This is a genomic window from Collinsella sp. CLA-ER-H10, from assembly GCF_040092475.1.
Lineage (GTDB): Bacteria > Actinomycetota > Coriobacteriia > Coriobacteriales > Coriobacteriaceae > Collinsella.
The window spans coordinates 1-57,671 of sequence record NZ_JBBNLM010000005.1 but is presented as its reverse complement, the minus strand read 5'-3'; the positions used below and the strand labels follow the sequence as shown (position 1 = coordinate 57,671).

Below are 57,671 nucleotides of genomic sequence, written 5' to 3'. Positions count from 1 at the left end.
ACGGCGTGCGCAACACCTTCGAGCTCGTCCGCGCCTACGTACAGCGCTAGCGATGCAGCGGCCTCGGCTGATACGGCAGTACCGACCGAGGCCGTCCTCTCTAAGTTGCGGTGAAATAGGGACTGTTTGGCGGTTTTAAACGCTTAAACAGTCCCTATTTCACCGCAATTTATGAAGGGGATGGGGCTACTTAAGTGCGCCGGTCACCGTGCCGCCGCCGAGGACGATGTCGCCGTGGTAGACTACAACGGCCTGGCCGGGGGCGATGGCTCGCTGCGGCTCGTCAAAAGTCAGCAGCATTTGCCCGTCTTCGCCGCGCGTAAGGGTCGCTGCTTGGTCTTTCTGACGGTAACGGTACTTGGCGCCCACGCGAATGCCGCCGGCATCGAGTTCTGCCTCCATGCGGTCGGCAGGGGCGCTCCAGATCCAGTCGTCGGCCGTGAGTGCTGTGGCCATTAGGTCCTCGGCCTCGCCCAGATGCACGGTGTTGTTGGCGGCATCGACGCCCGTCACATACACGGGATGCGCCATCGCGACGCCCAAGCCCTTGCGCTGGCCGATGGTATAGCGCAACGCGCCGTTATGGCGTCCGACCACGCTGCCGTCGCGCCACACAATGTCGCCCGGTGCAGCGGGATGTCCGCAGCGGCGCTCGATATAGCCCGCGTAGTCACCGTCTGGAATAAAGCAGATGTCCTCGCTTTCGGCCTTCTGGGCGTTGGTAAAGCCTTGCTCGGCGGCTATGCGGCGCACGTCGCGCTCTTTGTCTAGGCCTGCCAGCGGAAAGATCGTGTGCGCCAGGCGCTCCTGCGTAAGCGAATATAAAAAGTAGCTCTGGTCCTTTTTGGGATCTTCGCCGCGATGCAGCTGCCAGGTGCCGTCTACTGTCTGGCTTGTTTTGGCGTAATGACCCGTTGCGATGTAGTCGCAGCCCATGTCCAGCGCCGCACCGAGCAACGCGCCAAACTTTATGTGGCGGTTGCAGATGATGCACGGGTTGGGCGTCAGCCCCTCCTGGTAGGCGTTCACAAAGCGCTCGATAACGCTGTGGTCGAAGGTCTGCTGCAAGTCGAGCACATGGTGGGGTATCCCCAGACGCTCGGCGACGGCCTTCGCATCGGCGATGTCGCGGTCGACCTTACTCATGCCCGTGGCGGGATCGGGCGCGGGGCAGGTGAGGCGCATGGTGGCGCCGACGCATTCGTAGCCCTGGCTTTTGAGCAGGTACGCGGTCACGCTGGAATCGACGCCGCCGCTCATGGCGACGAGCACGCGCTTGTTGTGCATGGGGAGGTTCTCCTTGGTGGCATGTGGCCAAAAAAGAAAAGCGGCGCGGGAGGCTGGTTCCGCGCCGCAGTCATTGTAGCAAGTTCGGACGTCTCGTGGGACACCCTAACGAGATGGGCTCAGGCAGCCAGAAGAGAGGATAGGCCGGCATGCCATGGGCCTATCGACAAGTGACGGGCCCTTAGTCCTGGAACAGTGCCGTGGACAGGTAGCGCTCGCCGGTGTCGGCAAGCAGGGCCACGATGGTCTTGCCCTCGTTTTCGGGGCGCTTGGCCAGCTGCAGCGCGGCCCACACGGCGGCACCGGACGAAATGCCCACGAGCACACCCTCCTTGTGGCCCACGGCGCGGCCGGTGGCAAAGGCGTCGTCGTTCTCGACGGGGATGATCTCGTCGTAGACCCGGGTGTCGAGGACGTCGGGCACAAAGCCGGCGCCGATGCCCTGGATCTTGTGCGGGCCGGCCTGGCCCTTGGAGAGCACCGGGGAGGTGGCGGGCTCGACGGCGACGACCTGAATCTCGGGGTTCTGCTCCTTGAGGAACTCGCCCACGCCGGTCACGGTACCACCGGTGCCGACGCCGGCGACGAAGATGTCGACCTTGCCGTCGGTGTCGTCCCAGATCTCGGGGCCGGTCGTGGCCTTGTGGATGGCGGGGTTGGCGGGGTTCACAAACTGGCCGGCGATGATGCTGTTGGGAGTCTCCTTCTGCAGTTCCTCTGCCTTGGCGATAGCGCCCTTCATGCCCTTGGAGCCGTCGGTGAGCACGAGCTGCGCACCGTATGCCTGCATCAGCTTGCGGCGCTCGACGGACATGGTCTCGGGCATGGTGATGATCACCTTGTAGCCGCGGGCGGCCGCCACCGAGGCGATGCCGACGCCGGTGTTGCCGCTCGTGGGCTCGATGATGGTGTAGTCGCCGCCGCGCACGAGCTTGCCTGCCTTCTCGGCCTCGTCAATCATGTTCTTGGCGACGCGGTCTTTAACTGACCCGGCGGGGTTGAAGTATTCGAGTTTGACGAGCACACGAGCCTTGAGGTCCTCGTCGGCCTCAAAGTGAGTGAGCTCCAGGAGCGGGGTGTGGCCGATAAGCTGATCGATGGACGTGTAAACCTTGCTCATGGTGAACCTCCAAAGTGTTCAAGTTGCTGGTTGCCGTGTGGTTTCACGGTGCGTGTAGCAGCTAAACCCATAAACCTTATAGGTTGTTCGTTTAGCTGTTGGGAAGCATACTAGACACTAAAGCCTAGTAATGCAATAGGAAATAGAAGATTATTACGAGCTGATTAACCATCTTGACCGGAACGGGTATTTTCAAAACCAATTTTTCGGCTAGAATTTCTACGGACTAAATGACCGAAAGGCAGCACTATACATGTTGGTTTCTACAAAGGGCAGATATGCCCTGCGCGTTATGGTCGATCTGGCCGAGCACCAGGCGGCCGGTCGCATCCCGCTCAAAGAGATCGCGGCGCGACAGGGGATTTCCGAGAAATATCTCGAGAACATCTTGGCTACGCTCGTGCGCGCCAACATGCTTTCGGGCATGCGCGGCAAGGGCGGCGGCTACGTGCTCACGCGCCCGCCCGAGCAGTACACGGTGGGCGAGATCCTGCGCCTGACCGAGGGCAGTCTGGCACCGGTTGCATGCCTGGATGGCGACTGCAAGGGCTGCTCACGCTCGGATGAGTGCCCCACGCTCGACGTGTGGAAGAACCTGGACAAGCTCATCAACGACTACCTCGACGGTGTGACACTCGATCAACTTGTCGCTCCCAACCATGGCTACGACTACGTCATCTAACCCACACCTGCCATTTGGGGACGGGGTAGAAATGGTAGATTCTCTCGCCCTTTGAGACTTGACAAATAAGAAGGCCGCCCATTTTTGCGATGGGCGGCCTTCGTTTTGGGCTGTTGAGACGGGCACGGCCGGAATGGCCGTTTTAGTCCTCGGCGATGCTGTCGAGGATGCTGCGCGTGATGGATACCAGGATACTGCCCATAAAGGCCGATCCAAAGCTGGCGATGGAGATGCCCGCGCCCAGCAGATTGACCGACAGGTAGCTGGCCAGCTCGAGCATAAAGCTGTTGACTACGAGCTGAAAAACACCAAGCGTAATAATAGTGAGCGGCAGTGAGATGACGGTCAGGAACGGTTTGACGAACGAATCGACAATGTTCAGGAACAGTCCCACAAAGGCAAAGCAGACCCAGGTCTCGGCAAAGCCGAAGGGTTGGATACCGGGGACGAGGAACGTGGCGATCGCGATGGCGATCGAGGTGAAGAGCCAGTTAAGCATAAAGCGCATGGCGTGAATCCTTTCTTGCGCCGGGATTGCTGGCGTCGCGTGAAGCGGCTTACGGCGGCGACCTGGATGGTTGCGCGGGCGCGCCGCGGTGTTTGGGCGCCCATTGTCTCAAATATTCGTGGAGCTTACGTGCGCATATGGTTTCTAAACGGCGTTCGTCCTGAAAAACGCGCCGCTGGCAGAGAGTCTTGTCGCTTTAGTTTGGTGGTGTGCTACACTGCTACGGGCAAAAGCCACAGGCGTTGCCCTATTGCATAGAACGGGTGAACGATGCCCGATGTCAGTATCAACTTCGATGCCTTTTGGCGGGTTTGGCGGTGATCGATGAATATCGAGAACATGTTTGACAAGCCTGATGTCAAGCAGCTGGTCCACGCATTTAGCCTTTTGGACGACGAGAAGGATATCCAAGCGTTTTTGACCGATATCTGCACGCCGCGCGAGATTTGCGACCTTTCTCAGCGTTTGCAGGTTGCGCGCTATTTGGACGAGGGCGAGCCTTATGTTGAGGTTCAGGCCCGTACCGGCGCTTCGTCCACCACGGTGAGCCGCGTTTCAAAGGCGCTGAACGGCGAGTACGGTGGCTACCGCAAGATCCTCATTAAGTTGGAGGATGGCGAGTAGGCCAGCGACAACATTGAATTACGAAGAACCGTCCCTCCGGGGGCGGTTTTTATATGCCTGCAATCGGCTGGTGCGTTGGGTTCAGGTTGCTTTGTACCAAAAGATGGAACTGCGGTGGCAATGTGTCCGCTTGGGCGGGTAGGATGGATGCATTGATTATTGCGAACGGTTTGAGCGGAGGACCATGCCTGTTCGAATCTATACCACCAATGCCGGCACGGATTTGAGCGATGCCGAGTCGGCGCTGCTTGCCGACCTTATTGCCCGTCACGGGCGTGCCGTGTTGCTGGCACCAACGTTTGCCGAGCTCGATCTGTGCCGTCATGATGCGGCGGAAGCCGGCATTTCGCTGGGTATCGACTACAAGACACCCGCATCGTGGCTTCGCTCGCTTTGGGAGCTTTTGGGCGACGGGCGCGGTTTCGTCGACAACCTGCAACGTCAGATGCTGTTTTCGGATATGATTGCCCGCCGCGACGATGCCGACCTGCAGCCGCTTTCGCGTAGCCAGGGCACGGTGCGCATGCTCGCGCGCATGGCCCGCGATGTGCTGCCGGGTGTGGCGGGGACGACGGCCGAGCGATGCGGTGGCAACAATTGCCGGCCTGAGCCAAAAAGCGATGCCGAGGCTCGTGTGTTTGAGCTTTTGCGTGCCTACGCGGGCGGTTTGGACCGTCGAGATATGGTCGAGCCCTGCGAGGCAGCCGACATTATGGCCGGTGCCCTGGCCGATAGCCTGCCGGCGTGCGCCCGCGCCGTATGCGTGCGCGGTACCACGTCGTTTACGCACGGTCTACTCGAGCTGCTGTCTGCCGTGGCGAACAATGGGGGAGAGGTCGTCGTGCTGCTTGCCCGCGAGCAGGCGGCGATGCGCGAGGAGCTTGCCACGGCATTTGATGCCCGCGGTGTGCTGTTTGAGATCGCGCCGCTGGGGGAGGACGCCGTCGCGTCTGATGTCGCTTGCGGGGCCGCCGCTCAGCCTGCCTTTATTGAGGTCGCCGGCCCACATGCCCGTGCTCATGTCTATGCGGACGCCATCGATAAGTTGGTGAAAGCGCACAAGGAGTCCAAGGCCGATAAAGCTACTGCAACGCCCGCCGACCCCGTGCGCGTGCTCGTCGTTTCTGCCCGGGCACCCCAGCTGTTCGGCGAGCTCGCCGCCCGTTTGGCGGCGCGTCACATTGCGGCCGAGACGACTGAGTTCACGGCGTTTTCCCAGTCCATCGCGGGTAGGCAGTTTACGGCGCTCGCCAACCTGATCGAGCGTATGAAAGCCGCCGACGAGGGCACCGCTTCCAAGACTGAGTGGTGGCCCGCGCCGGAGCTTACCGACTGGATCTACAGTCCGCTTTCGGGCGCTGATGCCGTCAATGCCCGTACCTTCGATAAGAATATGCGTCTCTCGCGCAGCAAGACTACCGCGGGCGTCAAGAGCCTGCTGCAGAGCGTTCAGGGCCAGGTGAGGGGCGCGCGCAAGGCGACGAGCGACGATAACTGGTTTAAGAACGTACCGTGTGTGGTCTCGGACGTGTTCCAGGCGCTGTGGCGTGACAAGCCCGTGACGGCGCTTAAGGCCATGCTTGCCGTTGCCGAGGCGTTGCCCGATCGCGCTCTAGGCGGCCTTGACGGCCAGGCCCGTCGCCAGGCAGAGACGGCTTTGCTGCGCCATGCCATCGACATCCTTATGAACGATGCTCGCGCGCTCGACGTGTCGCAGGCCGCGACCGTGCCGGTTCTCGACGGCGTTCGAACCAAGGTGGACAAGCGCAGTACCGCCTACGATTACGAGACCTATGAGGTCGATCGCACACCACGAGCACAAGTGCGCTTCGCGTCGCTTGCCGATGCGTCGGTTCTTCGCCCTGGCAGCTACGATGCCGTGCTGTTTGCCGATGTCGACCTGGACAGCTATCCGCTTTCGCACGAAGAGGGCCCGCTTGCCACGTTGACAGCCGAGCTGCGCCGCGACGACGTGTCTTTGGAGCCCGCTGCCCTGCTGCGCGTGCGCTTTGGCCGTGCGATGCAGGCGGCGAGCGGTCCGGTCGCGCTCGCCCGTGTGACGCACGATCGCCAGGCACGCGAGTGCTACCCGGCAGCCGTATGGACCGAGCTGTGGGCACATGCCGAGGCCGCTGGCGCTGCCAAGCCCATGCGCGTGGGCGAGGGCGATATCATCGCCGACTTTGATCCCGCGGCAGGTGAAGGCCTCAAGCGCGAGCGCGTGACCTGTGAAGCCCCTCAGCATCTGAGTGCCGAGGCCGTGCCGTATTTGGTCCTGCGCCGTCGCGATGGCGAGGGTGAGGACGCGCCGCTCGTGCCGCGTCTGACGTCCGCCTCGCAGATCGAGGCCTATTCGACCTGCCCGCTATGCTGGTTCGTCTCGTACCGCGTGAAGCCCCAGTCGATCGACGCGGGCTTTGGCAACATGGAAAAGGGCAACTTTGTCCACGACGTGCTGGAGCATCTGCATGCCCGTCTGCCCCAAGAGGGCATGGAGCGCGTGACGCCCGAGAATCTGCCGCGCGCACAGGAGCTGCTGCACGAGGTCTTTGACGAGACGTTGGCCGAGCACGCCGGCAAGCGCGGCACGGAGGGCCCGCTGGTGCCGCTCTCTGCGGTGGAGGAACGCCAGGTGGCCGAGATCTTGCCGCAGCTGGAGGGTGTGCTTGCCTACGAGTCCGAGGCACTTGCCCCCTTTGCCCCGCGCTACCTGGAGTTCGCCTTCAACGAGCTCAAGGTCGAGTATGCCGGTTGGCCGCTTGGCGGGCGCATCGACCGCGTGGACGTGGACGCCGAGAATCGTGCCGTGGTGATCGACTACAAGCATCGCACGGGCGTTGAGGAGTTTAAGCTCGCCGACCCCACGGTGCGCGACGAGGAATCGGGCACGGCGCCCATCGACGATCCGCGCTGGTTGCCACCACATACCCAAACGCTCATCTACGCCCAGGCCATGCGTCGGGCGCTGGGCCTAGATACCCGTGCTGCGCTCTATTTCTCGACCAAGGGCGGCAAGCCCGCGCTGCGCGGCGCGGCGAGTGCCGAGTTGCTCGAGGAAGAGCGTGGTGACGGTCGCATCCCGGGCCTCAAGAAGGGTTTCCCGGGCGAGGGCGGCAGCATGGACTTCGATGCCCTGCTCGACCGCGTGGAGACCGGCATTGCCGAGCGCCTGCGCGAGCTCGAGGCAGGTGACGTCGCCGCTGTCGACCCGACATCGGCGCAAGCCGCGCATGCGCGCTGTTCGTATAACCACCAAGGAACGTTTGTAAGGAGGGGCGTGTAGACCATGGATCTTTCGACTTTGATGCCGCAACAGCTGCAGATCGTCAAGACGCTCGACCGTCCGCTGTTTGTCTCGGCGGGCGCCGGTTCGGGCAAGACCTTTACCCTCACGCGCCGCATCGTCTACGCGCTCTCGCCCGAATCCGGTCCGTTCGTCGAGCATCTGGACCAGGTGCTCGCCATTACCTTTACCAAAGATGCCGCGGCCGAGATTCGCGACCGCGTGCGCCGTGCGCTTATCGACGAGGGCATGGACGAGGAAGCACTGACCGTCGACGACGCGTGGATCTCGACCATTCACGGCATGTGCTCGCGTATCCTGCGCGCGCACGCGCTGGAGCTGGGCATCGACCCCGAGTTCACGGTGCTCACCGATACCGACGAGCTCATGGACCAGGCTGTTGAGCATGTGCTGGGTCGCGCGACGGCACCCGATGCCGCCCCCGAGCTCGCGGCATCGCTCAAGGCCCTCTATGCCTGGTATCCCATGGCGGGCGAGGGCGGTTCCTTTGGCGGCGGTACGACCATCAAGGGTCTGGTGCGCGACCTGCTGGAGCTGTCGAGCCAGTTGCCGGGCGGTATGGACGACGCGCGCGTGGCGCGCGGCCAGGCCGATACCTCGGCACTCGCCGATGCCTATCGCGCGGCGCTAGGCGCAAGCAAGGCCGCGACCGAGAAGGCGCAGACGGCGCTCGATGCCATCGACGCGTTTGAGGCGAGTGGCAAAACCATGGAGGATGCGGCGCGACTCATGATGTCGTGCACCATGCCGCGCGCGAGCAAGGCATTCCCCAAGGAGCAGGTCGAGCTGCTCAAGGCCGAGGCCGCCGATGCGTTTATCAATATCGTGCTTGCCTGCGGTGGCCCGGCGCTCGATGCGCTGGTGGGCCTGGCCCGTTCCGTCGAGGCCGAGTATCGCGCATTGAAGGCTGCCCAGTCCGCCCTCGATAATAACGACCTGCTGCGTATGGCCTACGAGGCCCTGCGCGATTACCCAGCCATCCGTGCTGCGTACGAGGGCCGCTTTAAGATGGTCATGATCGATGAGTTCCAGGATACCGATCAGATGCAGGTCGATTTGATTCGCTATCTGACGGGCGCGGGGGAGCGCGCGCTGTGCACCGTGGGCGATGCGCAGCAGTCGATCTACCGCTTCCGTGGCGCCGAGGTCGAGGTGTTTCGCCGCCAGGAGCGCAAGGTGGGCTCGTCTGCCGCGTCCGAGGCGACTGCCGTGGCCGATGCCCCTGCCGGCGAACTCGTTAAACTCGTGCGCAACTTCCGCAGCCATGACGAGGTGCTGCGTTACGTGGCGCGCGTCTTCGACGGCGATGACGGCGGCCTGATGCAGGGCTTTTTGGATCTTGAGGCGAGCGACGGCCGCAAGGACACGCTGGTGGCGGACGCCTCGCGCCGCCAGGCCCTCTTTGTTGCCGGCGGTAGTATGCAGGAGCGCACACAGGCCAAGGCCCGTGCGATCGCCGAGCGCTTTCGCGCGCTTGCCGATGCCGGCCAGCCCCAGGGCGGCATGGTACTGCTGCTGGGCCGCATGACCAACGCCGACGTCTACGCCCAGGCCTTCCGCGATCAGGGGCTCGACTGCGTCATCGCGGGCGGCTCGGTCTTTGCCCAAGCAGCCGAGGTGCAGACGGTGCGCGCCCTGGTTTGTGCGCTCGCCAATCCGGCCGATACGGCGCGGGGCCTTATGCCGCTGCTCGCCTCGCCGATGTTTGCGCTCGGCGCTCAGGAGTTCCTGGCGCTGGCGACCAAGCTCGATAGCGAGACAGGGGAGACCTCGCGCCGGAATATCGACATGGGCATCATGAGCGATTCCGACGTGCCGGGTTTGCAAGACTTGCCGCTTGTGAAGCGCGCCCGCGAGGTGCTGCGGTATGCGCTTCGTCGCGCGGGCCGCGATTCGTTCGCCGCCATCGCGCGCGACGTGGTCAACGCCTCCGGCTGGTTTGTGCGTCTGGCGCAGCGCGGCCCCGAGGGCAAGGCCATTGCCGCCAACGTGCTCAAGGCGCTCGACGCCGTGACTGAGGCTGAGGCCGAGTTCGGCAACTCGCCGCGTTCCATCGCGCTGGCCTTCGACCGCTTCTTGGCGGGCAAGGAGGCCCCGGGCGCGCTCAACGAGGAGGGTGACGGCGCGGTACGCATCATGACGGTGCATGCCTCCAAGGGTCTGGAATATCCGGTCGTGGCGGTCGCCGAGTGCTTTGGCGTGCGTAAGTCCTCGGGTGCGGCACAGATGGGTCGCGTCGATGGCGGAGCGCAGGTCGTGGCACTGCCGGCACGCTTCGACGGCGTTAAGCTCGCCGACGGAACCTTTGTGAAGGGCGACGACGTCAAAAAGCAGTTTGAGCATGCGTTTAAGGGCAAGGGCACGTCGCTGTGGCTGCCGCCGGAGCTCATGGAGGACGTTTGTGCGACGGGTTCTCCCGCCGAGGCATTTGCTCGCCTGCGCAACGACGACCTGCAGCTCTCGCTCGAGGAGCGGGCCCGCCTGCTCTATGTCGCCATGACGCGAGCACGCGAGCTGGTCATTCTGGCGATGGATGCCGGTGTGAGCCGTGGCAAGGTGACGGCGCCGACCTTCGATGTCGAGACGGATCTGACCTACGACGTGCTGCGCCGTATTTTGCCGACCGACGCTCTGGACACGCCGCAGCTCGATAGCGACCGCCTGGTGTTCGACAACTCCCAGCCGGGCGACTACGAGCTCATTTCGCTCACGGACTTTACCTTTGGCGAGCAGGCGTTTGAGGCAAACGCTTCGCTGGATGCCGAGGGCAGGCTTGTCCGCGGCGATGCGGAGCCGGAGGGTGCCGGTGCAGATGCCCGCGCCGCCGTTCCCGGTCCTGCCGACCCCGAGCCCGATGCGTTTGAGCTCGTGTATCCCCAGGCGGTGGGCGTGCGCATGGGCACCTGCCCGTATCCGGAGCGCGATTCGTACAGCTACTCGTCAATTGCCGCGGCGCTGCATGCCGAGTCCGAGGACCGTGCCGCCGAGGCGCACGTGCCCATGGACGAGGCTGGCGATGATGCAGAGTCGGATGGCTCGGAGATGGCCGATGCGGACGTGGCCGTCGTTGAGCCCGCCGGCAACCCCATGGCGCTGGGCTCGGCGTTCCACGCCGCCTGCCAGTGGCTCATCGAGATGGGTGCCGACGCGTTGCCCGCTGCGCGCGCCGATGCACTGGCGCGTCTGTGGCGCCTGACGCCGGAGCAGCGCGAACGCTTCGACGTTGCCCTGAACCGCTGGCTCAAGTCGGCTGTTCGTGCCGACCTGCTCGCGTGGCCGTGCGTTCGCGCCGAGGTGCCGTTCTTTTCGCTGGGCTGCGAGGACGAGGACATCGCCCGCTACGGTGCATATGCCGAAGGCGCCATCGATGCACTGGCCACCGACCCGGCCGATCCGTCGCGCGCCCTGGTCATTGATTACAAGACGGGTGGCACGCCGGATGAGACGCCGGAACAGCTGCTCGAGAAGCACGCCCTGCAGGCGCGCGTCTACGCCGACGTGTTGCACAAGGCGGGCGTTGAGGCGGTGACGGTCAAGTTCGTTCGCGTGGAGCAGACGAATCCAGCCATCTTCGTCGAACCCGCCGAACCTCAAGTAGTCACCTACAATCTCTAGCCCTCAGATAACTTGCGGTGGAATATGGACTGTTTTGGCCAAAAAAGCCGCCAAACAGTCCGCATTTCACCGCAACTGCAAGAGGAGCCGTGTTGGTTTGGCTAGGTTCGGGTGCCGTCCGCGCCGTGCGGTAAAATCGTTCAGTCAGAACACGAACCCGCATCGGAGCTCATCACATGGCATTCGTCCATCTGCACAATCACACTGTTTTCTCCATGCTCGACGGCGCAACCCGTATCCAGGATATGGTCAATCGTGCCGTTGAACTTGGCATGCCCGCCGTGGCCATTACCGACCACGGCTACATGTATGGCGTGCCCGACCTGGCGCTGGCCTGCGACGCCGTCAATCACAACACGCCCGAGTACAAAACCTGGAGCCACGACAAGGCCTTCTTGGAAAAGGACCGCCGCGACGAGCTGGTGGAGCCCGACCCCGAGGAAAACCCGCGCGAGCATGCCCAGTATGTGAAGGACATGGCCATGTGGGACGAGAAGGGCAATATCGACGAGCTCAAGCCGCCTCTGGTCATCAAGCCCATCTTTGGCTGCGAGGTCTACTTTACGCCGGACGAGACCCTTGCCCGCGACCACAAGCCCGAGCTCTACCACATGATCCTTCTGGCCAAAGACCAGGAAGGCTACGTCAACCTGATGCAGACGGTTTCCGAGGCCGCCGTGCAGGGCTTTTACTACAAGCCGCGCGTGACGCTCGACAACCTACGCCGCCACGCCAAGGGCATGATCTGCACGAGCGCCTGCATCGCGGGCATCATCCCCAAATACATCGACCGCGGTGACATGGAGGGCGCCATCAAGTGGGCCGAGACCTTCCGCGATACCTTCGACCCCGGCGACTTCTACATCGAGATCCAGGAACATGGCATCACCACCGACAACGGCCTGACCGACGAGCAGATGGACCGCACGCTCATCGATATCGCCAAGCAGGTGGGCGTCAAGGTCATCGCCACCAACGACTTCCACTACCTGCGCCGCGAGGATGCGCCCGTGCAGGACGTCATCATGTGTATTGGCATGAACGCCAAGGTCGATGACCCCAACCGCATGCGCATGACCGGCTCGGAGTTTTACATGAAGACCGAGGAGGAGATGCGGGCGATGTTCCCGTATTGCCCCGAGGCCTGCGACAACACGCTCGAGATCGCCGACAAGTGCTACGTTGAGCTGGACTGGGACTCTATCATCCTGCCGCGCTTCCCGTTGCTCGATCCCGGAGAGACGCACGAGAGCCAGTTCCGCCGCGAGTGCGAGAAAGGCCTGCGTCAGCACTACGGTGACGACTGGGCCACGCGCGAGATCGGCGGCGTCAACATCAAAGAGCGCTTTGAGTACGAATACAAGGTCATCTGCGACAAGGGCTTTGCCGCCTACTTCTTGATCGTCGCCGAGTACGTGCAATGGGCCAAGGACAACGGCATCGGCGTCGGCCCCGGCCGTGGCTCGGCCGCCGGCGCTATCGTCGCCTACGCCATGAACATCACCGCGTTCGACCCGCTCGAGAACGGCCTGATGTTCGAGAGGTTCCTGTCCCCGCAACGTACCGAGATGCCCGATATCGATATGGACTTCGACGATGAGCGGCGCCTCGAGGTCGTGGAGCACGTTCGCCAGCTCTACGGCCCCGAGAAGGTCACCCACGTCATCACCTACTCGACCATTAAGGCCAAGCAGGCCATCAACGACGCCGCGCGCGTCCTGGACTACCCGGTCTACATGGGCCAGCGCCTGTCCAAGATGGTCTCGAGCGACCCCAAGGTCAAGCTCAAGCAGGTGCTCGAAAAACAACCCGGCAAAGAGGATCTGTTTAACCCCGACTTTGCCGAGGCCTATAAAAAGGACGACGACGCCCGCCGCATCATCGACACGGCGCTCTCGATTGAGGGCCTCACCCGTGGCGAGGGCGTGCACGCGTGCGCCGTTCTGATCTGCCGCGACCCCGTCAACGAGCATGTGCCCACCAAGCTCGACACCAAGGGCGGCGTCGAGATTACCCAGTACGAGGGCCATACCGTTGCCGACATGGGCCTGCTCAAGATGGACTTCCTGGGCCTGCGCACGCTGACGGTTATCTCCAAGGCTAAGGCAAACATCAAGAAGAACTTCGGCATCGACATCAAAGAGGAAGAGATTCCCTTTGACGATCCCGAGATCTTTAAGCTCATGGGCTCCGGCCACACCGCCGGCGTCTTCCAGGTCGAGTCCGCCGGCATGACGGCCACGATCAAGAACATGAAACCCACCGAATACAAGCACGTCGTGGCATTGATCGCTCTGTACCGCCCGGGCCCGCTGGGCGCCGGCATGGTTTCGTCCTACATCAACCGTATGAACGGCAAGGAGCCGGCCGTCTCCTACGACGACCGCCTGGACGACATCCTGGGCGAAACCTACGGCACCATGGTCTACCAGGAGCAGGTTATGCTCATCTCCGTCGAGATGTGCGGCTTCTCCAAGGGCGAATCGGACTCGCGTATCCGTAAGCCCGTGGCTAAGAAAAAGATCAAGCTGCTCACGTCGACGGTGCTCCACTGGGAGGATGGCTCGGACGAGACCACCTACGACCACTGGATGAACGGTGCTATCAAGAACAACTACACGCGCGAGGTCGCCCAGAAGATTTGGGACGATGTTCTCGAGTTCGCGTCTTACGCCTTTAACAAGTCGCACTCCGCCGGCTACGCCATCCTGGTTATGCAGACGGCGTGGCTCAAGGCGCACTATCCGCACGAGTACATGGCGGCCGTTCTGACGTCCTACACGGGCAAGACCGACAAGATCGTTCATTACGTCTCGGCGTGCCGCCACGACGGCATCCCCGTGCTGTCGCCAGATGTCAACGAGTCCGGTACCGAGTTCACGGCTACCAAGGAGGGCGTGCGCTTTGGTCTGGCCGGCATCCGCGGCGTGGGCACTGGCGTGGCGCAGGCGATTATCGCCGAGCGCGAGGCGGGCGGCCCGTTTAAGACGCTGCACGACTTTGTCGAGCGCGTGGACTCGAGCCAGGCCAACCGTCGCGTGATCGAATCGCTCATCAAGGCAGGCGCCTTCGACTCCACGGGGTATCCGCGTCGCCAGATGATGCACTTTGTGGATAAGAACAACCCCGAGAACATCATCGATGCCGCGGTAAAGCGCCAGAAGGATCGTGCGAGCGGCCAGACGTCGTTCTTCGACATGTTTGGCGACGTTGAGGGCTCGGGCTTTGAGGTGAGCGTGCCCGATCCGGACGGCCAGGAGTGGGACCGCCACCTTAAGTTGAGCCAGGAGAAGGAGGTTCTGGGCATCTATGTCTCGGACCACCCGCTGCGCCCGTTTGAGTATGCACTAGCCAAGGCACGCGACTTCTCGTTCTCGCAGATCGACACTGGCTACGAAGTTCAGAATCCTACGGGCGGTACCATCAACCAGGAGATTCCCGAGGGCAAGGCGCTGTGGTGGGCCGGCATGGTCTCGAGCGTGTCCAAGCGCGTGACCAAAAACGGCGACCCCATGGGCATCGTGCAGCTCGAGGACATGGAAGGCGAGGCCACGGTCGTGGTGTTCCCCAAGACCTACAAGGAGGCCGAGGGGTACCTGTACGGCGAGGTCGATCCCGAGACCGGCGCGCAGCTGTCCGATGCGTTTGTGCGCATTAAGGGCAAACTCGAGCGCTCGGACCGCGGCGACCAGATCATCGCGCAGGAGATCGTGCCGCTGGAGCTTAATGAGGAGAACAACAAGCCCAAGGTGTTTGAGGTCATGGTGCCCAACAGCCGCTTTAGCCAGGGCAATATGGCGCGTCTTGCCACGGTGCTTACCGCCAACCCGGGCGGCGACCGCGTGGAGATCTTTATCGAGCAGGTGGACGGGCGCGTACTGCGTGCCGAGGTGCCGGCCAAGGTCAACGCACGCTCGATTCCGCTGTTGGCAGAGGCAAAGGCCATCGTGGGTAACCAAGGTCGCGTGACGGTGATCTAAGGGCGACCTTGCTGGTCCGCGCGAGATTGGAGGAAGTGATGGCACAGGGGACGTTTGTGCAGGCGCTTCGCAAAGAGGCGGCGTTGAGCGGCACCTTTATGAAGGGGCGTTCGCTCATGCTCAACGGTGCCGTGCTGTCGTTTGAGGACTCCGGCTCGCGCTTCTCCAAAAACGTGAACATCGAGGGCTCGGTGCGCGGCTCGCGCGGCGACCTGTACAAGACGCACGTGGCGCTCGACATGGACGAGCACGAGGTTATCGACTACGACTGCGATTGCCCCGCCGCCTTCCGCTATTCCGGCATGTGCAAGCACGCCATCGCCACGGCGCTGGCGTATCTGGATGCCAGTGGCGCCGAGCCCGTCGAGGGTTTGCGCACGCCGGTCCGCACGTTTACAGTACCGCCCGCACAGTCCAAGCAGCCCACGCGCTCCGCGCCCACCGCATCTGCGGTCAACCCCAACTTTCCCTTCCCGGCGCCCGTCCCCACGAGCCCGAGCCTTGTGGCGGCGCTTTCCGATCTTTCGGACGCGCGCATGGACGAGCTCGCGGTCATGCGTCGCAAGCTCGCCAGCACCATTGACCCCGATGCGCCCAAAGCGGTGCTGGAGCCCTCGCTGGTGCCGTACTACAATCCGCTGTTTGCCGATCGTTTTAACTGGGCGCTCGAGTTTCGCATTCGTAGCGGTTCGGTGTCCTACGTGGTTAAGGATATCGACGGCATGGCCGATGCCTATGTGCGCGGCGGTACGTTCTCCTATGGCAAGAAGCTTACGTTTGCCCATGTGCCCGAGGCTTTCGATGACGTGTCGACAAAGCTGCTCGACTTTATCGCAATGACGGTCGCCTACCTAGGCGATATTACGAGCTCGCGCTCGGCGTCGTATGACTTTGTCCGCAACGGTTTTGTCGCCGAGCGTCAGTTGCCGGTATCCGAGCATTCCATCGTGTCCGTGCTGGACCTGCTGCGCGGCAGGACCATGTCCTTTGAGCCTGCTTGGTCGCGGGGAACGACGACGCATCGCGCCTACGAGGTGGCAGTCGAGCCGTCGCCGCAGGGGGAGGGCGAAGTCCCGGCTAAGCGCCCGCCGCTCCTTGCCGCCAAGATTGCACCGGCGGCGGGAGGCAGCTACGACTTGCGCCTGCCGGCCGATACGTACTGCTTTGTCGCAGGCGACGCAGCCTATCTGGTCGATACGCGCCGCGCGCGCCGTACCGACACGGCGTTTGCCCAGCATGCGGCGCCGTTCCTATCGCACTTGTTGCCCTGCCGCATGCCGGTCCATATCGCCGCCGACCAGGTGGGCGAGTTCTGCCGCATGGCGCTGCCGATCTTGCGCGACTACACCGACCTGACCGCTCCCGCCGTACTTGACGCCGTGGCGCCCGAGCCGAGTTTTGCCATGGCGATTGGCGTCGACGATGGCCTTGTGACCTGCAAGATTACGGTGGCCTACGGCGATTGGTCGGCAGATCTCTTTAGTCTTGGTGCTCCGGGCAGTCCTTTCGAAGAGCAACGCCCCGGCGTTCCGCCCCGCGATACGCTGGCGGAGTTTCGCGTTATGGACACGGCTGCCCTGTACTTTGATTTCCGCGAGGGCGGCCTGGCGTTTGAGGAGCGCGATGACGAGAGCCTGTTCCACTTGCTGACCGAGGGCCTGTCTGCCCTGTCCGAGCTTGGAGAGGTCATGCTCAGCGACCGCCTGCGCCAGATTTCGGTCCGCCCTGCGCCCAAGCTCTCGGTGCGCGCCACCGTCAAGAGTAACTTGCTCGATGTCGAGCTGGGCGCGAGCGGGCTTTCGGCTGCGGACCTTGCCATCTACCTCGACTCCTACAAGCGTCACCAGACGTTTGCGCGTCTCACGTCGGGCGATATCATTCGCCTGGATGAGGGGGCGCGCGCCGCGTTTGGCCTTGCCGAGGATCTGGGGGTCGATGCTGTCGACCTGCTCGACGGCGTGTCGCTTCCCGCGTCGAGTACCCTGTTCGTCGACAGCATGCTTGCGCGCACGCCGGCGCTTGAGGCCGATCGCGACGCTGCGTTCCGCCGTACCGTCGAGCGCCTGGACACGCTCGGCAAGATGGACTTTACGGTACCTGCCTCGCTCAAGGCCACGCTGCGTGGCTACCAGGTCGACGGATACCAGTGGCTCGGCTCGCTCGAACACCTGGGCCTTGGTGGCATCTTGGCCGACGACATGGGCCTGGGCAAAACACTCCAGATGATCGCGCATGTCCTGGCGCGCGTGGAGGCGGGGGACATCAAGCCCACGCTCGTGGTATGCCCGGCCTCGCTCGTGTACAACTGGACTGCCGAGCTGGAGCGCTTTGCGCCCTCGCTCGATGTTTGCGCAATCGTGGGCGCCAAGGCGCAGCGCCGCGTGCAGATTGCCGGCGTGGCTGAGCATAACGTGGTCGTGACGTCGTATGACCTTATGCGGCGCGATATCGACGAGTACGTCGAGCAGAACTTTGCCCGTGTGGTGCTCGATGAGGCCCAGTACATTAAAAACCCGCTCACCCAGGTGGCTCGCGCCGCCAAGCGCCTGCCTGCCGGCGTGCGCTTTGCTCTGACGGGCACGCCCATCGAAAACCGCCTATCCGAGCTCTGGAGCATCTTCGACTTTTTGATGCCGGGCCTGCTGGGCACGCGTGAATCGTTTGCAAAGCGCTTCGAAAGTCCGGTCGAGCACTCCGAGGGCGACAGCGCCGCTCGCCTGCAGGCACTCGTGTCGCCGTTTGTGCTGCGCCGTGTCAAGGAAGACGTGGTGGCCGATCTGCCCGAAAAGATCGAGGACACTGTCGTGGCTCAGCTCGCCGGTGAGCAGCGCAAGCTTTACCTGGCAAACCAGGACCGCATTGCCCAGCAAGTGCAGCACCGCGAGGCATCCGAGTTTAAGAAAGACAAGCTCAAGGTACTCGCCGAGCTCACCAAGCTGCGCCAGATCTGCTGCGACCCGCGTCTACACTACGAGGATTACAAGGCGGGGAGCGCCAAACTCGATACGTGCATGGAGCTCGTGCACGGCGCACTCGACGGTGGTCATCGCATCCTGTTGTTCAGCCAGTTTACGGGCATGCTCGATATCATTGGCAAGCGCCTGGCCAAGGAGGATATTGCCTTCCTCAAGCTCACGGGCGCATCGTCTAAAGAGAGCCGCGCCAAGATGGTCGCGCAGTTCCAAGCGGGCGAGGTTCCGGTCTTTTTGATTTCGCTCAAGGCGGGCGGCGTGGGCCTTAACTTGACGGCTGCCGACGTGGTCATCCACTACGACCCGTGGTGGAACGTGGCGGCGCAGGACCAAGCAACTGATCGTGCACACCGTATTGGCCAGCAGCATACCGTGACCGTGTACAAGCTCATCGCCAAGGACACGATCGAGGAACGCATTATGCAGATGCAGGAGTCCAAGCGCGACCTGGTCAACAGCGTACTCGGCGGCGACGGCATCTCGTCGGCACTGTTCACGCGCGAGGATGTTCTGGCGCTTCTCGGCGGCGACGGGCGCTAGCCGCGCGCGGGGTGGGACTGCTGGAGTGGGCAGGACGGTCGACGCATTTTGGCCCGACCGCTTGCCTGATCCGTTATGTGTTCATTTGCAATGCCGTGGATGGTTTGTCTGCCTTTGGGCATAAGAACCATCAAGAACATTGGCACATCAGCAAAGGAGAACATCATGGCGAAATTCTTTAAGGACCCCGACGGTAAGCTCATCGCTGCCCTTGGCGACGACGTTGCGACCCCTGCCGGTTGCACGGAACTGACCGCAAACACTGAGGACGCGGCGCACGAGAAGCACGTGCCTGTTGTCGAGACCGAGCGCGACGGTCACGTGATTCGTGCACGCGTTGGCTCGGTCGAGCACCCCAGCCTGCCCGAACACTACATTGAGTGGATTGCGCTTGAGGCCGAGGGCCGCTTAGAGGTTCATTACCTTGAGCCCGGCATGAAACCCGCGACGTTTTTCGCGGGCGGCTCCAAGACCGGTACCGTCTATGCCTACTGCAACCTGCACGGGCTGTGGTCCGCGACATTCTAGGAGCGCGCCCCCGCTCGGGGTATCATAGCTAGCATATGCACATGCAAGCGCCGGCTGCATTATGCGGCCGGCGCTTTTACTACGATTTCGATGGTTTACGACGGAAAGGGCTGGGGCATGAAGCTCGCGCTTGCACAGATCGATATGCGCCTGGGTGATATTGAGGGCATTTGCGGCCGCATCGAGGACCAGGCTCGTCTGGCCCACGAGCGCGGGGCGCGCGTGCTGTGCGTTCCGGCTCCGCTCTTTATGGGCGCCATGCCCGGTGGCCTGGTGGGCGCTGCCGACTTTGAGCACGACATGCTTGCCGGCTTGACTGGCGTCGCCGAGCGTATCCAGGAGCTTGACATGATCTGCATCGTGCCCGCGGCGGTTTCGTTTGAGGGCCAGCCGCTGCTCGACTACATGATGCTCAAGGACGGTCATGTGGTGCCGGCGCGTTCGAGCATTGCCCTGCAGCGCGGCGAGAACAACGACACACGTTGGGCGCCGCCGGTGTTCGACGTGGACGGCGTGCGCATCGCCGTGATTTTTGACTTGGACCGCGAACTCGAGATGCTGCCGACTGGTGTTGACCTCATTGCGTATTTCCAATTCAACGCGTTTGACATGACCGACCGCGAGACTGCCGCCATTGCCGCCGTTCGCAGCGGCACCTACCGCAAGATCGCATCCAAGCGCAGCGTGTGGTTTGCCTGCATGGCGCCGGTCGGCGCCTATGACGAGTCGGTGTATACCGGCGGTTCGTTTGTGCTCGACGACTGCGGTCGCGTGGTGGCCCAGGCACCGTGTTTTGAGGAGAGCCTGCTGGTTCAGGAGATTCAGCGTGGCGTGATGCTCGATGCCCTGGAAGATCACGAACTGCCCGAGTTCCGTTCCGAGGAGTGGCTGTGGCAGGCGCTGGTGCTCGCCGTGCGCGACAACGCCCGAGCCCACGGTGCTTCGCGTGCTGTGGTGGCACTCGAGGGTGACTTGCCGTCGTCTTTGCTGACGGCGCTGGCCGTCGACGCTCTGGGCCCGCGCAATGTGATTGGCCTGGTGCTGGGGCGCAACCGTATCTTTACGCCGGCGCAGGAAGAGGCCGAGGCTGCCCGCTGTGCCGCCGTCCGCGCCATTGCCGAGCGTCTGCACATTCGCACTGTCGAGCGCGATGCACCGGATGCGGCGCGTGTGCTCGATCGCGACGTGTCGGCGGGCGATGCCGAGCGTCTGCGCTCGCGCACGCTGGGCCTCATGCTGGAGGACACGGCGCTCGAGCTGGGTGCGATGGCGCTGAGCCCGCTGTCCAAAACCGAGTATGCGCTGGCGGCGCCGGCGCTTTGCGGCGGCTACCAGGGCGACTTTGCGCCCTTTGGCGATGTGTACCTGTCGACGCTTGAGTTTGTGGCGCGTGTGCGCAACCGCACGTCTGCCGTGGTGCCCCAAGAGCTCGTGACGCTCAACGCGGTGGAAGATTGTATGGAGCGCGTGCTGGCGCAGGCGCTCTCGACGCTCGACGGTCCGGTCGATATGCTCGACCGCGCGGCACAGCTGCTTGGCGGGCTTGAGCCGGGTGAGGTCGATGGCGCGCTCGAGGCGCACGTGGACCGCAATCGATCTTTCGACGACATTCCGATGGCCGCTGGCAAGCCTGAGGCTTGCTCGCTGCTGCTGATGCTCGTTCGACAGGGTGAGGCTGCCCGCCGCATGTTGCCGATGGCGCCGATCGTCTCGGCCCATTCGTTTGCCGAGCGTGCCTGGCCGTATATGCTCGCGTGGTCCGACCTGGGGCTTAACGGCAAGGAGCGTATGACGGTCGATTCGCTGGCGCGCGCCGAGGTGCGCCGTTTTGCTGACGAGGATACGAGCGAGCGCGTGCGAAACGAGATGATGGGCGTGCTGGGCGAGCTACTGGGTATTTCGCCCGAGCAAATGGAGGAGCTGCGCTCTGAGGACGGTCAGCGTCGTTTGCACGAGGGAATGAAAAAGTTCGAGGGCGAGGTTCAGGACGCCATCGATAAGATGATGGGCGGTCAGGGCGGCTCGCAAGGTAGTCCCCAGGGTGGCCCGATGCCGCATCCGCCGGTTGATCCGAGGCAGTTCCCCTTTTTCTCGCAGAACTAACTATGGGATAGGATTCGCTTCCAGCCCCGACACTTCAACTAAGTATCGTGGCTCCGTTGTGTTATTCTAGAACAGACGTTCGTGAATGATGCGCGGGGCCTTGTCTTGCGCTGTGCTTGTGGCGAGGGGAGGTCGGCTTGGTTATCTTGGGCATTGACCCCGGTTTGGCTCATACGGGTTGGGGGATTATCGAGGAGCGGCGTGGCGAGGTTCGCTGCCGTGCCTACGGCTGCATCGAGACCAGTGCCGGAAGTCCGCTCGCGGTGCGCCTGTCGCATATCGCCCATGACCTTAAGGATGTCGTCGAGCGTTATCGACCCGACACGGCTGCTGTCGAGAGCATTTACTTTGGCGCCAACGTTCGCTCGGCCATCCCCACGGCGCATGCCCGCGGTGCTGCACTCGTAGCGCTTTCGGAATGCGCGCTCGAGATTGGCGAGTACACGCCCATGCAGATCAAACAGGCTGTGGTGGGCACCGGCGCCGCGGACAAGCGGCAGGTCGCCTACATGGTACGCACGCTAACACAGCTCGACCACGACCCGCATCCCGACCATGCCGCCGATGCCCTGGCCTGCGCCATCTGCCACGTAAACCTCAGCCGCACCCGCGCCCTCACCGGTGGCGAGTTCTATCAACAGAGAGGAACCGGATACTGATGATTTCCCAGCTCCACGGAACGCTTGTCGAGTCCACGATGAGCTCTGCTGTCGTCGATGTGTCGGGCGTTGGCTTTGAACTCGGCATCTCGGGCAGCACTGCGGCCACGTTGCCGACGCCCGGCGGCGAGGTCCGTCTCTACACGCGTATGCAGGTGCGCGAGGACGCCATGACACTTTTCGGTTTTTCTTCAAAGGATGAGCGCACGATGTTCGACCGGCTCGTGTCCGTTTCGGGCGTTGGCCCGCGCCTGGCGCTTGCCGTGCTTTCCACCTATACCGTGGGGCAGCTGTATTCGCTGGTGATGGCCGAGGACGACAAGGGCATGGCCAAGGTACCCGGTGTGGGCAAGAAGACAGCTCAGCGCCTGATCCTGGAACTCAAGAGCACCTTTGCCAAGGATAAGGGCTTTGTGCCGGTCGACGTGATTCCCGGACAGGTTGCGATGCCCGTGCCCGCTGCCGCTCCCTCGGCGATCGACGATGCCCGTGCGGCACTCCTTTCCATGGGCTTTAGCCCGCAGGAGACCGATGTTGCCCTGAGCGGGTATGATGGGCAGAATATGCGTGTCGAGGATTTGCTCGGCGCGGCGCTTAAGCGACTTGGAATGGATGCGTGATGTGGGAAGCCGATGACTCTCAGGACCTGTGGGCGACGCCCGGCAACTCGCCGGCGGCATCCATGGCGCACGGCGAGCGCATGGTGGGCTCGGAGCTGACGGCCGAGGACCTCGATGTCGACCGCACTTTGCGCCCCCAGCGCCTGGACGATTACTGTGGCCAGGAGCACATCAAGCAGAGCCTGCGCGTGTTGATCGAAGCGGCGCAGAGCCGTGGCGAGACGCTCGACCACGTGATTTTCTCGGGTCCTCCGGGCCTGGGCAAGACCACGCTGGCCACCGTTATCGCCAACGAGCTGGGCGCTCAGATCAAGACCACGAGTGGCCCTGCCATCGCGCGCACGGGCGACCTGGCGGCCATCCTTACTAACTTGCAGCCGGGTGATGTGCTGTTTATCGACGAGATCCACCGCCTCAACCGTTCGGTCGAGGAGGTCCTGTACCCCGCGATGGAGGACTTTGCCCTCGATATCGTGATTGGCAAGGGTCCGGCGGCGCGCTCGATTCGCCTGGATATTCCCAAATTTACGCTGGTAGCGGCAACGACCCGCTCAGGCATGTTGACAGGCCCGTTGCGCGACCGCTTTGGCATTTCATATCGCCTGGATTACTACACGGTCGAGGAGCTCGCGCAGATTGTGACGCGCTCGGCGACTATCCTGGGCGTGACGATCGATCATCCCAGTGCACTCGAGATCGGCTCGCGTTCGCGCGGTACGCCACGTCTTGCCAACCGCCTGCTCAAGCGCGTGCGCGACTATGCACAGGTGCGCGGCAACGGTCCCATTGAGCTCGATATCTGCCGTCAGGCGCTCGAGTTCTTCGAGATCGACGAGCTCGGTCTGGACTGGATGGATATTCGTATCTTGGAGACGCTTGCCAAGACGTTCTCCGGTCGTGCCGTGGGACTTACGACCCTTGCCAGCGCGGTGGGCGAGGACCCGGGCACGCTCGAGGATGTCTATGAGCCCTATTTGCTGCAGTGCGGGTTGATGATTCGTACGCCGCAGGGCCGTCAGGCAACCCTTCGCACCTTTGAGCACCTGGGGATTGAACCTACCGTTTAGGGCGCTTTGTTTTGGCGGGCTGTTGGACTATCGCTGGGCATCGGGTAAACATATCGCCGTTCATCGGTTATGGGCGTTTTACTATTGCGCGCCCGTGCTATGCTGAATTGGTCTTTTTCTCATTCGGTAACGAAAGGACCGCCCATGCCTACTGACATCGAAATCGCACGTTCTGTCACGCCACTGCCTATTACCGAGGTGGCCAAGAACGCCGGCGTCGACGTTAAGCACCTGATTCCGTACGGCTTCGACAAGGCTAAGGTCGACTATTCACTGCTCAACGAGCCGACTGATCACCAGGCCAAGCTTGTCCTCGTGACCGCCATCAACCCCACGCCTGCGGGCGAGGGCAAGACCACCACGACCATCGGTCTGGCCGATGGCCTGCGTCGTCGCGGCGTCAAGAGTGCCGTGGCCCTGCGCGAGCCTTCGCTCGGCCCCGTCTTTGGCGTTAAGGGCGGTGCTGCCGGCGGCGGCTGGGCTCAGGTCATCCCCATGGAGGATATCAACCTGCACTTTACCGGCGACTTCCACGCTATCGGTGCCGCCAATAACCTGCTGGCCGCCATGCTTGATAACCACATCCAGCAGGGCAATCAGCTCGGTATTGACGTTAAGCGCATCACTTGGAAGCGCGTCGTCGATATGAACGACCGTCAGCTGCGCCACGTCATCGACGGCATTGGCGGTAAGGCCCAGGGCGTGCCGCGCGAGGACGGCTTCGATATCACCGTTGCCTCCGAGGTCATGGCGATCCTGTGCCTGTCCACGAGCATCAGCGATCTTAAGGAGCGCTTGGGCGAGATCGTTGTCGGCTATAGCTATGCCGGCGAGCCCGTCCGCGCCCGCGACCTTAAGGCCCAGGGAGCTATGGCCGCACTGCTCAAGGATGCGCTCAAGCCCAATCTGGTGCAGACGCTCGAGGGCACGCCCGCGTTTGTCCACGGCGGTCCCTTCGCCAATATCGCCCACGGCTGCAACTCCATCATGGCCACGCGTATGGCTATGCGTTTTGGCGATGTCGCCATTACCGAGGCGGGCTTTGGTGCCGACCTGGGTGCCGAGAAATTCCTGGACATCAAGTGCCGCATGACGGGCGTTCGTCCCAACGCCGTCGTGGTCGTCGCCACCGCTCGCGCGTTGAAGTACAACGGTGGCGTCGCCAAGGCCGATCTCAACGAGGAGAACCTCGAGGCACTCAAGGCTGGCATGCCCAACCTGCTGCGTCACGTCGACAACATCCAGAACGTATATGGTCTGCCCTGCGTGGTCGCCATCAACCGCTTCCCGACGGACACCGAGGCCGAGCTCGCGCTCATTGAGTCCGAGTGCCAGAAGCTCGGCGTCAACGTTAAGCTTTCCGAGGTCTGGGCCAAGGGCGGCGAGGGCGCGCTCGAGCTTGCCGATGAGGTCATGCGTCTGATTGAGCAGCCGAGCGAGCTCAAGTTTGCCTATGAGGACGGCGCTGATGTCGCTGATGCCCTCGAGGCCGTTGCCACCAAGGTCTACCGCGCCGACGGCGTTGACTTTACGCCGGCCGCCAAGCGCCAGCTCGCCGAGCTGCGCGAGAATGGCTTTGGCAACCTGCCGGTGTGCGTCGCCAAGACGCAGTACAGCTTTAGCGACAACGCCAAGGCCCTGGGCGCTCCCGAGAACTTCCGCATCACGGTGCGTGAGCTCAAGGTTTCCGCCGGCGCCCACTTTGTGGTCGCACTGACTGGCAGTGTTCTGACCATGCCGGGCCTGCCCAAGGTCCCTGCGGCCGAGAACATCGACGTCGACAACGACGGCAACATCACCGGCCTGTTCTAAGCTCGCTGCTCATAGCCGCTTGCCCGCCCCGTCGCTCCTACCAAGGCCCGGCGGGGCTTTTTGATCCTTAGGCCCGCGCATGTCTTGTAGATACCGACGGACTCTGCCCATCATAGGCTTTTGCGCTGGTAGAATGCATGGATAACTTGATGCTTACAGGCGACGGAAAGGAATCGTTGCATGGATCAGGACAAGACAACCGTGATGGGCGGCTACGGTTCCGCGCAGGCTGGCGATAGCGCCGATGCGACCCGCGTTGTTCCCAACCCCGGTTATACCGACCCCGCCGCGACGCAGCCTTCTGCCGAGCCCACCCGGGTTATGGGCTATGGCGACACGGCGCAGGATTCTTACGCTGCATCTTCGCAAGGCCCCTATGGCAACGCAGCTCCGGATCCGTTTGATTACGCGCCGCAGGATTCTTATGCTGCCTCGACGCCGAATCCCTATGACAACCTGCCGCAGAATCCCATTCCGCAGCCTCAGCAGACGACGTATATGCCTCGCACGGCGCAGCCTCGCTACGAGTCGCGCGAGCCGTATCGCGAGTACCCCAAGTCGATTCCGCAATATGACGAGGACGAGGAGAAGAAGCCATCGCGTTCGTCGAGCGTGATCAAGAAGATCCTGATTGTGCTGGCGATTTTCTTTGCCCTTTCGATTGTGTTCGCCGTTGTGTCGGGCATGCTCAACAAACGAGGAGCTACAACCAGCACGACGGCCGAGCAGACAGAGGTCACCCAAGCGGGTTCAGTAGAGCTGAGCGATATTCCGGGGCAGTACTGGTCCAACGCCAAAAAGCTCCTCAAGTCGCGCGGGGCCGATCTTTCGAATGCCGTGGTCCTGACTGATGATGGCTCAACGCCCGTCGTCGATGCCAACTGGGTCGTTACTTCTGCCTACTATAACGACAGCGGCAACCTTGAAATTCAGCTCACGCACAAGAACGGCTTGGGCAACTCGTCCGACGGACAAAGCGGTACCGACAGCTCGAGCTCCAACACGCTGGAGGACTTGAGCAACAAGGCACAGGAGTTGGGAGACAAGGCGCAAGAGCTGGGCGATACGGCCCAGAACCTGGGCGACACCGCGCAGAACTTGGGCGACATGGCGACGGATGCCTGGAACGCCCTGCAAAACGGCATCTCGGGCGCGCAGGGAAACTAGCGGACGAGCGGAGCGGGGCTACAGCTGCTCGGCCGGACGCTCGGGCGAGCTAAAGCCCGAATCGAACGTGACGACGCACGAGACGTCGGGCCGGCGCTCATGCACGATGCGCGTGACGAGCTCCAGCAGCTCCTCGTCGGATATGTCAAAGCCGTCGGGACGCACCAGGTCAAACGAAACGAACCCGTCGTGCTCGTGCAGGTCGTGGATGGAGAGCGCGGGATCGATCTGCATGACGCCGCGCTTGACCCAGCCGCGCAGGTCGTCGCCGGTTGTCGCGATGGGGTCGCAGTGCAGCGTGATCCCAATGCCCATCTGGCGCTTGATGTCGTGCTCGATGGTGTCCAGGATCTCGTGGTGCTCAAACGCGTCGCCCTCGCCGGGCATCTCCACGTGGGCGCTGGCAAACTGACGACCGGGGCCGTAGTCGTGCACCATCAGGTCGTGTGTGCCCAAGACCTGCGGATAGGACATGATCTTGTCGCGGATTGCCTGGACGAGCTTGGGGTCGGGCGCTTGCCCCAGCAACGGGCTGATGGCGTTGCGCACTAGGCCCATGCCGCTGATGCAGATGAAGATGCCCACACCCAGGCCTGCCCAGCCGTCGAGGTCAAAGCCTGTCGCTTGCGAAATAAGCGCCGCCGCTAAGACCGAGCCCGAGGTGATGACGTCGTTTTTGGAGTCCTGCGCCGTGGCGATGAGTGTCTCGGAATCGATGCGGTTGCCCAGCGTGCGGTTGAACGCTGCCATCCAGAGCTTAACGAGCATGGACGTAGCCAGTGCCGCAAGGGAAATAAACGTGTAAGCGGTGGGCGAGGGCTTGATGATCTTGGTGACCGACTCGAGAATCAGGTTGATGCCGACGGCGCAAACCAGGACGGCGACGAACAGGCCGGCTAGGTACTCGTAGCGGCCGTGACCATAGGGGTGGCCTTCGTCTGCCGGGCGGCTGGCAAGGCGGAAACCGAGCAGGCTCACAATGTTGCTCGAGGCATCGGAGAGGTTGTTGAAAGCGTCGGCGATGAGGGAGACGGAGCCGGCGAGCAGACCCGCGATGCCCTTGGCCAGGCACAAGGTGATGTTGAGGCCAATGCAGACGAGGCTTGCGGAAAAGCCCGCGTTGGCGCGGCAAGATGCATCGACCGGCTCGCTCTCGCTGCCGGGAACAAGCGTATGTACCAGCCGATTTACAAATAGCATAGCGGTCGTCCTCACAATCATGTTTAAGGGGATAGTGTAGCTCGCACGGGGGCGCCGTGCGCCGATGCTCAGAAAATGCAGCAATAGTCTGCCGGTGCTAACGAACGAGCCTTCTCGTCTGCCTGGGTGGTCCATTTTGGGCCACATGGGTATGGGCATGTGCCTGCTTGCTCGACATACTTAATGTCGACAGCCCCTGTGCAAAGGAGGACGTTTCCATGGACGAGATGTTTGCCATTAAATGTCAAAACTGCGGCGGCCCTATGTACTCGCACCAGGCTAAGCGCAGCTTTGAGTGCGCCTATTGCGGCACGGTGGTTCCGTGGCAGGCGGACGCCGGAGAGCCCAAGAGCGCTTTGGGTATTCGCCATACGCCGTTGACGGTGGTGGATGGACTGCTCAAACTCACGCATGTGTCGCAACTCGAGCGCCCGCAGGACCCGGACTGGTATTTCTTCAATGCGCACTGGCGCAATCAGTCGGTCCTGGAACATCTGCTGTGGGAGGATCGCGGCACGGCGCAGGAGTTCCAAGAGGCCACGCATGTGAGCATTCCTTGCCCCTTCTGCGGAGCGTCCTTTGAGGGCGAGTCAACGCAGCGTGTGTTTGAGTGCCCGTCCTGCGGCAATAAGATTGGCATTGCGGACCTGCTCAAGCCGGGGACGTTTAGCAAGCGCCTGACCATGGGCGTTGGTGCGGAGTATGTGCCCGAGCAGGGTATTCCCTGCGAAATCTCGCCGCAGCAGGCACGTGCCAACGCGCTGCAGCTGGTGCGCCAGTATCCGGATGCCTTTGCCGGGCACGACGTGGAAGACGCGATCCAAAACGACATGATGCTCTTCTATTTCCCCATGGCGCTGGCGGACTTGCGCATGATGGCGAGCTTCCCGGGCAAGGGCCTGAGCAAGGAGGCCTTGGTGTACTACGAGGTGCTCGACTGGGCATACCCCAGGGCAAACTACCTGGACGTTCGCCTCATGGGCATTTTGGAGCCGTGGGACTTTGCCAAGGTCGGTCCGTTCGATCCCGCCATGCAGGAAGGTGACTTTCGCGTTGTCTCAGTCGATGCGTCTACCAAGGACCAGGTGGTCATTGATAAGTTGGCGCTCGACGTTGCGGGCAACGACGCCGAGGCTGTACTGGGGCTCAATAAAAAGAGCATTCGCATGTGGGCGCGCAAGGCCCGCAAACATAAGGACGGCCTGGTGATGGTGCCGGTCTACTTTGTCGATCGTCCGGCGACAGACGGCCGCGATGGCGAGCAGGTGCGCATTGCCGTAAACGGCCAGACGGGCCGCGCGGCCGCGGTGGCGTTTAGCGACAAGCGCGAAACGCATATCGTGGCGCCGCTCAGCCCGAGCCTGCATCTGTCCGGTGAGAGCACCGTGCACGCCACGCCCGTCGAGGTCAAATACGTTAAATCGCCCTTCCTGTACCAGATCGTGCGCCGTTGAGGCGGCGAGCAACCGCGCCAGGTTGCAGCCGCCGTCGAGGGTTCCTACCGAGAGGAGAAGCCCAAACGTCGCGGCCTGCTGGGTGCGCTATTTGGGAAGTAGGGGAGCGGTGCCGGTTGGCACCGTAACGTGATGGCCGGGGGTATGGGGCGGCTCTCAGGAGTGCGGGCTGCCGTCTGATTGTTTGAGGGTGCCAGATGTAAATAAACAGTGGAGCGGCTGCAAAAGAGCTGCCTCACTGGGTAAAATCAGGGTGTGCGGCGGAACCCGCTCCTCAGTCGGTCAACTTTGGAAGCGCGGGCAACGCAGGCGCTATCGTCTAAAGGGCCGGCTGCAACCGGCCCTTTTCTGTGGCAGCCAATGGACCCACATCAGACGAAGGCCGCGTCTTTGCCTGTCAGGTCACGCTCGCCAGCCACGGCTAGAATGTCGTTGCCGGCGTCCATGACCGGTATTGTTTCGTAGCAGCCGTCGTAACCGCGAGTGCGCCTGCGACGGCTGCGATGGTTTCGGTCGCAACGTGCTGCTACCCTTGCGTTTCGCCATTAGTCGCTTCGTTGATGGCGCGGTACTCGGCACTCAGCTCGCGCGCCAGCTCTTCCTTGCTTGGAAGATACGGCAGGTATTTGGCGGCAAACACTTGGTCGTTGTCTTCGGGCAGCGTGTACTCGACGATCGAATCGCTTTTGTCCGCGCAGAGCACGATGCCTATGGGCGGATTGTCGCCTTCGTTCATGAGCTCGCGCATGTAGTAGTTCACATACATTTGCATCTGGCCCAGGTCCTGATGCGTAAGATCGTCCGTCTTAAGGTCGATGAGCACGAAGCAGCGCATCAGATAGTTGTAAAAAACAAGGTCAATATAGAAATGGCGCCCATCAAAGGTGATGCGCTTTTGGCGCGCCTCGAAAGCGAAGCCACGGCCAAGCTCCAGCAGGAACTTCTGAAGATGCGTGATGAGCGCCTGCTCTAGATCGCTCTCGCGAAACGCAGCATCGTCCGAGAAACCTAAAAACTCCAGTACATATGGGTCGCGGATGATATCCTCGGGGCGATGGGTCGGGGCGCTCTTTTGGATTTCCTGGGTGACGGCCTCTTTGTCTTTGCTGGCAAGTAGGCGCTCGCGGAACATGGTGCTGATCTGGCGTTCGAGCTGACGCGTGCTCCAGCGAGAATCGGCACATTCGTTCATGTACCATGTTCGAGCATCAGGGTCGGTTATACGCGATAACCTGCGGTAATGTGTCCAATTCAATTCGGAACGCAGCGCGTTCCGGATTGGGAACGCAAGATAAAACTGACGCATGTATCTTAAGCTTCTGGCGTTGAAGCCTCTGCCAAAATCCTTAGTCAATCTAACGGCAAGTTCGTCGATCAGTGCATCGCCATACTTGGCGCGCTCCTCTCCGCCCTGTTCATCAACAATACTCTTGCCGATCTCCCAATATGCCTCAACCATCGCAAAGTTAACAGCGGTATAGGCCTTGTCGCGAGCGGCGTTGAGAATCGAGGAGACCTGCTTGTAAAAACCTTCGGGCACGATTGCCGATTCTCCACGGTTTACCAGTTCGCCCATCACTGTCGCCCCGCTTTCCTCTTGTGGAATGCATCTTTATCGAATTTAGTTTAAAGCCTCGCGCGGACACGAATTGCTGTGCTGTCTGACATCATCGCATGGGGCCTTGCGGTGACTAAAATGTGGCCATAGAGACAGTTTTAGCGAACCCCACGGGAGTGACGTGTATGGACAACAACACGCTGCTATTCCAGGACAAAGGTTCGGGTAGGTTTAAAGACGTCAAGATCTACCCTAACCGTATTGAGGTGCTCAAGAAGGGTACGTTTGGTGGCAAGCACACCGAGATTGTCTATCTTAAGGACATCACGGGGGTCAACAGGATCAAGGGCCGCGACGTTTTCCTACGTAACAGGCTGTTGACTGCCTGTGTCTTTAGCCTGAGCAGCCGTGCGAAGGCCCAGGAGTTTGTTAACGCGCTGAACATGGTGATGTAGCCCATGGCGGCGTTCGGGCCAAGGTAAAAATCGGGGGCACAGAACGGTGTCCTGCGCCCCTCATTAAATCGATGTGTCCAAAAGGGCCGGCTGGCCTAATCGTCAACGTCTCCGTTGTCTTCGCGGTCATTTGCAAGCATTGCTGCGCCGGCGACCGTCGTCGCCACGGCGGCAGCGGCGAGCCCGGCGGCAATGCCGGAGCCGTCGCCCGTGTCGGCGAGTTTTCCGCCCGAGTTCTTGCCCTTGTTGCCCTTACCGTTCTTATCAGCGCTGCCTGCGTTGGAACCCGTGCCACCGTCGGTGCCGGTGCCACCTGCACTGCTCGAGGCCGCTACGGTAAAGCTCGCGGCTCCGTCATTAGCAAGCTTGTAGTTTTGCGCCGCGTCGCCCAAAAGACCGTTCGCGCGCACCCAGTACGTTCCCGCGGTAAATGCCTCGCCCTCGACCATTGCCGTGCCCGGAGCGCCGTCCGCGCCGTGCACAAACTCGAGCTGGGCCGTGCAGGCATCGGTTTCGAGCTTGCCCTCGAGTGATGCCGCAATCTTGGCGCGCACGTCTTCGCCGGCCTTAAGGCCTTCGAGCCCCTCAAAGTGGGGTGTCAGTGCGCGCGGATCGATATCGATGGGCACGGATCCCTGCAGCCCCGTAACGGTCTCGTTGCCCAAGGCGTCGACATCCACGTATTCGATGGTAAACGCATGGCCCGAAGCCGCCACGTTGAGTACGTTGCTGCTGTCGACAAGGCGGAAATGGCCCTCGCCAACGGTCTTGCCATCCTGGAGCGAGGCATCGCTCAGCGAGTCGCCGTACGTCATGCGCATGCGGGTCGGGAGGCAGCACGAAGCCGACTGCGTGTGCTTCGTATCGTAATTGTAATTGCGCTGGTAGATGCTCCGGGCCAGCGCCGCATCAACAAAGTCGGATGCGATGATGCCAATGTGCTTGAGGTAATCTGACTTTGTATCCTCGGTGCCGCTGGGATTGATGTACGGGCTCTTGTACAGATGCTCGTTGACTACTCGTGCCGAGGTAAAAGGATTGCCTCCGTGCGACAAGCCCGTGCAGCTGGTGTAGTTGATAGACCAGCAACGCTCCTGGACTTGCACCTCGGCCCCGGCATCGTCCACGACGTCCACCTTGTTGCACGTGCGCCCGGTCGTTTCCTTCAGCGCATTATCGACCCAGCTGAGCTTGTCGGTTCCCGTGAGTTTGTACTTGTCCTGGGCATATACCTTGGTGCAATAGGGCTCTTCATTGCCCGTTTCCCCTATGGCTTCAAATCCCCGCGCGTCTTGGACGAGACACATCGACTGCCCGGAATGCGCCTTGATCTTGTCATCCCATTGGGTGAGGTCGAGGCCCCACGTGTGGCCGCTTACGCTGTTGCCGGCGAGCCCAAATCGACGCAGCAGGACGATCTTTCCGCGCACCTCGCCCAGCGTGGGGACGTGGCTCGACGTGTAGAACAGGTTGGGGTTATCGGCCATAACCTTGGCGAAGGCCGTCGTTATGCTTTCGTCGGTAGCCTCATCGTTGCCGCGCGATGCGAGCATGATGAGCGCTTCTGACGGGTTTTCGTTCAAAAACGTTTTGAAGTACCCGATGACATCGGAGAGATGCAGATAGTTCCCGTCTTTTTTGAGTAGGTAGAAAATCCCGTGGTCGATGCCGGGGTCATCGCCCTTTCCGAGCCGGATATCGAAATAGCGAATGCCTTCGAGCAACTGCGTGGGAATGTAATCCTGCTGGCATTTTACTTGCGAGGATTGGGGCTCAGTGTCGTTGTCCACGCTGCAGGTGCCCGAATCGTGCGTACCCGGGATGCTCAGCTCGTCGAGGAACTTGTTGTCGTCGACGTATTTCATCCAACATGGTCCGTCGACGTAGCTGCTGTACGTGATCCAGTCGAGGCTGCTAACCGTGGCATCGTTCTTTTTCATGTCGTAACCGATAAGTTCGAGCTCCCACGGAATGCTCTTACTCTTATGGCAGATCTTATTGTTGTCCTGGTCTTTGCCGTTCGATTCTATTGCCAGGTACTTAATGTCTTTTTTCTCGGTTTCTTTCTCGACCGTGCGGTCTCGGATGATGTAGGTTCCGTTTGATTGACGCTCGAACGCAAAAGCGCGGCTGGGCTTGTTGTCATACTCGCCGCCCCATACGTGGATGACCTTTCCATCTTTGTCCGAGTCGTCGTCGACCGACCAAATGCTGTAGCCCGTCTTTTTATGCTCTTCGAAATTGAGCAAGGTGCGGATGGCGTACCAGTTTGTATCGTCATTCTTGGTCGTTACGTTCTCAAGGATGAGCTTGCTGGACGTGCCGTCGTTAAACAGGTGACAGACGTTGCCGCGAACGTTGCCGTCTTGGTTGACGCTCGCGGTGCGAAAATAGCCCGCGGGGCGAAGGCGAATGACGAAATTGTGGAGGCTGTCCGACGGTGCGGGTGTGTTGTCTGCAAATGCCGCTCGCAGGGGAATGCCCGGCGCTGCGGTTTCGGGCAGGCTTGCAAGTGGTGACAACGCCGCAAGCCCTAGGCCCAGCGTAAACGCTCGGCGGCTGATGGCATGGTGTTCGGTCATAACTTCTCCATTCGCAGAGTGCGGTTATGCGATAGTTTTGGTCACTATACTGCCCAGATGTTTAAAGATGCTGGTTTAATTGTCTGCGCGGCGCAATAAATCGGTGGGCGGACGTGTTGGGGTGTTTGTCGTTTTCGTACTGTTGCCACATTTGGGGCGGTTCCGGCGTCCGGCATCCTCGCGTTCGTCGGCTACAGGCATAAGAAAGGGAGGGTCGGTTTACCGGCCCTCCCTGGGTACGAAGCGCTGGGGTACCGTCGCTTGTTTGCACTGCGACCGTGTTTCCCGTTGCGCTCGCCAGTCGCTTAGCGCTTGATCTCGATATCGTCGAGCTTGACGTCCATGGCCTCGGTCTTGGCCTCGGCGATGTCGTCGGCAAATTCCAGAGACTTCATCATGGTCTCGACGGCGTCCTTGTGCTCCTCGACGTTGTCGATACGCACATACACACTGCCGCCGTCAACGTCGGTGAAGTATTCGGTCGTTACGCCGCCCGAGTGTGTATAGGAAGCGTTGCGCCAAGTCTTGCCGTTGTACTTGACGGGGTCATTCTCGGTCCACTCAAAGCTGGCATTCCACTTTGCCTCGTAGTCGAACAGCTCGTCGGCGTTCTTGTCAGGATCGAAGACGGGGATGAAGCGATCGCTGGCGTGCTCGCTCTCGGTGAACTTAAACTGGGCCCTGTCGGCAGTGTCGCCTGCGACGTCGGTGATCTCGACGCCCTCGGGGACCTCGACCTTAAACCAAATGAAGTCGGTCCTCATATCCACGGCTGGCTTTTCTGCGCCGCCGCCACCGCCACTTCCGGTAGCGTCGCCGCTGCCACCGCAGCCCACCAGGGCAACTGCGGCAAAGAGACTGATGCAGAGGGTGAGAATCGCAAAGGCCTTCTTTTTCATGGTCGTGTCCTCCTCGATCTGTAACCGCCCATGGATTACCTGCCTTTACTGTACGCGTGGACGGCTCGCTAGGGTGGGCCATGTGTCCCATTCTGGGGGCTGGAATTGCGCCGACAAGTGGCAATATGTGCGGTCGCAAAAGAGGGGAGGGCCGATGCTGTCGGCCCTCCCCGGGGTGAGGTGCCCGTTGATTTAATGGGGCGCGCGTGCGTGGGCGTTGCCCCAACAGGTTCCTTGTTTATAGATATGCCTCAGTTTTTGACGTCCGGAAGTCTCGAAAGGTGGGCCATGTGTCCCATGTTTGCGGTGCCGACGCCTATCGTTCGTCATAGAAATCCGCGATGGCCAGGTGCGCTGACGCTCATGTACTTATGGGCTAGACTTAACACCATTATGTGATTGATGCGGTCGGTCGGCGGTTGCCACCCGACCGATGTATATGACTTGAAGGTGCGTGCGTATGAGCCAAGAGATGATGGATAAAACATGTCGAGAGTTTGCCGAGGCGCTTGCCGCACGCGAGCCGGTTCCCGGCGGCGGTAGCGCGAGCGCCTTTGTAGGTGCACTGGGCGCCTCGCTTTGCGGGATGGTTGCTCGCTATGGGGCGACAAACCCTGCGCTTGCCGATCGCGCAGACGATCTGACGCGCGCGTTTGCCCAGGCGGATGAGTTGGCGCAGGAACTTGTGGGTCTGGTCGCCGAGGACGTTCGTGCCTACGGGCAGGTGTCCACGGCGTACGGTATTCCGCGTGACGATCCGGCTCGAGCGACCGCGATTCAGGATGCGCTGCATGTGGCCGCTATGCCGCCGTATCGCATTATGGATGCCTGCGGGCGTGCGCTGGCGCTGCTCGAGGACATGGCCGACAAGGGTTCGCGTCAGCTGCTGTCCGATGTGGCGTGCGGCGCCGTGTTCTGCCGTGCCGCTATGCAGGGCGCGAGCTTGACGCTCTTTGCGAACACCACGTCTATGAAAGATCGCGTTCGTGCTGAGGAGCTCGAGACGGCGTGTGATGAGTTGCTCGACACATGGTTGCCGCGCGCCGATGCGCTGGCGCGCCGCGCCTCCGACGCTGCAAGGAAGAGAGGATAGCCATGGCTGAACTGCTGAAGGGTGCTCCCGTTGCTCGCGCTTTGACCGAGGAACTTGCTGCTCGCTGTGCAGCCCTGCGCGAGCGCGGTGTTGTACCGACGCTGGCCATCGTTCGTGTGGGCGAGCGCGAGGACGACCTGTCCTACGAGCGCGGTGCCCTCAAGCGCTGCGAGAAGGTTGGCATTGAGGCTCGCCGCGTTTTGCTTTCTGCCGATGTTTCGCAGGACGAGCTGTTGGCGGCCATCGAGGACATCAATACCGATTCGGCTGTTCATGGCTGTCTGATGTTCCGCCCGCTGCCCGCCGGCCTTGACGAGAACGCCGTCGCCGCAGCGCTCGATCCCGCCAAGGATGTTGACTCCATGACGCCGGCCTCGCTGCTTACCACGCTTTCGGGTCGTGGCGAGGGCTTTGCTCCCTGCACGGCCGAGGCCGTGTTGGCGTTGCTGGACCATTACAGTGTTGAGCTGGATGGGGCCAAGGTTGCGGTCGTCGGTCGGTCTCTGGTGATTGGTCGTCCCGTTGCCGCCATGCTTACGGCGCGCAATGCGACCGTGACGACGTGCCATACGCATACGCGCGACCTTGCTGCCGAGTGCCGTGCTGCCGACATTGTGGTTGCCGCCGTTGGACGCGCACGCACGATTGGCGCGGATGCGGTCCGCGAGGACCAGACGATCATTGATGTGGGCATTAACTGGGATGAGGACGCTGGCAAGCTGGTGGGTGACGTCGATTTTATTGCCGCGGAGCCGGTTGTTGGTGCCATCACCCCCGTGCCGGGCGGCGTGGGGGCTGTGACGACGGCGATCCTCGCCAAACACGTGATCGAAGCGGCCGAGCGCGCATCGAAATAGGCATTTTCGCACACAGGGGTCCCGAGGGGTCCTGAAGGGTTGCGGTTTCGCCCTTTTTTCGCCGAAGCGATACACTGTTGCCGTTTGATTTCTTCGCTTAAGGAGGATGCGCATGCCGTGCACAACGATTTTGGTTGGTAAGAACGCGAGCTACGACGGGTCGACGCTTGTCGCCCGCAACGAGGACTCGTCCAACGGGGTGTTTGAGCCCAAGCGCATGCGCGTGGTGCACCCCGACGAGCAGCCGCGCGTCTACACGAGCGTCCTGAGTCACCTGACCGTTGAGTTGCCCGATAACCCCATGCGCTACACGAGCGTCCCCGATGTTGTCCCGGGCCACGGCATCTGGGCCGAGGCCGGTTTCAACGAGCTCAATGTGGGCATGTCCGCAACCGAGACGCTCACCACCAACGAGCGCGTCCGCGGCGCCGACCCACTCGTGGACTACGTGCCCGCCAAGGGCAACGAGGGTGAGGACGGCTATGTGCCGGCGCAACCTGGTGGCCTGGGCGAGGAGGATATGGTGACCCTGGTCCTGCCCTACGCCAAGTCCGCCCGCGACGGCGTCCGTATCCTGGGCGACCTGCTCGAGCGCTACGGCACCTACGAGAACAACGGCATCGCCTTTAGTGATGTGGACGAGATCTGGTGGCTCGAGACCATCGGTGGTCACCACTGGATTGCCAAGCGTGTGCCCGATGACGCCTATGTGACCATGCCCAACCAGCTGGGTATCGACAGCTTTGACCTGGATGACGCCGAGGGCGCCCAGGCCGACCATATGTGCTCCGCCGACTTGCGCGCCTGGATGGCCGAGTGGCATCTGGACCTGACGCTGGGCGTCGAGGGCGACAGCCCGGCTGTGGTCTTTAACCCGCGCGAGGCCTTTGGCTCGCACAGCGACAGCGACCACGTCTACAACACGCCGCGCGCCTGGTACATGCAGCGCTGCCTCAACCCCAGCGACGTGTGGGATGGCCCCGACGCCGACTACACGCCCGAGAGCGACGATATCCCCTGGAGCCGCGTGCCCGAGCGCAAGGTGACCATCGAGGACATTAAGTACGTGCTTTCGAGCCACTACCAGGGCACGGAGTACGACTGCTACGGTAGCAAGGGCACGCCCGCCACGCGCGGCGCTTATCGCCCCATCGGCATCAACCGCAACAGCCAGCTCGCCGTGTTGCAGCTGCGTCCCTATGCGCAGCCGGCCTATCGCGCCGTGCAGTGGATGGCCTTTGGCTCCAACTCGTTTAACGCGCTGGTTCCGCTGTACGCCAACGTCGAGACCATGCCCGAGTACTATGCCGACACGCAGGCTCGCGTGACGTCCGAAAACTTCTACTGGGCCAACCGCCTGATCGGTGCCCTGGCCGACGTCCGTTTCCATGAGTGCGGCCGCGCGGTCGAGGATTATCAGGAGAAGATCGGTGGCATGGGCCACAAGCAGATCCATGACGTCGACGCTGCCGTAGCCGCTCTGCCCGAGGTCGAGGTGCCTGCCGAGCTTGCACGCGCCAACGAGGCCTTTGCCGAGCGTGTTCGCGTGGAGACCGATGCCCTGCTGGGCAAGGTGCTTTACACCACGAGCTGCGCCATGAAGAACTCTTTCGCGATGAATGACAACGTGAGGTAGGGATTTCCCGTCGATCGAATAGCGCTAAAACGCTTTGTCGCTTTCGCTCAATCTTGGGTACAAGAACGCCAATGCAGTTGTTTGTGATTGGAGATAACCATGGTTATGAAACTCGATCAGCTTGTTAACGGCGCCATTAACGTGGGCTTTGGCGCTGCCGCCGTTGCTGTCGAAGGCGGCAAGAAGGTCCTCGACGACCTTAACACCAAGGGCGAGCAGGTCCGCAAGGACACCACCACCCCCGATATCGCCCGCAGTGTGTCCGACATGTTCGAGCAGGCCGGCGGTACCATCTCCGATCTGACCGAGCGCTTGGGCATGCAGGGCGAGACCGCGGCCCAGCGCGTGCTTGACGAGCTCATCCTTGCCCGGGTCCGCGTCATGACCGCCCCCGAGCGCACGGCCTTCCTGGCCCATGTGCGCGACATCGTCGATTCGGTCGAGGACAACGTGACCTCGGTGCCCGTCGAGTCCGTTGAGCCCGACGATGCGAAGGATACCGAAGAGGCCGAGTAGCAGCGCAGATGGCAGATTCCACCACCGATTACAACAATCTAGATCCTTTGGGTGACGAGGCGGCGGTTGTCGATGAGGTCGATGCCGCCGTCTCGGGCGCTCGTAAAAAGCCGCGCGCTGTCGATATGGTGCCCGAAGAGCCCGACGCGATGGCGCCGGACGAGGAATACCAGCTCACGCCGGCGGGTCGTCGCGAACGCATCGGGCAGATTGTTCGCTTGGTCAAAAAGTACCGTGTGTGGGATAACCTCACGCCGGTTCGCTTGCGCCGCCTGCTCGAGGAGCTCGGCCCCATGTTCGTCAAGATGGGGCAGATTCTGGCCAACCGGTCCGAGATTCTGCCGCAACGCTTTTGCGACGAGCTGCGTCGTCTGCGCTCCGACGTGGAGCCGGTGCCGTACGAGGTAGTGCTTCGCTGCTTGGAAGAGGAATACGGCCTGCGCCTGGGGGAGATGTTCGACGCGATCGACCCCAATCCGCTTGGTAGCGCATCGCTCGCGCAGGTGCACCGCGCCCGCCTGGTGACCGGCGAGGACGTGGCCGTTAAGGTGCAGCGCCCCGGTGCGCAGCAGGTTATGGCACAGGACATCGATATCATCCGCTCGGTGGTGCGTATCGTTTCCAAGTTCGTCAACACCGATCAATTCGTTGATCTGCACGGCGTAGTCGAGGAGTTGTGGACCTCGTTTCGCGAGGAGACCAACTTTTTGGCCGAGGCCAAAAACCTCAACGACTTCTACGAGTTCCATAAGAGCGTTCATGGCGTGACGTGCCCTAAATCCTATCTGGACCTGTGCACCGAGCACGTGGTGGTTATGGACTACGTCGACGGCATTTCGATCGCCGATCCCGAACGCTTGGTGGCCGAGGGCTATGACTTGGAAAAGATCGGTGCCGCGATTGTCGAGGACTACTCTACGCAGGTGCTCGATGACGGTTTTTTCCATGCCGACCCGCATGCAGGAAACATCATTCTCAAGGACGGCATCGTCTACTTTATCGACTTGGGCATGGTCGGACGCATGTCGAGTCACGATCGCGGTATCGTCAAGGACATGATTTTCGCCGTGGCCGAGGGTGACGTGCCCAAGCTCAAGGATTCGCTCATGCGCTTCGCCGTGACGCGTGGCGATTCGGCCGAGCTCGATCATTCAGCGTTTTTGTCCGACCTTGACTTTATCGTGGCTGACTTTGCGGGCCTTGACTTGAAGGATCTGGATATCGGCGAGTTTTTGACCTCGCTGTTAAACCTCGCGCGTAAGAATGACGTTGAGCTGCCGAGCGTGGTGACGATGTTCGCCCGCGGCATGGTGACGCTCGAGGGCCTGTTGACCGAGTACATGCCCAACGTCAACATGATCCAGATCATCCAGACGCACATCAAAAACGAGAAGAGCACCTACGCCCGCATGCGCGAGATGAGCCGCGATCTTGCCGCGAGCAGCTATCGCGCGGCAAAAGGCTCGCTCGAGGCGGCCGAGTATCTGGGCTTGGCTTCGCGTATGCTTACGCGCGGCCAGCTTAAGGTAAACACGCAGATCATGAGCAGCGATAAGGCGCTGCGACAGCTGGGTGGAATTATCGACCGCATGTCGATGGCGATTGTGATCGCCGGTCTGTTTATCGGTTCGTCGGTGGTGTACTACGCGCGCATCGAGCCGGTTGTGTTTGGTATCCCAGTCATTGGCTTTATGGGCTACGTGAGCGCGCTGGTGCTGGCGCTTATGCTGGGTCGCAATATCTGGCTCAACAGCCACGGCGGCAAGCACTAGAGGCTGCGACCGTCACCGCATTCTCCTATCGCAAACAATAGCTTTTACCTTGGGCTTCGCCTGCGTGCGAGGCCCTTTTGCGTGATAGCATATTGACGGTTTTAATCGATGGCCTAGATGGTGGTGCGGAGACGCACGAATGCGCGGTTTTCCTGCGCGTTTGGGAGAATCGGGGTGCAAGTCCCCGGCTGTACCAGTAACCGTAATTCCTCTTGGCTCGGGATGTTCGCGTCGCAGATCGGACGGCGCGCCCGAGTCGTTAAGGTTAAGTCGGATCGCCTCCCATCTTGCATGCGGCTGCGGCGTATGCCGCCGGTGTGCATAGGGCTCTGGAGGGAAGGGGGACCCCGATGGGGGAACTCGAGCGCAACATGCGCGATGACGTGGGGCAGCTTCAAGGCAACGCTCCAAGTACAGACAGTAGGAGACAAATGGATATGTTTGAGGACGAGTGCCAGCGTGCCTCGCTTCGTCGCCGTGGCGTAATCGCGCGCGGCGTGGCAAAGCGCTGCCTGGTGGCATTCCTGGCCTTCGCGATGGCCTTTGGCACCACGCCGGCTCAGCTGTGGGCCGAGGGTGCCGAGGGCATTACCGACGCTGTGGCTCAGGCTACGACGCCAGGCGAGGACGCAGCGCTTGCGGGCGGTACCGCTGAGCAGAGCGGCGCCGAGGTTTCGGATTCCGGGAGCGCGCCTGCAGCTAGTGCCGCCACTACAGGGGCAGCAACTGGCGACGAAGGCTCGGCGACGGGGGAGAGCCCTGCCACGAGCGAGCGGTCTTCGACGGCATCCGCTGGCCAAGCAGGATCTGCCGCCGCGGCTGCCGTCCAGACAGAGAACCCGACAGAAACTGGCGATGTCGTCAAGAAGCAAATCGAGGTCTCGTTCTCGATTATCGGCACCGATGCCGACGGCAAGGCTCAGACCTGGGTGGCGCCTACGCAGCTCAAGCTCGACGAGGGCGCGACGGCTGCGGATGCCTTCATTAAGCTGCAGGAGAAGACGGGCTTCAAGGCGAAGTACGATCCGAACACGGCATACGGTTTCTACCTCGAAAGCATCACCTCCCCGAGCGATGGCCGCACGCTTGCCTACGATCCGGCGACTCATGCCTACTGGCAGCTGTTCGTCGACGGCGCGTCTTCCTCGGTTGGCGCGAGCAGCGTCAAACTCACCCAGGGGCAGAAGATTGAGTTTGCCTTTACGGGTGGTAGCGCGTCCCCTGTCGTTAAGGACCAGCTTGCTGCGAATGTGACCGTCATTGGTCGCGATGCCCAGGGCAAGACTCAGACCTGGGTCGACAACGCGCAGTATGTGGTGACGTCCGGTTCGAGCGCGCTTGATCTTACGAAGGTCGCGCTTGAGGCGAATGATATTGACGCCGTTGCTGCGGGCTCCTTCATTCTGAGCCTTAAGTACAACGGTGTTGAGCTGGGTACGCCCCAAGATTATTCGACCTATTGGCAGCTGTTTATCAACGGCAAGTCGAGTGACTATACGGCGGACAATGTCACCATCCATGCTGGCGATACCGTCACGTGGTTCTACGGTGGCTGGGGCGACCAGTTGCCGTCCGATTCTGTCCATGCTTCCGTTCAGGTGCTTGGCAAGGACAAGGACGGCAAGCAGCAGGTTTGGGCTTCGACGGGCCAGACGAGTCTCAAGGCGGGCTCTACTGCTAAGGACCTGTTGGAGCAGACTGGTCTTAAACTCGATGCTAGCGAATCGTCTTGGGGCTGGTTCCTCAACGGTATTACTTCGCCGTTCGACAGTAAGTCCTATGGCTGGGATGCTGCGACCAATAGCTATTGGCGCTTCTACGTAAAGGGCAAGTCCGACGCAAAGTACAAGTTCGCCGACGTTGGCGCTGGTGCCTACGAGCTCCATGAGGGTGACGCCGTCACCTTTATGTATGCTGGCGACAGCGATGCCCTCCCTGGTCAGGTGCTTGGATCCGCCGATATCATCGGTCCCGATGTCAACGGCAACAATGCTCGCTGGGGCTCGGCAAGCAATGTTTCCCTGCCCGAGGGCTCTACGGCTCAGAACCTTATTGAGACGGTCCTGAAGGCCAAGGGCGTTACGTACAACGGCTCCCAGAGTGGTGAGTACTGGTTCCTCAATTCCATCAACTCGCCGTTCGATCACAAGCCGTATGCCTGGGATGCTGCGACCAATAAATATTGGCACCTGTATATCAACGGAGAGCCCTCCTTACTCTGCGCCAATCAGATTACGCTCAAGAGCGGCGATAAGGTTACGCTTGCCTATACCACCGACGATTCGGCCATGCCCGATCCCGACAAGATTGTCGTGGACCCGAGCGCGACGACTCCTGATTGGGATGCCGAGTGGGCCGGCTACGGCAACAGTGGCAACGGTTCGACCGTAACGGATGCCAAGACGCCTGCGCAGGCCGCCGGTCTTAAGTGGGCCTTCGATTGGAAGGCCGAGTCTGGTCAGCAGTATGCCAACTGCAGCGAGCCTGTCATCGCTAACGGCTTTGTGTACATCGCGACCGAGAACGAGCTCATCAAGATCGATTCGTCCACGGGCAAAAAGGTTACCTCTGCGCCGCTTGCCTCCAAGGTGAGCTATACTTCTCGTCCGATCTATACCAATGGCCTTATCATCGTTCCGCTCAACGGCGGTGCGGTCCAGGCGATTACTGCAGACAAGCTGATCTGCAAGTGGCTGACGCCCGGTTTGACGGACTTGACGCAGAGCTCCTGCACCGTCGTTTCGGACGGCGAGTACGTCTATGTAGGCTCGGTCGATATTTCGTATGACGAGAATTACAACGCGACCTACGGCAACGGCTCCTTTGCGCGCATTAAGATTGCCACGGGCGAAGTTTCTTGGCAGAACATCGACCCTGCCGAGGGCTATTACTGGACTGGTGCGGCTTTGACGGATAAGTATGCCATCGTTCCTACGAGCGCGGGTACGCTTAAGTGCATTGATAAGACGACGGGCGATGTCGTTTCGACCATGAAGCTCGGCGCTCTCGCGAACGCCGACTGTGTCGCCGATCCGTCCAATGGTTCGACCTTCTATCAGATGACGCACGATGGAAAGCTCCATGTGATTTCGCTTTCGGCGAAGGGCGTACTGAGCGAGCAGAAGACGGTCGATCTGGGTCTTACGAATAACATGAGCGCACCGGCGGTGGCTGGCGAAAACTTGATTGTCGGCGGACAGACGGCTACTGGCTCTGCTCTGGCTCTCTATAATCTGAAGACCGGTAAGACCACGATGGTCACCGCTGCTGACGGTAAAGAACTTCCGGCCGGATTTAACGGTATTGCTGCTACTCCGCTGGTGAGTGTTCAGGGCGGCAAGACCTATGTGTACTTTACCGTTAACAGCGCGGATAGCAAGGATTACGTCAACTACTCTGCTGGTGGTGGCGTGTATCGCTATACACTCGGCGATGCAGAGGCGACGCAGATTTATGATGCGGCTGGCCATTACCAGCACTGCGACTCTCCGGTCATTGCCGATGCATCTGGCAACCTGTACTACATCAATGACTCGGGCACGCTGTTCAAGCTGGGGGCCGTTGAGTCTTGGACGGTTGCCTTTAATTCCAACGGCGGGTCTGCTTGCGACACTAAGTTTGTTGCTACGGCCGATGGCAAGCTGGTCAAGCCGGCCGATCCGACACGCGATGGCTACACTTTCGGCGGTTGGTATACCGATGAAGCCTGCACGCGGGCGTATGACTTCGCCACGCCGGTGACGGCCGATCTGACGCTGTATGCCAAGTGGACCAAGAATGCCACCAACCCTGGCGGTAATGGCGGTTCTGGCACTAATGGTGGCAACGGTGGCGTTGGTTCGAATGGCGGCGGCGGTTCTAGTACCGGTACTGATTCCGGCACTGGCGCTGGCGCGGGTTCTGGCTCCGGCTCGAAGGGCGGCGCTATTGCCCCGGGCAAGAAGCCGGTGACCAAGACGACGGTGTCGACCAAGACCGAGACCAAGGACAGCAAGTCCGACAAGAAGTCCGACAAGAAGTCTGACAACAAGTCTGACAAGAAGGACAGCAAGTCCGACAAGAAGTCCGATTCCAAGTCCGATACGGGTGCTGCTTCCACGACCACTGCTAAGAAGCCCTCTGGTGCTTCCGAGCAGGAGACTGGCACCAATCCGCTCGCCATTGTTGGCGTTGCCGCCGGCGTCATCGGACTCGCCATCGTCGGCGTGTTCGTGTTCACCAAACGTCGGTAGGTGAGGGCTGTGTCCAATAAATCCAAGGACGCTGACCCCAAGCAACCAGATTCCTCGTTCATTCAGTTCGACGATGCAAAGCAACAGGGCGCCGCTTCGGCGGCGTCCGCCTCTCGTCGCAAGGCGCTCCTTGGCGTTCTTGCTGCCGCGTGCACCATTCTGATCGTCGTCTCGCTGGGCTTCGTCCATCCTTCCGAGAGCGGCGCCTGGTCCATTGACTGGATCGTTCAGACCGTGACGGGGGAGAGCGTCGTCGCCAAGGACACCAAGGGGTTTGGCTCGACTACGACTACGACTTCGGGCGAGGCCAGTTCCAAGGATTCCGAGTCTTCAAACAAGGAATCGGACAAAAACTCGGATAGCAAGAAGTCCGAGGACCGGGGCGGCAAGAAGTCTGGCGATAAATCCGCTGCCCAAAATACGGGAGCCGGTGATACTTCCAATGCGTCTGGCGGTGCTTCTTCGGGCGGTGGCCAGTCGTCTGATGGAGCCTCATCCTCTAATGGTGGAAACGCCTCCTCGGGCAGCCAAAGCGGCTCACGGGAGTCCAGCTACGTTACGGTGACGGTTTCGGTCACATCGAGCGCTGTGGGCAATCCTGTGTCCTCTGGCGGCACCTTTACCTTTAACGAAGGCGCCACCGTTTACGATGCCCTGTGCGCGCTAGGCCTTTCTGTCAACGCACACGGCTCGTCGTACGGCACGTATGTTTCCGCGATTGGTGGTTTGGCCGAGAAACAGTACGGCGGCACGAGCGGCTGGATGTACTCCGTCAACGGCACAACGCCCATGACGGCCTGCAGTAACTACGTTCTCTCCAATGACGACAACGTCGTTTGGTATTACGTAACGGGCTAGAGGCCTCGACATAGCGCGCCAGACGGGCGGTTCGGGCCAACATCCGGACCGCCCGTTTTTCATGCGAATGGGACTGGGTCGCCGGGTCTCTCTGCAAACAAAAAACCGGTTGGAACGGGAATTCCAACCGGTTATACATTCAAGCAAATAGTGAATCGACTACGACCGTGCGCCCTCGAGGAAGAAGCGACGGCTGAAGTAGTTGTACCAGGTGACAAGGAACGTGGCGATGGCCTTCATGGCTTGGTAGCCGATGCTCAAAAACGTGACGCCCACAAACATATACAGGTCGTTGAGGCCCAGGCCGATCACCGACAGGATGGTGAAGATCGTGAACTCGCGCTTGCGGCTCATGCCTTCGCGGTGGTCGAACACGTACTTCATGCTGAGCCAGTAGTTGACCACGACGGACGTGATAAATGAAACCGTGGTGCTCATCAAAAAGTCGAGGTGGAACAGCTCGACGAGCGCAATGAGCATGCCCCAGTCGATGCCAAAGGAGATAAGACCCACGACAGCAAACTTGAGGAACTGCTTGGTATGAGGTTGTGCCAGCGCCTTGCGCACGTAATCACATCCAATGCGTTGATGAATCGAGCAGAGGATACTTTAGAGCTTTTACAAGGGAAACGTAAGGTCTTTGCCAAGAACTATATGAACTCGCCAAATTTTCAAGAGCTAATCCGCAAACGTTGAAAATTTGCCCGTAAACGAGCGGCACCCACGGACGATACTGCGCTGAGTGCACGTCGTCCGTGGGCGCCGTAATGCTGCAGGGGTTTCGAGCTACTTGGTCTCGTCGCCCTCCAGGAAGATTTTTCGGGTCACAAAGTTGTAGACCATGACAAGCGCGGTGGCGCAGATCTTGGCGATATTGGCCTCGAGTCCCAGGCCGGCGTTGAGCGCCAGCACGATGCCGTCGTTGAGCACCAAACCGATCACGGACAGCACGACAAAGATGATGAACTCGCGGCGGCGGCTCATGCCTTCCTTGTGCGCAAACACGTACTTCATGCTTGCGAGGTAGTTAAAGATGAGTGAGATGATAAAGCCGCTGGTGTTGGCGATTAGGATGTTGAGGCCCAGACCGTAGTGGAGCAGATTCATAATGCCAAAGTCGATAACCGTGGCAATGACACCGACGACGCCAAATTTCATGATCTGCGCAAGGAGCTTTTGCATGGTACCTGCCTTAGGGTGGCGCGGGGACGCCGTGGGGATGACAAACTCAGCAAGTTTAGCCAATCCCCGCGGGTGGGGCTAGACGCGCTCTTCGATAGCACCGTTTCTATATGCATCGAGCAGCTGGCGCAGATCCTGGATCTGGCTGCGAATCTTGGCGCCAGTATCGGTGTCGCTCACCATGCGGCGACGGTCTGCTTGGTCAAAACGGTTGGTCTCGCTTTCGATGTCCACGTTGCGCGTGAGTGCCTCGGCAACCGTCGTAAAGGCCCGGTGCGACTTGAGGCGGCAGCCGCGCGAGCTCGAGATGAGCGTATAGCCGGCGATGCCCGTCTTGGGATGGTAAGCGCGGCAGAAGCCGCCATCGATGACCAGCAGCTTGCCCTCGGCGCGGATGGGCTGCTCGCCCTTGGTGGTTTTAACGGGCGTGTGGCCGTTGATGATGTGGCCGGTCGGCGAGCATGTCATGGGCGCGACGCCAAACTCGCGCATGATATCATCGCAGACCGAGGGCGACTTGGTAAGCGTAAAGTACGGGTCCATCGGCTCGACCCAGGTGCTCTTATCGGCGATATAGGCGCGCTCAAAGGTACGCACCAGGCGTCCGCTGGCGGGTGAATTGAAGCCAATCCACAGGTACCACATCCAGTCGAGGGCATCGCGGTCGCCCACGCGCCACGCGCGGCGGGCGATGTGGTCGCAAAAATCGAGATAATCGCGGCCAGCGTGCCAGGTGCCCAGGCAGTTCATGCTGCTAAAGGTGCCGTCTTCGTTGAGCGGAACGCAGCCGTGGAAGAGCAGGTTGCCGTTGGCGACCTTGTACATCGAGCCGTGGGTGTAGAGGAAATCGATATGGCGATGCAGGTGATCGGCGGTTACAAACTCGGACACGAGCTTGTCGATGATGTGCTGCTCCTGAGACGTGAGCGTGTAGGGGTCCGCCGGGTCGACGGTGGGGAAGTCGTTGGTCGTGAGCGGCCACACGCTGCCGTCGGCGAGCGTGACCGTGCCGGTGTCGTGGTCGATCTTGTCGAGTAACAGGCGGTCGGTCATATCGAACTCGGGGTGGCGCTGGATAATCTGGCCCTCGAGCTTAAAGAGCAGCACGTTGATGGCCTTGATCAGCGGGGTGATGGACTCACCGGCGGTGTAGGTGGCATCGGCAAAGGCGACAAGCTCACGCAGCGAGATGCCGTAGTCGTTCTCCAGGATCTCGTAGTTGTCGTAGCGTAGGTTGTTGCGCAACACCGTGGCGATGCAGGCGGGCTCACCGGCCGCAGCGCCCATCCACAGCAGGTCGTGGTTGCCCCACTGGATGTCGAGTGAATGGTAGGTGAGCAGACGGTCCATAATTTTGGCCGCGCCGCCGCCGCGGTCGAAGATGTCGCCCACCAGGTGCAAGTGGTCGACGGCCAGGCGCTTGATGAGCGAGGCGAGCGACTCGATAAAGTCGTCGGCGCTGGCGGTCTCTAGGATGGACTCCACGATGCGCTCGTGATAGCGCACGCGATAGTTGTTCTCGTCCGGGTGCGTGTGCAACAACTCGTCGATGATGTAGGCGTAGTCGCGCGGGATGGCCTTACGCACCTTGGAGCGCGTGTAGCGGCTTGAAAGTGAGCGAGCGACCATGATGAGCTGGTCAAGCATCGTCTTGTACCAGGTTGGCGAGTCCTCGCGCCGGCTGCGGACCAGGTCGATCTTCTCGCGCGGGTAGTAGATGAGCGTACACAGCTCGCCCTTTTCGTCAAAGGAGAGCGTGTCGCCAAAGATCTCGTCGACATGTTCGCGCACGACGCCCGAGCAGTTGTTGAGGATGTGCATAAAGGCTTCGTACTCACCATGCACGTCGCTCATAAAATGCTCGGTGCCCTTGGGTAGGTTGAGGATGGCCGAGAGGTTGATAATTTCGGTAAATGCGGATTGTTCGGTGGGGAACTGTCTCGACAGCAGGCGCAGATACTTGAAGTCTTGCGGGTTGCGATCGAATGCGACCATGAAACACCTTCCGATGGGGCTGGTAAAACTGATAAACAGCGTCAAACGTTTACCAGTATGCGCCGCTTTTGTTTCGATTTTGCGCCAGCGGCTGAATTGTCGGCTGAACGGTTTGGTAAATCGATTTAGTGAAGGTAGATGTGTTGGTCGGGTGGAGACGACAGAGGGTGTTTTCTCAGATATTTATGCGTCGGGTCGGTGGAGACGATGGTGGTAAAGATGCTCACTATTTTTGGTTCGATTTGGTAAATAGTGGACATATGTACCGCATGTAGGCTCACTGTGCGATAATTTGCGCAGCAATGAGTAAGGAGCCTCATATGAGTGATTTTGTCCTGACCTGTGAATCCGCCGCCGATCGAACCCGTGAGTTCTTTGCGTCGCGCAATATCCCTGTCGTGTGTTTTCATTACGAGATCGACGATGTTGTCTATACGGACGATCTGTATCAGTCGATTACGCCGGACGAGTTTTTTGCCCAGATTGCCGCGGGCGCCATGCCCAAGACGTCTCAGGTGAGCGTGGGTGAGTACGAGGAGTTTTGGGAGCCGTTTGTTGCCGAGGGTAAAGACGTGCTGCACCTGACGTTGTCGTCGGGTATTTCGGGCACGTATGGATCGGCCTGCGTCGCGGCGCAGATGCTTGCGGATCGCTATCCCGAGGGCGGCAAGGTGCGCGTCATCGATTCGCTGGCGGCGTCTTCGGGCTTTGGCCTGTTGTTGGAATATGCCGCCGATGTGCGCGATAGTGGGGCTTCACTCGACGAGACGGCTGCCTGGATCGAGGAGCACAAGCTCAACCTGCACCACTGGTTCTTCTCGACCGATCTGTCGAGCTACCTGCGCGGCGGTCGCATTTCGGCCGCGAGCGCGATCATCGGCACGGCGCTTAAGATTTGCCCGCTTATGACGGTCGATTGCGAAGGTAAGCTGTCGCCACGTGAGAAGATTCGCACTAAGAAGCGCGCGATTTCCGAGATGGCTAAGACCATGATGGCACACGTACAGGACGGTGCAGATTATTCGGGTAAGTGCATCATGTCGCAGTCGGCGTGCCGCGAGGATGCCGAGGCGGTCGCGGCGCTGATTGAGGAACAGGTTCCGCAGCTTAAAGGCAAGATTGAGATCAATGACATCGGTACTCTGATTGGCTCGCATACCGGACCTGGTACGGTGGCGCTCTTCTTTATGGGCGACAAGCGCGTGGATTAATTTGCCCCATCACGTCGCTGCATGATTGCTCAAACGAAAACGGCCCGCCTCACGTTTGTGGGGCGAGCCTTGCTGTTGCGGCTAGCGTTTCTTTCCGCGGAAGAAAAAGCCGTGCAGTGACGGCTTGAGGCCGCGGTTGGCGCGATGCTCCTCGACGCGCTCGTGGATCGAAGCGACGCGCTCGATGACTTCGTCGGGAATCGGCACATCGGGATTCATGTTCTCGACTTGGCTGACCTCGGCGGCGGCGACCTGGTCGATAATGGGCACGTCGTCGCGCGAGATGACAGGTGTGGCGTCTTCCTTCATCTTGCGATAACGCTGCATCATGTCGGTCTGTAGCTGCTGGGCCGAAGGCGGTGTCCAGATGATGGCGTTGGCGCCGGCGGCGATGGTCTCGCGAATGCTCTCGGGCGTCTTGCCGCCCGGCGCGATAAGCGGCAGGTTGGGATAGTGCTCGCGCAGCTCGCGTAGGACCTGGGGCGTGTTCTTGCCGGCGGCGATGTTGAGAATCTTGGCTCCAGCGCGCACCTTGGCGTGGGCATCGTCGTCGCAGCGAACGACCGTGGCGATGACGGGGATGTCGGCGATGTTGGTGATGTGCTCGACCATCTCGGCAGTAGCGGGGGAGTTGACCACGCAGCCCGCCGCGCCCTGCATCTCGGAGACGGCTGCCATCTGCACGGAGCGCTTACCGGTCGTAGTTCCGCCACCCACGCCTACAAAGACCGGGCACTCGGCGACGGTCAGCAGCGCTTGCGTAATGGCGGGCTGCGGTGTGAAAGGGTAGACCGCAAAGACGGCGTCGGCGTTGGAGTTGCGGATAACCGCGACATCGGTGGTGTAAATGAGCGACTTGATGCGTCGGCCAAAGAGCGTGAAGCCGCTGGCCTCCTCGATCTCGTCGGGCATGCGAAGGGCAGCCTTGCGCAGGCGTCCGTCGATGGGCAGGGGCTCCATAGGGAGCAGGCCGTTGGGCGTGACGGCTACTTGGGGCTCGGTGAACTCGTCTGCAAGCTCGACCTCGGAAAAATCGACCGAGGCGACGATGTCCTCGTGCACCTCGGCGGGCACATCGATGGGAGCTTGGTCGTTTGCCGCCGCAGGCGTGTCGAAGGAGCTGGTGCCGACGAAGGCGTCGACGCGCTCATTTAGATCGTTGAGGGTATCCATGGAGGCTCGATTCTATGTGATGATGGCCGGCGCGATGCAGCCGGAATTGCGAATGCTAAATCGTTTGACGAGTTGATTTTTCCCCGCCGCGCCATCCGTTAGACCGAAGGGCCGGCGAACGTGAAGGAGCTGTGGTGGCGGGTATCGAGGTGCTATCTTGAAAGCCCCGTTTAAAAGAGAGGTGACGCGGTATGGAATTGACAGCAATGTTTGGCTCGATCGGCCTGTGTGTGGCCGCAATCGTTGCCGCCGCGGTCATCTACTTTGTGGTCACGGCCATTAAGGGCAAAAGGGCCGAACGCAAGGAGCGCGCGATGCTTAAACAACATCGCGACCAGCAGGGCAAACGCGCACAGAGATAGCTTGTTGAGTTTTGGATCCGTGCGCTAGCTGCGTTTTCGGATCAGGGCAATGTAGAAGCCCTCAAAGTCGCGGCTAGGCGGAATGGTGAGCGTGCCGGGCAGGCCGTTGGCGATGGCCGATACCTGACCCGCGGCAATGGCTTCGGTCAGAGCGTTGGACTCGATGCGCGGCTCCTCACCAGCTTCCTGGGTGCGTCGTGCTTCACTTTCGCTTGGCGTGCCGTCGAGGGGGATGAGCTCGCAGTCCATATGCTTGTCGAGGGCCTCTTGCAGGGCGTCCTCGTTTTCCTGCGGCAAGATCGAACAGGTCGAATAGACGAGCGTGCCGCCCGGTTTGAGGGCACCCATGGCGCGGTCCAGAAGTGCTCGCTGCGAGCGGGCGCACTTGCTCAGCAACTGCTCGGTGAGGCCGCGCAGGCTTTTCTCGTTGCCACTGATGACGGTGCCCGTGCCGGTGCAGGGAGCGTCGAGCAGGATGCGGTCAAAGCGGAAGAACTCGTCGAGCTCGCGTGCGTCGATGCGCATGACGGGCACGTTTTTGGCACCTTGGCGGTGGAGGTTGGACTCAAGCTTTTCGGCGCGGGGAATGCTCATCTCGCAGGCCGTGAGGTGTGCCTGGCCCTGGGTGAGGGCGGCGATCTGCGTCGTCTTGCCGCCAGGGGCTGCGCACATGTCCAGGATGTCCTCGCCTGCCTGGGCGCCCAGGACCAACGGCGGCATCATGGACGACAGGCTCTGCAGATAGATCTTGCCGTCGCGGTAGATGTCGAGATCCCACAGATCGGAAACCTGGGCCTCGGGCAGGATAAAGGCGTCCGGGTACCAGGCGACGGGGTTGTGGGCGATGCCAGCGGCATCGAGCGCCGCAGCGATGTCCTCGGCGGTTGCCTTGAGCGTGTTGGCGCGCAGTGTGACCGGGCGTGTGACCGCGGCGCCGAAGCCCTCGATCATGAGCTCGGCATCGGCGGGCGCATAGGCGCCGGCGACCGTATCGACCATAAAGCACGGCAGGTCGGCGGCGGAGTGTTGGGCGGCAAGCTGGTCGGAAAGCTCGGTGGAGGCAAACTGCCTAAGCTTGAGCTCGGGCTTAACCTGCTTTTTCTGCTTACGACGACGCGGCTTGGACATCCGTCTTTCCTTCCCGTTCCAAATTGACTACTTTCCGGGCACGCCGCTGCTGGCGTGCTTTAGTACTGGCTCTCGTGCTTGCTAAAGAAGTCGAAGCGCGGGGGCAGCGGCTTCACGCGGTGCTCGCCGGGCTTCTCGCCCAGGCTCTCCACAAACTCATCCGTGGAGGCAAAGATGTTATCCCAGCTAAAGAAGGCGACCGGGTCAACGTCGAAGTACTCGCAGATGAGCTCGCAGCCGGCCGGCACGATGCCGTGCATGAGCACGGTCGCTACGCGCAGCTCGGTAAAGGCGTCGACGAGGGCCTGCGTCATGGCGGCGTTGGCCGGCTCGCCCTCGAGCTTGTTGGCGGCCTTGGAGGCATCGCTCCAGCGCTTGTTGGCGGCGCGCAGGTAGTCGTCGCACACAGCGAGCGCTCGGTGCGTCTCGAACTTGTACATGGCCTGCTCAAAGGCGAGGGCCGCCTGCTGGGCGGCTTCGACCACGGTGTCAGAAGCGGCACCGGCGGGGATGCAACCGTTGCGATAGGGACTCTCGTCGCCCTCCTTGACGGCGACGCCGTAGAAGCAGCTGCGGGCCAGGCGGTTGAACACGCCGGTCAGCAGCGCGCTCTCCTTAAGGGCGGGGTCGATAACGCGCTTGTCGTCGCAGGCGCGCACCTCGTTGCCGTCCTTGTCCTTGCCGGTCACGCGCGTGTCGTATGCCTTGGGGCTAAAGCTCACCGGCTTCTCGGACAGGCCGAGCGACAGCCAATGCGCGCGCATCTGCTCGCAGGTGTAGTGGTTGAGCAGGTCGTCTGCCGGCGGGGGAGGAGTCTGCGAGGACGAGCTGGCCTTTTTGCCCATGTAGAGCAGGTGGTAGCAGGCGCTGACGGTGCTCTGCGTGAGGTTCCAGCCTAGGGCCTCCCACATGGCGGTCTGCGCGATGCAGTAGAAGTAGATGTTGTCCTGACCGATAAACTGGTAGATCTGAGCGTCGTCAGAGCACCACCAGTCGCGCCAGTCGAGCGAGCTGTGCTGGTAGGTGGGCGCGGGCACCTGCGTGGAGTCGGCAGCGGGCTCGCCCATGAGGGCGGCATCCTGGGCGGCGACGCCCTCGGTCACGCCGGCGGCCTTGGCATCGCGCGCGAGCACGGTACGCGTATAGCTGATGGGCGCCCACAGGCTCTCGGGCCAGCACCAGCAGGTGACGTCGGAGACGCCATCGACCTCGGGCACCGGAACGCCCCAGTCGATGTTGCCGGTGATGCGGAAGGGCACGAGCGCCTTGCCGCTGCGGAAGCGCACGCCGCCGTTGGCGAGCACCGCATGGGCGTCGTCGCGCTCCTTCCAGCTGGGGAAGGTGACGGTAAAGCTGCTCTTGTTGCCCTCGGGCTCCAGCACGGTGTGCTCGGGAAGCTGATCCTCGACGGCATCGAAGGCCTCGCGGAACTTGTTCTGGATGTAGAGCTGGGCCGGCAGCAGCCACTCTTCCATGGTCTTGGAGACCACGGAGCGAACCTGCGGGTTCTGGGCGAGCTTGGCGGTATAGGTTTTCATAAAGTCGAGGTAGGCCGGCAGGTCGAAGTAGAGGTTGTCGACCGGGCGCAGCTCGGGCACCTCGCCGGTGAGCTGGCTCTTGGGCGCGATGAGCTCCTCGGGCTCAAACTGGTGGCCCAGGTCGCACTCGTCGGCATAGGCCTTCTCGGACTTGCAGCCCTGGATGGGGCAGCGGCCGATCACCTGGCGGCCGTTGAGGAACGTGCCGGCCTTGGCGTCGTAGAACTGCAGCGTGGAGCGCTTGGAGATGGTGCCCTGCTCATGCAGGCGCTCGATAATCTCGGCGGTCACTTCGTTGTGAATCTGCGCAGCCGGCTCAAGGCCCGAGCCGCCGTAGATATCGCAGCTGATGTTGTAGTTGTTGAGGGTCGCTGCTTGGCGGGAGTGATTGGACTCGACGTACTCGTTAATGGACTTGTCGTAGCCCTCGTTCTCCTTGAGCTTGCGGTAGCTCTCCATGATGGGCGAGCCGTAGCAGTCGGTGCCCGAGGTGAAGATGACGTTCTCGCGGCCCAGACGGTCGCGCAGGAAGCGGGCGAAGAAGTCGGCCGGGACAAAGACGCCGCCGACGTGGCCAAAGTGAAGGCCCTTGTTGCCGTAGGGCTCGCCGGCGGTAACGATGGCGCGGCGAGGCCAGCTGGGACGGTCGTTCATGGAGTATTTTGATGCCATGGGACTCCTTCGCATATGGTGAGAGCGCGGCCGGGCGCAAGGCTTGGCGACGCGGTGGTCAATTCGTGCATATCGTTCGACATTATCGCACATGCGGACGGGTACGTGGCAGGGGCGCTATCCTAAGATGCTATGAATGAGATTTCCAACATACATGCGTTTGAAGACGAGGATTTTCTGCACGCCTGCTTTGTGTGGGGGATGGCCGTGCTCGGCGCATTTGCCGTGTGCTTGGTGCCGGTGTTTATGCTGATGGGCGGGCCTGCGGACTTGGATGCGGCTGACGCGGGCGGCTGGAGGGCTGTCGTGGGCTGGATAGTCGGCTTGGCTGCGATCTCAATGGCGTCGTTCGCCGTGCACGAGCTGGTGCACGGTGTGTTTTTTAAGCTGCTGGCGCCTGCGGGCGCGAAGGTGACCTTTGGGGCGAATCGCGAGACGGCGATGATCTATGCCTGCGCCGAGGGCGTTGTGTATTCGCGCCGGCGGTACATGGCGGTTTGCCTGGCGCCGACGGTTGTTGTGACGGCGGCGCTTGCCCTGGGGTTTGCGTTTTCGGGCTATCCGCTGCTGTGCTACCTGGCGGCCGGCTTGCATTTGTCGGGCTGTGTGGGCGACTGGTATTACGTGCGGACCATTTTGCGCGACCGCCGCATTGTCGCCTGCGAGGATACGTCCTTTGGCGTGCGCTTTTTCGGGTGAGGAGATGTCGATGAAGCCGTTGTTGCTGCATGCGTGCTGTGCGCCGTGCTCTCTTGAGCCGGTCCGCCTGCTGCGCGAGGAAGGGTTTGAGCCCACAATCTGCTGGACAAACCCCAATATTCAGCCGCACGATGAATGGCAGCGGCGTTTGGACGAGCTGCGCCGGTGGTGTGCCGATGGCGACATCGAGCTTATCGAGGCGGGGGAGGACCGGGAGCGCTGGGAGGCCGGCGTGGCCCCGCTGGGCGCCGATCGAGCTCGTCGCTGTCGCGCATGCTATGCCCTGCGTCTGGCCGAGGCGTGCCGTGTGGCCCAGGAGCGCGGGTTTGAGTTTGTGGGCACGACGCTCGCCGTCTCGCCGTACCAGTTGTTCGAAACCTGCAATGATGTGTTGGAGCGTCTGGCTGCTGCCCGCGGTCTCACTCCGGTGATTCGCGATTTTCGCACGTATTACCCCGAGGCGACACGTCGTTCGCGCGAGCTGGGCATGTATCGGCAGAACTACTGCGGCTGCCGTTTCTCGGCCGTCGAGGCGGCCATGGACCGCGCCCGCATCCGCGACGAGCGCAAAGCGTCCAAAAAGTAGTTCTTTTGGGCTGGCAGCCTGCTAGGATGTAGAGCGGACTTTAGCTATATAAGGAGTATCCGACGTGTCTATGCGTACCGATGATTTTGACTACAACCTTCCTGAGGAACTGATCGCCCAGGCTCCAGCCGAGCCGCGCGACTCCTGTCGCCTGCTGGTGGTGGATCGCAAGGGCTCCCAGGCGGGAACGCCGCTGGAGCACGGCGGTACCGTTGAGCACCGCATCTTCCGTGACATCATCGACTATATCGAGCCGGGCGACGTGCTCGTCATCAACCAGACGCGCGTGATGCCGGCCCGCCTGATCGGTCGCAAAGCCGGCTCGGGCGGCGTGGTCGAGACCCTGCTGCTCAAGCGCCGCGAGGACGTGGATCCGCTGGGCCATGTTTGGGAGTGCTTGGTCAAGCCGGGCAAGCGCCTGAAGCCCGGTGTTCATATTGAGTATCGCGCCGGTGGCGCCCATGCGCCCGAGGGGGCTCCCGTGGTGCTGACGGCCGAGGTCGTCGACTTTGTCACCGATAGCCGCGGCGGCCGTCTAGTGCGTTTTGAGCCGGCTGGTTGCAACGCCGCCGGCGAGCCGCGCACGCTCGACGAGGCCATTCACGCCGCCGGTCATGTGCCGTTGCCGCCCTACATTACCGATTACGAGGGCGATCCCGAGAAATATCAGACCGTGTACGCCATGAAGGAGGAGCACTCGGCTGCCGCTCCTACGGCGGGTCTGCATTTTACTCCTGAGCTCATGGCCGCTATCGAGGCCAAGGGTGCCAAGTTTGCCGCCGTCGAGCTCGAGGTGGGCATCGATACCTTCCGTTTGGTGGAGGAGGACGACCCTACGCAGCACGTCATGCACACCGAGCGCTACCACGTGTCGCAGGAGGTTGTCGACGCCGTGCATAAGGCCAAGGCCGAGGGTCATCGTGTGATCGCCGTCGGCACTACCGCGGTGCGCTCGCTCGAGAGCGCGTTTGACGCGGACGCGCCGGTGTCCGATCCGGCCGTGACGGCGCGCTATTTTGAAGGCCGCGAGGACGGGGCCGATACGCTTGGCCGCGGTGACATCGTGGTGCGCGAGAACGCCACGACGCAGCTTTACCTCATGCCCGGCTCGACCTATCACGTGGTCGACGCGCTGATCACGAACTTCCACGTGCCGCGCTCCACGCTCATGATGCTCGTAAGCGCGCTTGCCACCCGCGACCAGATCATGGATGCCTACGCCGCTGCCATCGAAGAACGTTATCGCTTCTTCAGCTTTGGCGACGCGATGCTCATTCAGTAGGTTACGGCGTTTTACAAACGCCGTAACCGGCCGACGCTGCGCGGGCCGCATTTGGACAATCTGACGTTCAACTTCAAGGGCGCGACCGGAAGGTCAGCGCCCTTTCGTTTCACGTCACCTTGTCTCAAATGCGGCCCGCTCGC

The 57,671-nt window shown here is 61.3% G+C and carries 40 protein-coding genes and 1 pseudogene (1 of these 41 running past the window's edge); 28 read left to right on the top strand and 13 right to left on the bottom strand.

All coding sequences use genetic code 11. The features are described 5' to 3' along the window. Window positions 1–50, top strand: partial view of a M42 family metallopeptidase gene (locus AAAX36_RS03760; RefSeq protein ID WP_349074039.1) — the final stretch only. The gene continues 994 nt to the left of window position 1, outside the view; the window shows 50 of its 1,044 coding nt (coding positions 995–1,044); its start codon lies off the left edge, out of view; it ends in the stop codon at window positions 48–50. Between the two features lie 136 nt (window positions 51–186). Here AAAX36_RS03760 and mnmA read toward each other — a convergent pair. Both mnmA and cysK read right to left on the bottom strand, forming a co-directional pair. Then, a pseudogene (gene mnmA / locus AAAX36_RS03755) lies at window positions 187–1,290 on the bottom strand (tRNA 2-thiouridine(34) synthase MnmA); the annotation flags it as partial. 178 nt (window positions 1,291–1,468) lie between these two features. Beyond that, window positions 1,469–2,407 (bottom strand): cysteine synthase A, encoded by a 939-nt coding sequence (gene cysK, locus AAAX36_RS03750; RefSeq protein WP_349074037.1) that lies wholly within the window; start codon window positions 2,405–2,407, stop codon window positions 1,469–1,471. A 253-nt stretch (window positions 2,408–2,660) separates the two neighbouring features. Between cysK and AAAX36_RS03745 the strand changes: the two genes are divergently transcribed. Further along, window positions 2,661–3,089, top strand: coding sequence for an Rrf2 family transcriptional regulator (locus tag AAAX36_RS03745; RefSeq protein ID WP_022094857.1), 429 nt, complete (start codon window positions 2,661–2,663; stop codon window positions 3,087–3,089). A gap of 142 nt (window positions 3,090–3,231) precedes the next feature. Here the strand turns inward: AAAX36_RS03745 and AAAX36_RS03740 are convergent, their stop codons facing one another. After that, window positions 3,232–3,597, bottom strand: coding sequence for a phage holin family protein (locus AAAX36_RS03740; protein WP_196032327.1), 366 nt, complete (start codon window positions 3,595–3,597; stop codon window positions 3,232–3,234). Window positions 3,598–3,921: 324 nt separating this feature from the next. Between AAAX36_RS03740 and AAAX36_RS03735 the strand changes: the two genes are divergently transcribed. The 12 genes from AAAX36_RS03735 (at window position 3,922) to AAAX36_RS03680 (ending at window position 26,588) form a co-directional block, all read left to right on the top strand. Beyond that, entirely contained in the window at window positions 3,922–4,221 is a 300-nt protein-coding gene (locus tag AAAX36_RS03735; RefSeq protein WP_022094855.1) for a YerC/YecD family TrpR-related protein, read from the top strand. Window positions 4,222–4,405: 184 nt separating this feature from the next. Next, entirely contained in the window at window positions 4,406–7,504 is a 3,099-nt protein-coding gene (locus AAAX36_RS03730; RefSeq protein ID WP_349074034.1) for a PD-(D/E)XK nuclease family protein, read from the top strand. A 3-nt stretch (window positions 7,505–7,507) separates the two neighbouring features. Next, a complete protein-coding gene (locus tag AAAX36_RS03725) occupies window positions 7,508–11,140 on the top strand; it encodes a UvrD-helicase domain-containing protein (protein WP_349074031.1) in 3,633 nt (1,210 codons plus the stop codon). 176 nt (window positions 11,141–11,316) lie between these two features. Continuing rightward, complete coding sequence (gene dnaE, locus AAAX36_RS03720) at window positions 11,317–15,120, top strand: DNA polymerase III subunit alpha (protein ID WP_117637344.1); 3,804 nt, start codon at window positions 11,317–11,319, stop codon at window positions 15,118–15,120. 38 nt (window positions 15,121–15,158) lie between these two features. Further along, the gene (locus AAAX36_RS03715; protein WP_349074028.1) at window positions 15,159–18,632 is read left to right on the top strand and encodes an SNF2-related protein; all 3,474 of its coding nucleotides are present in this window, start codon (window positions 15,159–15,161) and stop codon (window positions 18,630–18,632) included. Window positions 18,633–18,797: 165 nt separating this feature from the next. Then, on the top strand, window positions 18,798–19,160 hold the full coding sequence (locus AAAX36_RS03710) for a desulfoferrodoxin family protein (protein WP_055285739.1): 363 nt from the start codon (window positions 18,798–18,800) through the stop codon (window positions 19,158–19,160). A 117-nt stretch (window positions 19,161–19,277) separates the two neighbouring features. Continuing rightward, complete coding sequence (locus AAAX36_RS03705; RefSeq protein WP_349074025.1) at window positions 19,278–21,263, top strand: hypothetical protein; 1,986 nt, start codon at window positions 19,278–19,280, stop codon at window positions 21,261–21,263. A 137-nt stretch (window positions 21,264–21,400) separates the two neighbouring features. Continuing rightward, complete coding sequence (ruvC, locus tag AAAX36_RS03700) at window positions 21,401–21,922, top strand: crossover junction endodeoxyribonuclease RuvC (protein WP_022095142.1); 522 nt, start codon at window positions 21,401–21,403, stop codon at window positions 21,920–21,922. Then, the gene (gene ruvA / locus AAAX36_RS03695; RefSeq protein WP_099431955.1) at window positions 21,922–22,542 is read left to right on the top strand and encodes a Holliday junction branch migration protein RuvA; all 621 of its coding nucleotides are present in this window, start codon (window positions 21,922–21,924) and stop codon (window positions 22,540–22,542) included. Before ruvC ends, ruvA begins: the two co-directional genes overlap by 1 nt. Continuing rightward, the gene (gene ruvB / locus AAAX36_RS03690; protein ID WP_022095140.1) at window positions 22,542–23,609 is read left to right on the top strand and encodes a Holliday junction branch migration DNA helicase RuvB; all 1,068 of its coding nucleotides are present in this window, start codon (window positions 22,542–22,544) and stop codon (window positions 23,607–23,609) included. The genes ruvA and ruvB overlap by 1 nt, the downstream gene beginning before the upstream one ends. 144 nt (window positions 23,610–23,753) lie before the next feature. Beyond that, window positions 23,754–25,421, top strand: a complete 1,668-nt coding sequence (locus tag AAAX36_RS03685) for a formate--tetrahydrofolate ligase (RefSeq protein WP_196025223.1) — start codon at window positions 23,754–23,756, stop codon at window positions 25,419–25,421. Between the two features lie 180 nt (window positions 25,422–25,601). After that, entirely contained in the window at window positions 25,602–26,588 is a 987-nt protein-coding gene (locus tag AAAX36_RS03680; protein WP_006235377.1) for a hypothetical protein, read from the top strand. 18 nt (window positions 26,589–26,606) lie between these two features. Here AAAX36_RS03680 and AAAX36_RS03675 read toward each other — a convergent pair whose 3' ends face one another. Beyond that, window positions 26,607–27,788, bottom strand: coding sequence for a cation diffusion facilitator family transporter (locus tag AAAX36_RS03675; protein WP_349074023.1), 1,182 nt, complete (start codon window positions 27,786–27,788; stop codon window positions 26,607–26,609). Window positions 27,789–28,006: 218 nt separating this feature from the next. On the opposite strand from AAAX36_RS03675, the gene AAAX36_RS03670 reads away from it, so the two are divergent. Then, the gene (locus AAAX36_RS03670; RefSeq protein ID WP_349074021.1) at window positions 28,007–29,242 is read left to right on the top strand and encodes a hypothetical protein; all 1,236 of its coding nucleotides are present in this window, start codon (window positions 28,007–28,009) and stop codon (window positions 29,240–29,242) included. Between the two features lie 526 nt (window positions 29,243–29,768). On the opposite strand, the gene AAAX36_RS03665 is transcribed toward AAAX36_RS03670, so the two are convergent. Next, window positions 29,769–30,818, bottom strand: coding sequence for a PDDEXK nuclease domain-containing protein (locus AAAX36_RS03665; RefSeq protein ID WP_349074020.1), 1,050 nt, complete (start codon window positions 30,816–30,818; stop codon window positions 29,769–29,771). Window positions 30,819–30,985: 167 nt separating this feature from the next. Here AAAX36_RS03665 and AAAX36_RS03660 point away from each other — a divergent pair, with 167 nt between their 5' ends. After that, on the top strand, window positions 30,986–31,255 hold the full coding sequence (locus AAAX36_RS03660; protein WP_022095134.1) for a hypothetical protein: 270 nt from the start codon (window positions 30,986–30,988) through the stop codon (window positions 31,253–31,255). Between the two features lie 95 nt (window positions 31,256–31,350). On the opposite strand, the gene AAAX36_RS03655 is transcribed toward AAAX36_RS03660, so the two are convergent. Both AAAX36_RS03655 and AAAX36_RS03650 read right to left on the bottom strand, forming a co-directional pair. Beyond that, complete coding sequence (locus AAAX36_RS03655) at window positions 31,351–33,837, bottom strand: phosphatidylinositol-specific phospholipase C (protein ID WP_349074019.1); 2,487 nt, start codon at window positions 33,835–33,837, stop codon at window positions 31,351–31,353. Window positions 33,838–34,142: 305 nt separating this feature from the next. Then, window positions 34,143–34,736 carry a hypothetical protein gene (locus AAAX36_RS03650; protein ID WP_195621080.1) on the bottom strand — a complete coding sequence of 198 codons (594 nt, stop codon included), beginning with the start codon at window positions 34,734–34,736 and terminating at the stop codon, window positions 34,143–34,145. 460 nt (window positions 34,737–35,196) lie between these two features. On the opposite strand from AAAX36_RS03650, the gene AAAX36_RS03645 reads away from it, so the two are divergent. The 7 genes from AAAX36_RS03645 to AAAX36_RS03615 all read left to right on the top strand — a co-directional run bounded on the left by AAAX36_RS03645 (window position 35,197) and on the right by AAAX36_RS03615 (window position 45,700). Continuing rightward, on the top strand, window positions 35,197–35,829 hold the full coding sequence (locus AAAX36_RS03645) for a cyclodeaminase/cyclohydrolase family protein (protein WP_117746351.1): 633 nt from the start codon (window positions 35,197–35,199) through the stop codon (window positions 35,827–35,829). Window positions 35,830–35,831: 2 nt separating this feature from the next. Further along, on the top strand, window positions 35,832–36,686 hold the full coding sequence (locus tag AAAX36_RS03640; protein ID WP_349074016.1) for a bifunctional 5,10-methylenetetrahydrofolate dehydrogenase/5,10-methenyltetrahydrofolate cyclohydrolase: 855 nt from the start codon (window positions 35,832–35,834) through the stop codon (window positions 36,684–36,686). Between the two features lie 112 nt (window positions 36,687–36,798). Continuing rightward, window positions 36,799–38,322: a C69 family dipeptidase gene (locus tag AAAX36_RS03635; protein ID WP_349074013.1), complete on the top strand. Its 1,524-nt coding sequence runs from the start codon at window positions 36,799–36,801 to the stop codon at window positions 38,320–38,322. Between the two features lie 99 nt (window positions 38,323–38,421). After that, window positions 38,422–38,838 (top strand): hypothetical protein, encoded by a 417-nt coding sequence (locus tag AAAX36_RS03630; RefSeq protein WP_195444857.1) that lies wholly within the window; start codon window positions 38,422–38,424, stop codon window positions 38,836–38,838. A gap of 8 nt (window positions 38,839–38,846) precedes the next feature. Next, on the top strand, window positions 38,847–40,610 hold the full coding sequence (locus tag AAAX36_RS03625) for a lipopolysaccharide core heptose(II) kinase RfaY (RefSeq protein WP_195361059.1): 1,764 nt from the start codon (window positions 38,847–38,849) through the stop codon (window positions 40,608–40,610). A 431-nt stretch (window positions 40,611–41,041) separates the two neighbouring features. Beyond that, on the top strand, window positions 41,042–44,842 hold the full coding sequence (locus AAAX36_RS03620; RefSeq protein WP_349074011.1) for a DUF4430 domain-containing protein: 3,801 nt from the start codon (window positions 41,042–41,044) through the stop codon (window positions 44,840–44,842). A gap of 9 nt (window positions 44,843–44,851) precedes the next feature. Beyond that, the gene (locus AAAX36_RS03615) at window positions 44,852–45,700 is read left to right on the top strand and encodes a DUF4430 domain-containing protein (protein WP_349074009.1); all 849 of its coding nucleotides are present in this window, start codon (window positions 44,852–44,854) and stop codon (window positions 45,698–45,700) included. 159 nt (window positions 45,701–45,859) lie between these two features. Here AAAX36_RS03615 and AAAX36_RS03610 read toward each other — a convergent pair whose 3' ends face one another. From AAAX36_RS03610 to AAAX36_RS03600, 3 genes are all read right to left on the bottom strand, one after another. Continuing rightward, on the bottom strand, window positions 45,860–46,267 hold the full coding sequence (locus AAAX36_RS03610; protein WP_022095123.1) for a GtrA family protein: 408 nt from the start codon (window positions 46,265–46,267) through the stop codon (window positions 45,860–45,862). Between the two features lie 219 nt (window positions 46,268–46,486). Beyond that, window positions 46,487–46,882, bottom strand: coding sequence for a GtrA family protein (locus AAAX36_RS03605; RefSeq protein ID WP_022095122.1), 396 nt, complete (start codon window positions 46,880–46,882; stop codon window positions 46,487–46,489). Between the two features lie 78 nt (window positions 46,883–46,960). Further along, a complete protein-coding gene (locus tag AAAX36_RS03600; RefSeq protein WP_349074006.1) occupies window positions 46,961–48,877 on the bottom strand; it encodes a fructose-1,6-bisphosphatase in 1,917 nt (638 codons plus the stop codon). Window positions 48,878–49,197: 320 nt separating this feature from the next. Here AAAX36_RS03600 and AAAX36_RS03595 point away from each other — a divergent pair, with 320 nt between their 5' ends. Then, window positions 49,198–50,088 carry a DegV family protein gene (locus AAAX36_RS03595; protein WP_055285769.1) on the top strand — a complete coding sequence of 297 codons (891 nt, stop codon included), beginning with the start codon at window positions 49,198–49,200 and terminating at the stop codon, window positions 50,086–50,088. An 81-nt stretch (window positions 50,089–50,169) separates the two neighbouring features. Here AAAX36_RS03595 and AAAX36_RS03590 read toward each other — a convergent pair whose 3' ends face one another. Next, entirely contained in the window at window positions 50,170–51,261 is a 1,092-nt protein-coding gene (locus AAAX36_RS03590; protein ID WP_089572116.1) for a hypothetical protein, read from the bottom strand. Between the two features lie 191 nt (window positions 51,262–51,452). Here AAAX36_RS03590 and AAAX36_RS03585 point away from each other — a divergent pair, with 191 nt between their 5' ends. Continuing rightward, entirely contained in the window at window positions 51,453–51,623 is a 171-nt protein-coding gene (locus AAAX36_RS03585; protein ID WP_156327664.1) for a hypothetical protein, read from the top strand. Between the two features lie 24 nt (window positions 51,624–51,647). Here the strand turns inward: AAAX36_RS03585 and AAAX36_RS03580 are convergent, their stop codons facing one another. Together AAAX36_RS03580 and AAAX36_RS03575 are read right to left on the bottom strand one after the other, a co-directional pair. Continuing rightward, entirely contained in the window at window positions 51,648–52,751 is a 1,104-nt protein-coding gene (locus AAAX36_RS03580; RefSeq protein ID WP_349074004.1) for an RsmB/NOP family class I SAM-dependent RNA methyltransferase, read from the bottom strand. Between the two features lie 59 nt (window positions 52,752–52,810). Then, window positions 52,811–54,961, bottom strand: a complete 2,151-nt coding sequence (locus AAAX36_RS03575; RefSeq protein ID WP_349074002.1) for a class I tRNA ligase family protein — start codon at window positions 54,959–54,961, stop codon at window positions 52,811–52,813. A 132-nt stretch (window positions 54,962–55,093) separates the two neighbouring features. Between AAAX36_RS03575 and AAAX36_RS03570 the strand changes: the two genes are divergently transcribed. The 3 genes from AAAX36_RS03570 to queA all read left to right on the top strand — a co-directional run bounded on the left by AAAX36_RS03570 (window position 55,094) and on the right by queA (window position 57,528). Further along, window positions 55,094–55,660 (top strand): DUF3267 domain-containing protein, encoded by a 567-nt coding sequence (locus tag AAAX36_RS03570; RefSeq protein ID WP_349074000.1) that lies wholly within the window; start codon window positions 55,094–55,096, stop codon window positions 55,658–55,660. Between the two features lie 10 nt (window positions 55,661–55,670). After that, window positions 55,671–56,246, top strand: coding sequence for an epoxyqueuosine reductase QueH (locus AAAX36_RS03565; RefSeq protein ID WP_195645146.1), 576 nt, complete (start codon window positions 55,671–55,673; stop codon window positions 56,244–56,246). A 70-nt stretch (window positions 56,247–56,316) separates the two neighbouring features. Continuing rightward, on the top strand, window positions 56,317–57,528 hold the full coding sequence (queA, locus tag AAAX36_RS03560) for a tRNA preQ1(34) S-adenosylmethionine ribosyltransferase-isomerase QueA (protein ID WP_195239502.1): 1,212 nt from the start codon (window positions 56,317–56,319) through the stop codon (window positions 57,526–57,528). Window positions 57,529–57,671: the final 143 nt, after the last annotated feature.

Bases quoted from the DNA above. Each gene is read 5' to 3' on its own strand.
- cysK (WP_349074037.1), bottom strand. From the start codon at position 2,407: ATGAGCAAGGTTTACACGTCCATCGATCAGCTTATCGGCCACACCCCG.
- AAAX36_RS03745 (WP_022094857.1), top strand. From the start codon at position 2,661: ATGTTGGTTTCTACAAAGGGCAGATATGCCCTGCGCGTTATGGTCGAT.
- AAAX36_RS03740 (WP_196032327.1), bottom strand. From the start codon at position 3,597: ATGCGCTTTATGCTTAACTGGCTCTTCACCTCGATCGCCATCGCGATC.
- AAAX36_RS03735 (WP_022094855.1), top strand. From the start codon at position 3,922: ATGAATATCGAGAACATGTTTGACAAGCCTGATGTCAAGCAGCTGGTC.
- AAAX36_RS03730 (WP_349074034.1), top strand. From the start codon at position 4,406: ATGCCTGTTCGAATCTATACCACCAATGCCGGCACGGATTTGAGCGAT.
- AAAX36_RS03725 (WP_349074031.1), top strand. From the start codon at position 7,508: ATGGATCTTTCGACTTTGATGCCGCAACAGCTGCAGATCGTCAAGACG.
- dnaE (WP_117637344.1), top strand. From the start codon at position 11,317: ATGGCATTCGTCCATCTGCACAATCACACTGTTTTCTCCATGCTCGAC.
- AAAX36_RS03715 (WP_349074028.1), top strand. From the start codon at position 15,159: ATGGCACAGGGGACGTTTGTGCAGGCGCTTCGCAAAGAGGCGGCGTTG.
- AAAX36_RS03710 (WP_055285739.1), top strand. From the start codon at position 18,798: ATGGCGAAATTCTTTAAGGACCCCGACGGTAAGCTCATCGCTGCCCTT.
- AAAX36_RS03705 (WP_349074025.1), top strand. From the start codon at position 19,278: ATGAAGCTCGCGCTTGCACAGATCGATATGCGCCTGGGTGATATTGAG.
- ruvA (WP_099431955.1), top strand. From the start codon at position 21,922: ATGATTTCCCAGCTCCACGGAACGCTTGTCGAGTCCACGATGAGCTCT.
- ruvB (WP_022095140.1), top strand. From the start codon at position 22,542: ATGTGGGAAGCCGATGACTCTCAGGACCTGTGGGCGACGCCCGGCAAC.
- AAAX36_RS03685 (WP_196025223.1), top strand. From the start codon at position 23,754: ATGCCTACTGACATCGAAATCGCACGTTCTGTCACGCCACTGCCTATT.
- AAAX36_RS03680 (WP_006235377.1), top strand. From the start codon at position 25,602: ATGGATCAGGACAAGACAACCGTGATGGGCGGCTACGGTTCCGCGCAG.
- AAAX36_RS03675 (WP_349074023.1), bottom strand. From the start codon at position 27,788: ATGCTATTTGTAAATCGGCTGGTACATACGCTTGTTCCCGGCAGCGAG.
- AAAX36_RS03670 (WP_349074021.1), top strand. From the start codon at position 28,007: ATGGACGAGATGTTTGCCATTAAATGTCAAAACTGCGGCGGCCCTATG.
- AAAX36_RS03665 (WP_349074020.1), bottom strand. From the start codon at position 30,818: ATGGGCGAACTGGTAAACCGTGGAGAATCGGCAATCGTGCCCGAAGGT.
- AAAX36_RS03660 (WP_022095134.1), top strand. From the start codon at position 30,986: ATGGACAACAACACGCTGCTATTCCAGGACAAAGGTTCGGGTAGGTTT.
- AAAX36_RS03655 (WP_349074019.1), bottom strand. From the start codon at position 33,837: ATGACCGAACACCATGCCATCAGCCGCCGAGCGTTTACGCTGGGCCTA.
- AAAX36_RS03650 (WP_195621080.1), bottom strand. From the start codon at position 34,736: ATGAAAAAGAAGGCCTTTGCGATTCTCACCCTCTGCATCAGTCTCTTT.
- AAAX36_RS03645 (WP_117746351.1), top strand. From the start codon at position 35,197: ATGAGCCAAGAGATGATGGATAAAACATGTCGAGAGTTTGCCGAGGCG.
- AAAX36_RS03640 (WP_349074016.1), top strand. From the start codon at position 35,832: ATGGCTGAACTGCTGAAGGGTGCTCCCGTTGCTCGCGCTTTGACCGAG.
- AAAX36_RS03635 (WP_349074013.1), top strand. From the start codon at position 36,799: ATGCCGTGCACAACGATTTTGGTTGGTAAGAACGCGAGCTACGACGGG.
- AAAX36_RS03630 (WP_195444857.1), top strand. From the start codon at position 38,422: ATGGTTATGAAACTCGATCAGCTTGTTAACGGCGCCATTAACGTGGGC.
- AAAX36_RS03625 (WP_195361059.1), top strand. From the start codon at position 38,847: ATGGCAGATTCCACCACCGATTACAACAATCTAGATCCTTTGGGTGAC.
- AAAX36_RS03620 (WP_349074011.1), top strand. From the start codon at position 41,042: ATGGATATGTTTGAGGACGAGTGCCAGCGTGCCTCGCTTCGTCGCCGT.
- AAAX36_RS03605 (WP_022095122.1), bottom strand. From the start codon at position 46,882: ATGCAAAAGCTCCTTGCGCAGATCATGAAATTTGGCGTCGTCGGTGTC.
- AAAX36_RS03600 (WP_349074006.1), bottom strand. From the start codon at position 48,877: ATGGTCGCATTCGATCGCAACCCGCAAGACTTCAAGTATCTGCGCCTG.
- AAAX36_RS03595 (WP_055285769.1), top strand. From the start codon at position 49,198: ATGAGTGATTTTGTCCTGACCTGTGAATCCGCCGCCGATCGAACCCGT.
- AAAX36_RS03590 (WP_089572116.1), bottom strand. From the start codon at position 51,261: ATGGATACCCTCAACGATCTAAATGAGCGCGTCGACGCCTTCGTCGGC.
- AAAX36_RS03585 (WP_156327664.1), top strand. From the start codon at position 51,453: ATGGAATTGACAGCAATGTTTGGCTCGATCGGCCTGTGTGTGGCCGCA.
- AAAX36_RS03580 (WP_349074004.1), bottom strand. From the start codon at position 52,751: ATGTCCAAGCCGCGTCGTCGTAAGCAGAAAAAGCAGGTTAAGCCCGAG.
- AAAX36_RS03575 (WP_349074002.1), bottom strand. From the start codon at position 54,961: ATGGCATCAAAATACTCCATGAACGACCGTCCCAGCTGGCCTCGCCGC.
- AAAX36_RS03570 (WP_349074000.1), top strand. From the start codon at position 55,094: ATGAATGAGATTTCCAACATACATGCGTTTGAAGACGAGGATTTTCTG.
- AAAX36_RS03565 (WP_195645146.1), top strand. From the start codon at position 55,671: ATGAAGCCGTTGTTGCTGCATGCGTGCTGTGCGCCGTGCTCTCTTGAG.
- queA (WP_195239502.1), top strand. From the start codon at position 56,317: ATGCGTACCGATGATTTTGACTACAACCTTCCTGAGGAACTGATCGCC.